The organism is Aquabacterium sp. (assembly GCF_050725395.1).
Classification (GTDB): Bacteria; Pseudomonadota; Gammaproteobacteria; order Burkholderiales; family Burkholderiaceae_C; genus Aquabacterium.
Map to the genome: position 1 here is coordinate 54,793 of NZ_JBOHHL010000012.1, position 56,825 is coordinate 111,617.

Annotated in this window: 49 protein-coding genes, 3 tRNA genes and 2 pseudogenes (1 of these 54 running past the window's edge); 31 read left to right on the plus strand and 23 right to left on the minus strand. The window is 62.5% G+C overall.

Translation table 11 applies throughout. From position 1 onward, the window contains the following. From ACREB4_RS09885 to ACREB4_RS09910, 6 genes are all read left to right on the plus strand, one after another. Nucleotides 1-670 carry the 3' portion of a competence/damage-inducible protein A gene (locus ACREB4_RS09885; protein ID WP_431588043.1) on the plus strand. It extends 125 nt beyond the left edge of the window, so 670 of the gene's 795 nt are visible here — the last part of the coding sequence; the start codon falls outside the window, past its left edge; the stop codon is at nt 668-670. Nucleotides 671-952: 282 nt separating this feature from the next. Then, complete coding sequence (gene glnA, locus ACREB4_RS09890) at nt 953-2,371, plus strand: type I glutamate--ammonia ligase (RefSeq protein ID WP_304787711.1); 1,419 nt, start codon at nt 953-955, stop codon at nt 2,369-2,371. Nucleotides 2,372-2,523: 152 nt separating this feature from the next. Beyond that, entirely contained in the window at nt 2,524-3,024 is a 501-nt protein-coding gene (locus ACREB4_RS09895) for a hypothetical protein (protein ID WP_431588044.1), read from the plus strand. Beyond that, the gene (glnL, locus tag ACREB4_RS09900) at nt 3,021-4,187 is read left to right on the plus strand and encodes a nitrogen regulation protein NR(II) (RefSeq protein ID WP_431588045.1); all 1,167 of its coding nucleotides are present in this window, start codon (nt 3,021-3,023) and stop codon (nt 4,185-4,187) included. The genes ACREB4_RS09895 and glnL overlap by 4 nt, the downstream gene beginning before the upstream one ends. A 53-nt stretch (nt 4,188-4,240) precedes the next feature. Beyond that, nucleotides 4,241-5,845: a nitrogen regulation protein NR(I) gene (gene ntrC, locus ACREB4_RS09905; protein WP_431588046.1), complete on the plus strand. Its 1,605-nt coding sequence runs from the start codon at nt 4,241-4,243 to the stop codon at nt 5,843-5,845. Nucleotides 5,846-5,913: 68 nt separating this feature from the next. Continuing rightward, the gene (locus ACREB4_RS09910) at nt 5,914-6,417 is read left to right on the plus strand and encodes a glycine zipper 2TM domain-containing protein (protein WP_431588047.1); all 504 of its coding nucleotides are present in this window, start codon (nt 5,914-5,916) and stop codon (nt 6,415-6,417) included. Between the two features lie 10 nt (nt 6,418-6,427). On the opposite strand, the gene ACREB4_RS09915 is transcribed toward ACREB4_RS09910, so the two are convergent. From ACREB4_RS09915 to ACREB4_RS09925, 3 genes are read right to left on the minus strand one after another with little or no spacing between them, the layout of a single operon-like run. Then, nucleotides 6,428-7,576 (minus strand): ABC transporter permease, encoded by a 1,149-nt coding sequence (locus ACREB4_RS09915; RefSeq protein WP_431588048.1) that lies wholly within the window; start codon nt 7,574-7,576, stop codon nt 6,428-6,430. After that, nucleotides 7,554-8,489: an ABC transporter ATP-binding protein gene (locus ACREB4_RS09920; protein ID WP_431588049.1), complete on the minus strand. Its 936-nt coding sequence runs from the start codon at nt 8,487-8,489 to the stop codon at nt 7,554-7,556. Before ACREB4_RS09920 ends, ACREB4_RS09915 begins: the two co-directional genes overlap by 23 nt. A 2-nt stretch (nt 8,490-8,491) precedes the next feature. Further along, nucleotides 8,492-9,466 carry an HlyD family secretion protein gene (locus tag ACREB4_RS09925; RefSeq protein ID WP_431588050.1) on the minus strand — a complete coding sequence of 325 codons (975 nt, stop codon included), beginning with the start codon at nt 9,464-9,466 and terminating at the stop codon, nt 8,492-8,494. A 125-nt stretch (nt 9,467-9,591) separates the two neighbouring features. Here ACREB4_RS09925 and ACREB4_RS09930 point away from each other — a divergent pair, with 125 nt between their 5' ends. Continuing rightward, nucleotides 9,592-12,348, plus strand: a complete 2,757-nt coding sequence (locus ACREB4_RS09930) for a M16 family metallopeptidase (RefSeq protein WP_431588051.1) — start codon at nt 9,592-9,594, stop codon at nt 12,346-12,348. Between the two features lie 79 nt (nt 12,349-12,427). On the opposite strand, the gene ACREB4_RS09935 is transcribed toward ACREB4_RS09930, so the two are convergent. The 5 genes from ACREB4_RS09935 to ACREB4_RS09955 form a co-directional block, all read right to left on the minus strand. Beyond that, a complete protein-coding gene (locus ACREB4_RS09935; protein WP_431588052.1) occupies nt 12,428-12,763 on the minus strand; it encodes an H-NS family nucleoid-associated regulatory protein in 336 nt (111 codons plus the stop codon). A gap of 150 nt (nt 12,764-12,913) precedes the next feature. Continuing rightward, nucleotides 12,914-14,083 (minus strand): lytic murein transglycosylase B, encoded by a 1,170-nt coding sequence (mltB, locus tag ACREB4_RS09940; RefSeq protein WP_431588053.1) that lies wholly within the window; start codon nt 14,081-14,083, stop codon nt 12,914-12,916. A 51-nt stretch (nt 14,084-14,134) separates the two neighbouring features. After that, on the minus strand, nt 14,135-16,279 hold the full coding sequence (locus tag ACREB4_RS09945; protein WP_431588054.1) for a transglutaminaseTgpA domain-containing protein: 2,145 nt from the start codon (nt 16,277-16,279) through the stop codon (nt 14,135-14,137). Further along, on the minus strand, nt 16,276-17,370 hold the full coding sequence (locus ACREB4_RS09950; protein ID WP_431588055.1) for a DUF58 domain-containing protein: 1,095 nt from the start codon (nt 17,368-17,370) through the stop codon (nt 16,276-16,278). The genes ACREB4_RS09945 and ACREB4_RS09950 overlap by 4 nt, the downstream gene beginning before the upstream one ends. Beyond that, nucleotides 17,367-18,335, minus strand: a complete 969-nt coding sequence (locus ACREB4_RS09955) for an AAA family ATPase (RefSeq protein WP_431588056.1) — start codon at nt 18,333-18,335, stop codon at nt 17,367-17,369. Before ACREB4_RS09955 ends, ACREB4_RS09950 begins: the two co-directional genes overlap by 4 nt. A gap of 49 nt (nt 18,336-18,384) precedes the next feature. On the opposite strand from ACREB4_RS09955, the gene ACREB4_RS09960 reads away from it, so the two are divergent. The 6 genes from ACREB4_RS09960 (at nt 18,385) to pbpG (ending at nt 25,178) form a co-directional block, all read left to right on the plus strand. Further along, nucleotides 18,385-19,320 (plus strand): histone deacetylase family protein, encoded by a 936-nt coding sequence (locus ACREB4_RS09960; protein WP_431588057.1) that lies wholly within the window; start codon nt 18,385-18,387, stop codon nt 19,318-19,320. Between the two features lie 10 nt (nt 19,321-19,330). Further along, nucleotides 19,331-20,668, plus strand: a complete 1,338-nt coding sequence (locus tag ACREB4_RS09965) for a mechanosensitive ion channel family protein (RefSeq protein ID WP_431588058.1) — start codon at nt 19,331-19,333, stop codon at nt 20,666-20,668. Continuing rightward, on the plus strand, nt 20,637-21,281 hold the full coding sequence (locus ACREB4_RS09970) for a phosphatidylserine decarboxylase (RefSeq protein ID WP_431588059.1): 645 nt from the start codon (nt 20,637-20,639) through the stop codon (nt 21,279-21,281). The genes ACREB4_RS09965 and ACREB4_RS09970 overlap by 32 nt, the downstream gene beginning before the upstream one ends. After that, on the plus strand, nt 21,278-22,138 hold the full coding sequence (pssA, locus tag ACREB4_RS09975; protein ID WP_431588060.1) for a CDP-diacylglycerol--serine O-phosphatidyltransferase: 861 nt from the start codon (nt 21,278-21,280) through the stop codon (nt 22,136-22,138). The genes ACREB4_RS09970 and pssA overlap by 4 nt, the downstream gene beginning before the upstream one ends. Before the next feature lie 222 nt (nt 22,139-22,360). Beyond that, the gene (locus ACREB4_RS09980; protein WP_431588061.1) at nt 22,361-23,902 is read left to right on the plus strand and encodes a 2-isopropylmalate synthase; all 1,542 of its coding nucleotides are present in this window, start codon (nt 22,361-22,363) and stop codon (nt 23,900-23,902) included. Between the two features lie 109 nt (nt 23,903-24,011). Next, nucleotides 24,012-25,178 carry a D-alanyl-D-alanine endopeptidase gene (gene pbpG, locus ACREB4_RS09985; RefSeq protein ID WP_431588062.1) on the plus strand — a complete coding sequence of 389 codons (1,167 nt, stop codon included), beginning with the start codon at nt 24,012-24,014 and terminating at the stop codon, nt 25,176-25,178. A 78-nt stretch (nt 25,179-25,256) separates the two neighbouring features. Here the strand turns inward: pbpG and ACREB4_RS09990 are convergent, their stop codons facing one another. Then, on the minus strand, nt 25,257-26,003 hold the full coding sequence (locus ACREB4_RS09990; RefSeq protein ID WP_431588063.1) for an IclR family transcriptional regulator: 747 nt from the start codon (nt 26,001-26,003) through the stop codon (nt 25,257-25,259). A gap of 191 nt (nt 26,004-26,194) precedes the next feature. Between ACREB4_RS09990 and ACREB4_RS09995 the strand changes: the two genes are divergently transcribed. Then, nucleotides 26,195-27,268: a TIGR03790 family protein gene (locus ACREB4_RS09995; protein WP_431588064.1), complete on the plus strand. Its 1,074-nt coding sequence runs from the start codon at nt 26,195-26,197 to the stop codon at nt 27,266-27,268. A gap of 5 nt (nt 27,269-27,273) precedes the next feature. Here the strand turns inward: ACREB4_RS09995 and ACREB4_RS10000 are convergent, their stop codons facing one another. Both ACREB4_RS10000 and ACREB4_RS10005 read right to left on the minus strand, forming a co-directional pair. Then, the gene (locus ACREB4_RS10000; protein ID WP_431588065.1) at nt 27,274-28,230 is read right to left on the minus strand and encodes a class I SAM-dependent methyltransferase; all 957 of its coding nucleotides are present in this window, start codon (nt 28,228-28,230) and stop codon (nt 27,274-27,276) included. A gap of 113 nt (nt 28,231-28,343) precedes the next feature. Beyond that, entirely contained in the window at nt 28,344-29,195 is an 852-nt protein-coding gene (locus ACREB4_RS10005; protein ID WP_431588066.1) for a squalene/phytoene synthase family protein, read from the minus strand. A 143-nt stretch (nt 29,196-29,338) separates the two neighbouring features. On the opposite strand from ACREB4_RS10005, the gene ACREB4_RS10010 reads away from it, so the two are divergent. The 8 genes from ACREB4_RS10010 (at nt 29,339) to ACREB4_RS10045 (ending at nt 40,178) form a co-directional block, all read left to right on the plus strand. Next, nucleotides 29,339-30,505, plus strand: a complete 1,167-nt coding sequence (locus ACREB4_RS10010) for an efflux RND transporter periplasmic adaptor subunit (RefSeq protein WP_431588067.1) — start codon at nt 29,339-29,341, stop codon at nt 30,503-30,505. Between the two features lie 16 nt (nt 30,506-30,521). Then, on the plus strand, nt 30,522-33,665 hold the full coding sequence (locus ACREB4_RS10015; protein WP_431588068.1) for an efflux RND transporter permease subunit: 3,144 nt from the start codon (nt 30,522-30,524) through the stop codon (nt 33,663-33,665). A gap of 103 nt (nt 33,666-33,768) precedes the next feature. Beyond that, a tRNA-Leu gene (locus tag ACREB4_RS10020) sits at nt 33,769-33,855 on the plus strand. Nucleotides 33,856-33,893: 38 nt separating this feature from the next. Next, nucleotides 33,894-35,213, plus strand: coding sequence for a trigger factor (tig, locus tag ACREB4_RS10025; RefSeq protein ID WP_431588069.1), 1,320 nt, complete (start codon nt 33,894-33,896; stop codon nt 35,211-35,213). Between the two features lie 210 nt (nt 35,214-35,423). Then, nucleotides 35,424-36,044 (plus strand): ATP-dependent Clp protease proteolytic subunit, encoded by a 621-nt coding sequence (clpP, locus tag ACREB4_RS10030; protein ID WP_431588070.1) that lies wholly within the window; start codon nt 35,424-35,426, stop codon nt 36,042-36,044. A gap of 127 nt (nt 36,045-36,171) precedes the next feature. Continuing rightward, the gene (clpX, locus tag ACREB4_RS10035) at nt 36,172-37,452 is read left to right on the plus strand and encodes an ATP-dependent Clp protease ATP-binding subunit ClpX (RefSeq protein ID WP_431588071.1); all 1,281 of its coding nucleotides are present in this window, start codon (nt 36,172-36,174) and stop codon (nt 37,450-37,452) included. Nucleotides 37,453-37,547: 95 nt separating this feature from the next. Continuing rightward, nucleotides 37,548-39,971, plus strand: coding sequence for an endopeptidase La (lon, locus tag ACREB4_RS10040; RefSeq protein ID WP_431588072.1), 2,424 nt, complete (start codon nt 37,548-37,550; stop codon nt 39,969-39,971). Nucleotides 39,972-40,102: 131 nt separating this feature from the next. Then, nucleotides 40,103-40,178: transfer RNA gene (locus ACREB4_RS10045), tRNA-Gly, on the plus strand. 56 nt (nt 40,179-40,234) lie between these two features. Here ACREB4_RS10045 and ACREB4_RS10050 read toward each other — a convergent pair. Further along, nucleotides 40,235-41,026, minus strand: coding sequence for an SDR family NAD(P)-dependent oxidoreductase (locus ACREB4_RS10050; RefSeq protein WP_431588073.1), 792 nt, complete (start codon nt 41,024-41,026; stop codon nt 40,235-40,237). Nucleotides 41,027-41,161: 135 nt separating this feature from the next. On the opposite strand from ACREB4_RS10050, the gene ACREB4_RS10055 reads away from it, so the two are divergent. Further along, nucleotides 41,162-41,235: transfer RNA gene (locus ACREB4_RS10055), tRNA-Cys, on the plus strand. Between the two features lie 42 nt (nt 41,236-41,277). Here ACREB4_RS10055 and bla read toward each other — a convergent pair. Further along, nucleotides 41,278-42,192 carry a class A beta-lactamase gene (gene bla, locus ACREB4_RS10060; protein WP_431588074.1) on the minus strand — a complete coding sequence of 305 codons (915 nt, stop codon included), beginning with the start codon at nt 42,190-42,192 and terminating at the stop codon, nt 41,278-41,280. 109 nt (nt 42,193-42,301) lie between these two features. Between bla and ACREB4_RS10065 the strand changes: the two genes are divergently transcribed. Then, nucleotides 42,302-42,781: a DUF4124 domain-containing protein gene (locus ACREB4_RS10065; RefSeq protein ID WP_431588075.1), complete on the plus strand. Its 480-nt coding sequence runs from the start codon at nt 42,302-42,304 to the stop codon at nt 42,779-42,781. Nucleotides 42,782-42,935: 154 nt separating this feature from the next. Here ACREB4_RS10065 and ACREB4_RS10070 read toward each other — a convergent pair whose 3' ends face one another. Further along, nucleotides 42,936-43,520 carry a GNAT family N-acetyltransferase gene (locus ACREB4_RS10070; RefSeq protein WP_431588076.1) on the minus strand — a complete coding sequence of 195 codons (585 nt, stop codon included), beginning with the start codon at nt 43,518-43,520 and terminating at the stop codon, nt 42,936-42,938. 122 nt (nt 43,521-43,642) lie between these two features. Here ACREB4_RS10070 and ACREB4_RS10075 point away from each other — a divergent pair, with 122 nt between their 5' ends. From ACREB4_RS10075 to arsH, 4 genes are read left to right on the plus strand one after another with little or no spacing between them, the layout of a single operon-like run. Then, a complete protein-coding gene (locus ACREB4_RS10075) occupies nt 43,643-43,957 on the plus strand; it encodes an ArsR/SmtB family transcription factor (protein WP_431588077.1) in 315 nt (104 codons plus the stop codon). Between the two features lie 13 nt (nt 43,958-43,970). Further along, complete coding sequence (locus ACREB4_RS10080) at nt 43,971-44,465, plus strand: arsenate reductase ArsC (protein WP_431588078.1); 495 nt, start codon at nt 43,971-43,973, stop codon at nt 44,463-44,465. 9 nt (nt 44,466-44,474) lie between these two features. Beyond that, on the plus strand, nt 44,475-45,506 hold the full coding sequence (arsB, locus tag ACREB4_RS10085; protein ID WP_431588079.1) for an ACR3 family arsenite efflux transporter: 1,032 nt from the start codon (nt 44,475-44,477) through the stop codon (nt 45,504-45,506). Continuing rightward, nucleotides 45,503-46,210 (plus strand): arsenical resistance protein ArsH, encoded by a 708-nt coding sequence (arsH, locus tag ACREB4_RS10090; RefSeq protein WP_431588080.1) that lies wholly within the window; start codon nt 45,503-45,505, stop codon nt 46,208-46,210. The genes arsB and arsH overlap by 4 nt, the downstream gene beginning before the upstream one ends. On the opposite strand, the gene ACREB4_RS10095 is transcribed toward arsH, so the two are convergent. From ACREB4_RS10095 to ACREB4_RS10110, 4 genes are all read right to left on the minus strand, one after another. Continuing rightward, nucleotides 46,202-46,324 (minus strand): hypothetical protein, encoded by a 123-nt coding sequence (locus ACREB4_RS10095; RefSeq protein ID WP_431588081.1) that lies wholly within the window; start codon nt 46,322-46,324, stop codon nt 46,202-46,204. The genes arsH and ACREB4_RS10095 overlap by 9 nt on opposite strands. Before the next feature lie 112 nt (nt 46,325-46,436). Continuing rightward, entirely contained in the window at nt 46,437-48,194 is a 1,758-nt protein-coding gene (locus ACREB4_RS10100; protein WP_431588082.1) for a patatin-like phospholipase family protein, read from the minus strand. Nucleotides 48,195-48,243: 49 nt separating this feature from the next. Next, complete coding sequence (map, locus tag ACREB4_RS10105) at nt 48,244-48,990, minus strand: type I methionyl aminopeptidase (RefSeq protein WP_431588083.1); 747 nt, start codon at nt 48,988-48,990, stop codon at nt 48,244-48,246. Nucleotides 48,991-49,081: 91 nt separating this feature from the next. Then, a complete protein-coding gene (locus tag ACREB4_RS10110; RefSeq protein WP_431588084.1) occupies nt 49,082-50,500 on the minus strand; it encodes a cellulose binding domain-containing protein in 1,419 nt (472 codons plus the stop codon). Nucleotides 50,501-50,823: 323 nt separating this feature from the next. Here ACREB4_RS10110 and ACREB4_RS10115 point away from each other — a divergent pair, with 323 nt between their 5' ends. From ACREB4_RS10115 to ACREB4_RS10125, 3 genes and pseudogenes are all read left to right on the plus strand, one after another. Further along, a complete protein-coding gene (locus ACREB4_RS10115) occupies nt 50,824-51,843 on the plus strand; it encodes a hypothetical protein (protein ID WP_431588085.1) in 1,020 nt (339 codons plus the stop codon). 197 nt (nt 51,844-52,040) lie between these two features. Further along, nucleotides 52,041-52,283: pseudogene (locus ACREB4_RS10120) on the plus strand (PAAR domain-containing protein); the annotation flags it as partial. Nucleotides 52,284-52,670: 387 nt separating this feature from the next. Next, nucleotides 52,671-53,225, plus strand: coding sequence for a hypothetical protein (locus tag ACREB4_RS10125; RefSeq protein ID WP_431588086.1), 555 nt, complete (start codon nt 52,671-52,673; stop codon nt 53,223-53,225). A gap of 836 nt (nt 53,226-54,061) precedes the next feature. Here ACREB4_RS10125 and ACREB4_RS10130 read toward each other — a convergent pair. The 5 genes and pseudogenes from ACREB4_RS10130 to ACREB4_RS10150 all read right to left on the minus strand — a co-directional run. After that, entirely contained in the window at nt 54,062-54,862 is an 801-nt protein-coding gene (locus ACREB4_RS10130) for a PEP-CTERM sorting domain-containing protein (protein ID WP_431588087.1), read from the minus strand. A 298-nt stretch (nt 54,863-55,160) separates the two neighbouring features. Next, on the minus strand, nt 55,161-55,667 hold the full coding sequence (locus tag ACREB4_RS10135) for a hypothetical protein (protein ID WP_431588088.1): 507 nt from the start codon (nt 55,665-55,667) through the stop codon (nt 55,161-55,163). A gap of 46 nt (nt 55,668-55,713) precedes the next feature. After that, nucleotides 55,714-55,875, minus strand: a pseudogene (locus ACREB4_RS10140) (transposase domain-containing protein); the annotation flags it as partial. Nucleotides 55,876-55,931: 56 nt separating this feature from the next. Further along, nucleotides 55,932-56,216 (minus strand): hypothetical protein, encoded by a 285-nt coding sequence (locus ACREB4_RS10145; RefSeq protein ID WP_431588089.1) that lies wholly within the window; start codon nt 56,214-56,216, stop codon nt 55,932-55,934. Nucleotides 56,217-56,288: 72 nt separating this feature from the next. Next, on the minus strand, nt 56,289-56,825 hold a 537-nt coding region (locus ACREB4_RS10150; protein ID WP_431588090.1), incomplete at its 5' end, for a hypothetical protein.

The window sequence follows — 56,825 nt, forward strand, 5'->3', positions numbered from 1 at the left end:
CGACGAGCCCGATCAGATCACCGCCGAACTGCGCGCCGCGCTGGCCAGTGGCGACGTGGTGTTTTCGTTTGGCGGCATCGGTGCCACGCCCGATGACCACACCCGGGCCTGCGCTGGCGCCGCCTGGGGACGTGACCTGGTGCTGCACCCCGAGGCGCGCGAACTGATCCTGGCGCGCAGCCAGGCCATGGCCGAGAAGGAGGGCGTGCCTTTCCTGGCCAACAGCCCGGACACCCTGCGCCGCCTGGACATGGGGCGTTTCCCCGAGGGCGCCACCATCATCCCCAACCCCTACAACCAGATCCCGGGCTTTTCAATCGAAGGCCGTGTTCATTTCGTGCCGGGTTTCCCGGTGATGGCCTGGCCCATGGTGGCCTGGGTGCTCGATCAGCTGCACGCCGACCTGCATGGCCAAGGGCGACAGGTGGAGCATTCGGTGATCGTCTACGCCATGGCCGAATCGGTCCTCACGCCCATGATGGTCGAGCTGGAGCAGCGTTTCGCCGGTGTGCGTGTTTTCAGCCTGCCCAGCGTAGACCATCCGGCGCACGGTCGTCACATCGAGCTCGGGGTGAAGGGTGAGGAGTCGAAGGCAGCGCAGGCCTTCGAATGGATGCGGCAGCAGTTATCCCAAATTGGTGCATCCGTGGGCCCAATATCGGTGCGCTGAAATTTTGGACTTTGTTTTTGCACCGATATTGTGCAATATGCTCGTTTCTGCTGGGCCGGGCCCACGCTGCCAGGGCCGGTTGGGCCATGGCGTGATGCGTTGGGGTGCATGCGTGCGCCTGCTCGGGGGGCACCGCCTGCCCGCTTGCTGGCCCGAAAGCCAAAGATGGACCTCCCGGATGGCGGCACGCTTTCTGCTATTACACTGCGCGCTGTTTCTGATCTGGAAACAACCTCATTCGATTACCCCGCTTTAACTTAAGCCTCTGGCTAGGAGCTTCTGATGGCCAATAAGACCGTCGCCGACGTGATGAAGTTGGTGAAAGACAACGAAGTCAAGTTTGTTGATTTCCGTTTCACCGACACCCGCGGCAAAGAACAGCACGTGACCGTGCCCGTGTCGCACTTCGACGAAGACAAATTCACTTCGGGCCACGCCTTCGACGGCTCCTCGATCGCTGGATGGAAGGGCATTGAAGCCTCGGACATGCAGTTGATGCCCGACCCCAACACGGCCAACATCGACCCATTCTTCGAAGAACCCACCCTGATCCTGTCCTGCGACGTGGTCGAGCCCGCCGACGGCAAGCCCTACGAGCGCGATCCCCGCTCGCTGGCCAAGCGCGCCGAAGCCTACATGAAGGCCTCCGGCCTGGGCGACACCGCCTACTTCGGCCCCGAACCCGAATTCTTCGTGTTCGACAGCGTCCGCTGGGGCAACGACATGTCCGGCTGCTTCTCGAAGATCGATTCCGAAGAAGCTTCGTGGAACACCGGCAAGGAATACGAGCACGGCAACACGGGTCACCGTCCCGCCGTCAAGGGTGGCTACTTCCCCGTGCCCCCCGTCGACAGCTTCCAGGACATGCGCTCTGAAATGTGCCTGATCCTCGAATCGCTGGGCATCCCCGTCGAAGTGCACCACCACGAAGTGGCCAACGCCGGTCAGATGGAAATCGGCACCAAGTTCAGCACGCTGATCCAGCGCGCCGACTGGGTCCAGCTGCAGAAGTACGTGATCCAGAACGTGGCCCACGCCTACGGCAAGACCGCGACCTTCATGCCCAAGCCCATCGTTGGCGACAACGGTTCCGGCATGCACGTTCACCAATCGGTCTGGAAAGACGGCAAGAACCTGTTCGCAGGCGACGGCTACGCTGGTCTGAGCGAATACGCGCTGTTCTACATCGGCGGCATCATCAAGCACGCCCGTGCCCTGAACGCCATCACCAACCCTGGCACGAACTCGTACAAGCGCCTGGTGCCTGGCTTCGAAGCCCCGGTGAAGCTGGCCTACTCGGCCAAGAACCGCTCGGCCTCGATCCGGATCCCTCACGTGGCGAACCCCAAGGGCCGTCGCGTGGAAGCCCGCTTCCCCGATCCACTGATGAACCCCTACCTGGGTTTCTCGGCCTTGCTGATGGCTGGTCTGGACGGCGTGGAAAACAAGATCCATCCTGGCGAAGCCGCCACGAAGGACCTGTACCACCTGCCGCCCGAGGAAGATGCATTGATCCCGACCGTGTGCCACAGCTTGGACCAAGCTCTGGAATACCTCGACAAGGACCGCGCGTTCCTGACCAAGGGTGGCGTGTTCACCGACGCCTACATCGACGCTTACATCGAGCTGAAGATGCAGGAAGTCACCCGCTTCCGCATGGCCACCCACCCGGTGGAATTCGACATGTACTACAGCCTGTGATCCCAACAGGGGTCACGCCAAGGCGTGTGTAAAAGGGGCGACTCCGGTCGCCCCTTTTTGCTTTTCAGGCGTTAAGGGGGCTGGGCTGCGGGCATACTTGGCCCCAATCACGCTGGAGCGCCTCGACCATGCACGACAGGAAGAACACTTTGATGAAGGACTTTTCGCCAGCCCTGGCCTCGGTGGGCCTGGCTTTGGCGGGGCTGCTGCTGGCGGCTTCTGTGCAGGCCGAGGACAAGCCGGTCTACCGCTGCCCGGGCAACCTGTACACCGATGCCCTGTCCGCCAAGGAGGCGGCGGGCAAGGGTTGCAAGACCCTGGACGGCGCCCCCATCACCGTGATCCAGTCGATCAAACCCAAGGCCGCGGCCACCTCGTCGTCACCAGGCGGCGAAAAGGTGGGGGCCGATGACCAGAAGGCCCGCGATGCCGACAAGCGCCGCATCCTGGAAGCCGAACTGCAAAAGGAAGAAGCCGCGCTGGCGGCCTTGCAGAAGCAATACAACAATGGTCAGCCCGAGCGCCAGGGCGACGAGCGCAATTTCCAGAAGTACCAAGACCGCGTCAATGAAATGAAAGCCGCCGTCACCCGCAAGGAAGCCGACGTGGCCGCGTTGCGGCGCGAACTGGCCGCGGCGGGAAGCGGCAAGTGAGCCAGGCGGCATCTTCCGGACGCGCGGCGGCGCACGCGGGCCGTCAGGCCAGCATGGCGCGGGGCGGCTCCACGGTCGACCCCGGCGAAGTGCAGAAATTGCTGCCCTCAGGCCTGGAGGTCTTCGACTACCTGGCCACCATGGTGGCGGTGGTCGAGCCCGATGGGCAATGCCTGTTCGCCAATGCCGCCTTTGAAGAAGTGCTGGGCCTGTCGCGCCGCAGCGTGCTGCGCGAATCCATCTTCGACTGGTTCGAAGCGCCCATGCTCCTGCAGGACATCGTGGGGGCCGTGGCGCGCAACGAGTACGCCACCAGCCGCATCGAGGCGCAACTCAAGCGCCACCCCCATGTCTTCATCGACGCCTTGCCTGTGCAGGTGATCGTGACGCGGCTGGAGCACGCCGACCTGGTGTTGATCGAACTGGTCGAGGTCGAGCAGCAGACCCGCCAGGAGCGCGAAGAGCGCGCCTTGGATCAGGCCCAGGCCAACAAGGAACTGATCCGCAACCTGGCCCACGAAATCAAGAACCCGCTGGGCGGCATCCGTGGCTCGGCCCAGTTGCTGCAGATGGAGCTCGAATCCAAGTCCTTGACCGAGTACACGCAGGTCATCATCCATGAAGCCGACCGCCTGCAGGCCTTGGTCGATCGCCTGCTGGCGCCGCACCGCCGGCCGCACCTGGTGGGCGACGTGAATGTGCACGAGGTGTGCGAGCGCGTCCGCTCCTTGATCTTGGCAGAGTTCCCAAAAGGTTTGAAGGTCTGGCGTGATTACGACACCTCCTTGCCCGAGTTCCGGGGTGACCGCGAGCAACTGATCCAGGCTGTGCTGAACATTGCCCACAACGCCGCGCAGGCCTTGTCGGACCGCATCCAGGCCGGTGAAGCCGTGCTGACGCTGCGCACGCGGGTGGCCCGCCGCCTCACGATCAACCGCCAGTTGCACCGCCTGGCACTGGTCTTGCATATTGAGGACAACGGCCCGGGCATCCCCGAGTCCATCCGCGATCGCATCTTCTACCCTTTGGTGTCGGGGCGTGACGGTGGCTCGGGACTGGGTCTGACATTGGCACAAACCTTCGTTCAACAGCACCAAGGCACCATCGAATGCGAGAGCGAGCCAGGACGCACGGTTTTCAAACTATTGATTCCCTTGCCGTGACCGGGCTGCCCTGTCAGCATTCGACCATCGGGTGCACTCACTGACAGGCCGGCATGAAACCTATCTGGATCGTTGACGACGACCAATCCATCCGCTTCGTGCTTGAAAAAGCGTTGGCGCGCGAAGATCTCCCGGTGCGCAGCTTCACCAATCCGCGTGACGTGCTGGCGGCCCTCGAAGACGATGAGCCCCAGGTGCTGGTCTCGGACATCCGCATGCCGGGTGGTTCGGGCATCGACCTGCTGAGCAAGGTCAAGGCTCGCTTCCCGGGGCTGCCCGTCATCATCATGACGGCCTACTCCGACCTGGACAGCGCCGTGTCGGCCTTCCAGGGCGGTGCCTTCGAATACCTGCCCAAGCCCTTCGACCTGCCCAAGGCGGTCGAGCTGATCCGCCGCGCGGTCGATGAAAGCGTGCGCGAGGACGTGTCCGACGAACGCCTGACGCAAATGCCCGAGATCCTGGGTCAGGCGCCGGCCATGCAGGACGTGTTCCGCGCCATCGGCCGCTTGAGCCAGAGCAACGTCACCGTGCTGATCACGGGTGAATCGGGTTCGGGCAAGGAGCTGGTGGCGCAAGCGCTGCACAAGCACAGCTCGCGCAGCAGCGGGCCTTTCGTGGCCATCAACACGGCGGCCATCCCGAAAGACCTGCTCGAGTCGGAGCTGTTCGGCCATGAGCGCGGGGCCTTCACCGGCGCGCAGACCATGCGGCGCGGGCGTTTCGAACAAGCCGACGGTGGCACGTTGTTCCTCGACGAAATCGGGGACATGCCTTTCGACCTGCAAACGCGCTTGCTGCGCGTGCTGAGCGATGGCCAGTTCTACCGCGTGGGCGGCCACCATCCGCTCAAGAGCAATGTGCGCGTGATCGCGGCGACCCACCAGAACCTGGAAGACCGGGTGCGCCAGGGTGTGTTCCGCGAAGACTTGTTCCACCGCCTGAACGTGATCCGCCTGCGCCTGCCGCCCTTGCGCGAACGCCGCGAGGACGTGGCCGCCCTGGCGCGCTTTTTTCTGCAGAAAAGCGGCAAGGACCTGGGCGTGGATGCCAAGCGCATCTCCGAACCAGCCTTGGCCAAGCTCACGGCCTTCGACTTTCCGGGCAATGTTCGCCAACTGGAAAACATCTGCCATTGGCTGACCGTGATGGCTCCCTCGCAGGTGATCGAGTCCAAGGATTTGCCACCTGAACTGATGGGGGTGCAGCCGCTGGCATCGCCGCCGTCCAGCAGCATGATGGCGCCCGTGCAGAGTGCCCACGCGTCGCCCGAACCTGTGGCCGCCTTGGGCATGCCCGATGGGCTGGCGATGGCGAGCCCGGTCAGCGAATCGCTGCCAGGATCTGGCGCCCAGATGGTGGGTGCGATCGATGCGTCGGCGCATGCCTCGGTCGGGGCCTTCCCCGGTACTTTGGCGCCCAGCACGCCGGCCGCCACGCCTGCCACCTGGCTGTCGGACCTGGAGCGCGAGGCTCGGGTCAGGCTGGAATCGGGGGCCACGGATGTCTGGGATGCCTTGACGCGCCAGTTCGAGGCGCAACTCATCCACACCGCGCTCGAAATCACGCGCGGGCGGCGCATCGAGGCGGCGCAAAAGCTGGGCATTGGGCGCAATACCATCACGCGCAAGATTCAGGAACTGGGGATCGAGGACTGAGGTCCGCGTGTCAGCCGCGAGTGGGGGGGATGCGTTAAAGTGACTCAACAGTCGCTGAGGACCTTCCCATGAAACGCTTTGTGATCACCGCCAGTGCCGGCCTGATGTTGGCCGTGCTGGCCGCTTGTTCCACCACCAGCCCCGATGTGGTCAAACCGGGCGATGCGCAGCGCCTGTCCCAGGTGGAAGATGCCGTGGTGCTGAACGTGCGGCCCGTGGTGGTCGAAGGTTCGCAAAGCGGCGCGGGGGCCGCCACAGGCGCCGTCATAGGCGGCGTGGGCGGCGCTTCGGTGGGTGGCTCGCGCGAGCAGGTGATCGTCGGCGTGGTGGGCGCCGTGGTGGGGGGCGTGGTCGGCAACGCAGTCGAGCGTTTCGGCACCCGCGAAGACGCCAACGAAATCCTGCTGCAGATGAGCAATGGCCAGCGCCGCTCCATCGTCCAGGCCAAGGGCAACGAAACCTTCAACCCTGGCGATGCCGTGCTGCTGGTGACCACTGGTGGCAAGGTCCGCGTCATGCGGGCGCCGACGGTTCGTCAGCAGCAGTCGCCGCAGCAACAACCAGCCCGCTGATCGCCGGATTTCAGTCCAGCGTCTGCCGGTAGCGCAGCATGGCGATGGTGCCCACCACCACGGTGAACAGGGCCATCGGCCACAGCTGAGGCCAGACCTCGGCCAGGGTCGAGCCCTTGAGCATGATGCCCCGCACCACCCGCAAGAAGTGCGTGATGGGCATCACCTCGCCCACCCATTGCGCCCAGGTCGGCATGCCCCGGAAGGGGAACATGAAGCCCGACAAAAGGATGTTTGGCAGGAAGTAGAAGATCGTCATCTGGGTCGATTGCATCTGCGTGCGCGCGATGGTCGAGAACAGGAAGCCCACCACCAGCGTGGCGATGATGAAGACCAGCACCGTCAGCGACAGCAGCAGGTGGCTGCCGAACATCGGGATGGCGAACAGCCAGCGCGAGGCGATGTACACCATCAGCACCTGCAGGTAACCGATCAACACGTAGGGCAGGATCTTGCCGATCATCACTTCCAGTGGCTTCACGGGTGTGGCCAGCAGGTTCTCCAGCGTGCCACGTTCGCGTTCGCGGGTCATGGCCATGGCGGTCATCATCACCAGGGTCATCACCAGGATGATGCCCATCAGGCCCGGCACGATGTTGTACTGGGTGATGCCTTCGGCGTTGTAGCGGCGGTGGATGCGCAATTCGAAGGGCCCCGGGCCGGCTTGCAGGCGCCTCAAAGGGCCGCGCAACTCGGTGTTCAGGGCCAGGTTGGGCAGCAGGCTGAGGGCCGCCAGCGCCCCCCCCGAGGTGGCCGGGTCGCTGGCGTCGCCATAGACCGCGATGGCGGGGCGCTCGCCGCGCATCAGCTTGTGCGTGAAATCAGACGGGAAGACCAGCGCGAACTGCGCGTCGCCTTCGGCCAGGCGGCGTTCGGCTTCCTGCTCGGTGACGATGGCCTGCACGTCGAAGTAGCCGGTGTTCTCGACCGCCCTGATGAGCGTTCGCACCATGGGGCTGGAATCGGGGGCCACGACGACCGTGGGCAGGTGCTTGGGGTCGCCGTTGATGGCGTAGCCGAACATCACCAGTTGCAGCAGTGGGATGGCCACGAGCATGGCCAGGGTCAGCCGGTCGCGCTTGATCTGCACGAACTCTTTGCGCAAAACCGCCCAGATGCGGCGCCAGGACAGCGGCTTATCGGAAATTGTCTTGTGCATGCTGGCTCAGGTGGATGAAGACATCTTCCAGGCTGGTCGGGATGGTCTCGACCACCCAGGCATGCCGTGGCGATTGGCCGCGCAGCCACTCGCCGAAGTCCGAGGTGCGGGTGCTGCTGACGTGCACCGAGGTGCCAAAGGGGATGGCCATCCAGTCGGCGCTGTCGGCGGTGAGCGCGATGACCTTGTCGAGTTGCTCGCCACGCACCTGCCAGGTTTTCAGGCCCGAGGTGTCGATCACGTGTTCGGCCGTGCCGGCGGTCAGCACCTTGCCGTAGGAGATGTAAGCCAGGCGGTGGCAGCGTTCGGCCTCGTCCATGTAGTGGGTGCTGACCAGCACGGTCAGGCCTTCGGCGGCCAGCAGGTGGATCTGGTGCCAGAAGTCACGGCGGGCCTTGGGGTCGACGCCCGCGGTGGGCTCGTCCAGGAGGAGCAATTGCGGTTCGTGCAGCAGGCAGGCGCCCAGGGCGAGGCGCTGCTTCCAGCCGCCCGAGAGCGATCCGGCCAGTTGGCCGCGGCGCTCCGCCAGGCCCAGGCGGGTCAGCATTTGCTCGACCCTTTGGCGGCCGCCGGGCATGCCGTAGACCTCGGCGATGAAGAGGAGGTTTTCTTCGATGCTGAGGTCTTCGTAGAGGCCGAACTTCTGCGTCATGTAGCCCGTGCGCAGCTTGATCTGGCGCGATTGCTTGACCAGGTCGAAGCCCAGGCAGTGGCCCTGGCCGGCGGTGGGCTCCAGCAGGCCGCAGAGCATGCGGATGGTGGTGGTCTTGCCGCTGCCGTTGGGGCCCAGGAAACCGCAGATCTCGCCGCGCCGAACCTGGATGTCGATGCCATCGACGACCATGCGGTCGCCAAAGCGCTTGCTCAGGCCTCGCACATCGATGGCGAGCTCGGGCGAGGGCGGCTCGCTCATGCTCATGATCTCGCGGCGGCGGGGGTCACGCTCAGGGGCTGGCCTGGCTTGAGGGCCTCACTGGCTTGGTCATCGGGGGTGGCTTCGACCATGTAGACCAGCTTGCCCTTGCTTTCGTTGCTGTAGATGACCGGGGGCGTGAATTCGGCCTGGGGCGACACGTAGCGGATGGTGGCGGTGCCGGCCTTGCAGCCGTCGCAGTTGTACTGCACGGCCTGGCCGACCTTGGTCTGCGCCAGGGCCTCTTGAGGCACGAAGAAGCGCACCTTCACGGCGTGCTCCGGCAGCAGCACCACGACCGGCGAGCCAGCCGGCACCCATTCGCCCAGCCGGTACAGCACGTCGAAGACCTTCGACGCCACCGGGGCCCGGCGCACCTTCTGGTCCTCGGCCCAACGCTGCTGCGACACCTGCGCCTTGGCGGCCTGCAGTTCGGCCTTGGCGGCGGCGACGGTGTCGGGGCGGGCACTGTCCTTGGCGGCGGCCAGTTGGGCTTGCAGTTCGTGCACGCGCGCGGTGTCGCGCGCTTTGGCGGCTTCGAGTTCGTCCATCTGCGATGGGGCGATGAAGCCCTGGCGCACCAGGTCCTTGTTGCGCTTGAGTTGGGTGCTCGAAATGGTCAGCGCCGCCTTGGCTTGGTCGAGCTGGGCCTTGATGGCCTTCAACTCGTTCTGTCGGCGTCCTTTGCCCAGGTCGGCCAATTGCGCGGCGGCCTTGCTTTGCTGGGCCTGCGCGGCCTGCTTGCCATACAGTTCGGCGGCGGCGTCGATCTGGAACAGGTCGGCCCCCGACGCCACGGCATCCCCGCGCTGAACCTGGAGGGTGCTCAACACGCCCGCGCCCGATGAGGCCAGGTAGACCAGATCGGCCTCTGCGTACCCGGACCATGGCACGGGATGGTCCTGGCCGCAGCCGGACAGCGCACCCAGCCAGGCCAGGCAGACCAAAACGGTGACTGAACGAGAACATCGAATCATGGTGAGCGTGGGCCTTTTTGGATGACGCCTGCGGCGCTCCGCAGCATAAAGCCTGAAAGGGGAACCTTTCGGCCCCGGGCCTACACTGAATTGCATTGCCACCATCCGATTGCATCGGCGCCGTGATGACTTTCCTTCGATCGACCAACGCATTTGCTTCCCTGTTGAGCGTGGCCCTGGCCACGGCCTTGATGAGCCCCGCCCAGGCGAAAGGGCCGCTGGCGGCCAAGGCCACGGTCAGCGAGGTGACCGCGGTGGAGGGCATCCGCGAGTACCGACTGCCCAATGGGCTGCAGGTGCTGCTGAGCCCCGATGATTCCAAGCCGACCACCACGGTCAACGTGACCTACCGGGTAGGGTCGCGCCACGAAAGCTATGGCGAAACCGGCATGGCCCACCTGCTGGAACACATGCTGTTCAAGGGTTCTCCCCGCCATCCGCAGGTGTGGGGGGATTTCAACAAACGTGGTTTCAGCGCCAATGGCTCGACCTCGTACGACCGCACCAATTACTACGCCAGTTTTGCCGCCAACGACGAGAACCTGCGTTGGTACCTTGAATGGCAGGCCGATGCCATGGTCAACAGCTTCATCGCCCGCAAGGACCTGGACAGCGAGATGACCGTGGTCCGCAATGAGATGGAAATGGGCGAGAACTCGCCTGGCCGCGTCTTGCTGGAAAAGACCGTGGCCGCCATGTACCAGTGGCACAACTATGGGAAGTCCACCATCGGCGCCCGCACCGATGTGGAAGGCGTGGACATTGCTCACCTGAAGGCCTTCTACCGACAGCACTACCAGCCCGACAACGCCACCCTGATCGTCTCCGGCAAGTTCGACCAGGCCAAGGTGCTGGCCTGGGTGCAGCAGTACTTTGGCGCCATCCCGAAACCCAAGCGGGTGTTGCCGGCGCTTTACACGCTCGACCCCGTGCAGGATGGTGAACGGGCGGTGACCTTGCGCCGCGTGGGCGGCGTGCCGCTGCTCTACGCGGGCTACCACGTGATGCCTGGCGCCCACCCGGATTTCGCGGCCGTGGAACTGCTGGAAGTGATCATGGGCGACAACCCCTCGGGGCGCCTGCACAAGCGCCTGACCGACCGGCAACTGGCGGCGTCGGTCTTCAGCTTCTCGCAGCCGCTGGCCGATCCGGGCTTCATGATCATGGGCGCCCAACTGGCTCCGGGCCAAGACCTGGAGGCCTCCCGCCAGGCCTTGCTGGAGGTGGTCGAGTCGGTGGCCAAAGAGCCCATCACCCAGGAAGAGCTGGACCGGGCGCGCACCAAATGGCTCAACGACTGGGAGATGGGTTTCGCCGATTCGCAGCATGTGGGCGTGGCCTTGTCTGGCGCGGTGGCCCAGGGCGACTGGCGTCTGTTGTTCCTGAGCCGTGACCGGGTCAAGGCCGTCAAGCTGGACGATGTGCAGCGCGTGGCCAGGCAGTACCTGGTCCAGTCGAACCGAACGGTCGGGACCTACCTGCCCACGGCGGCGCCGACGCGCGCTCCCACGCCCGAGCATGTGGATGTCGCGGCCATGCTGAAGGACTTCAAGGGGCAGGCGGGTGCCGTCCAGGCCGAGACCTTCGTGGCCAGCCCGGCCAACATCAACGCCCGCACGCAGCGCCTGAGCATCGAGCCCGGCCTGAAGGTGGCCTTGCTGCCCAAGACCACGCGTGGCCAAGCCGTGCGCGCCAGCTTGACCTTGCGCATGGGCGATGAAAAATCCCTGGCCAACTGGGGCGAAGTGCCTTCGGCCCTGGGGGCCTTGCTGGACAAGGGCAGCAGCACCTTGAGCCGCCAGCAAGTGCAGGACCGCATGGACGCCTTGCAGGCCGAGATCGGCTTCCAGGCTGACGACGGTACTTTGAGCGTGGGCATTTCGACCAAGCGCGAGAACCTGCCCGCGGCCATTGAACTGGTGGGCGATTTGTTGCGCCATCCCAGCCTGCCGGCCGATGCGCTTGAAGAGATCCGCCGCCAGGCCCTGACGGGGTTGGAAGGGCAGCGCAAGGAGCCCCAGGCCGTGCTGAACGAAGCCTTGTCGCGCCATGGCAATCCGTATCCGAAAGGCGATGTGCGGTATGCGCGGACCTTCGACGAAATGGACGCCGATTGGCGTGCGGTGAAGATCGAACAGGTGCGCGAGTTTCACGCCAAATTCGTCGGGGCCAGCCAGGCCCAGTTTGCCGCGGTGGGCGATTTTGACGCCAAGGCCGTGACGCAGGCATTGCAACGGGCGCTGGGCGGTTGGGTCAGCGGGCAAGCCATTGCCCGTGTGCCATCGCCGCTGATACCCACGCCACCCGCGCGCATCCAAATCGTCACGCCGGACAAACAGAATGCTGCCATGCAGGTGCTGCAGGATTTGCCGTTGAATGATTCGCACCCAGACTACCCGGCGTTCATGCTGGCCAATCATTTGCTGGGCTCTGGGGGCGATTCCAGATTCTGGAACCGCATCCGTGAAAAGGAGGGTTTGTCTTACAGCGTTTACAGCGCGGTTCAATGGAATTCGATCGAACCCAATTCACAGTGGATCGCATCGGCCATTTTCGCGCCGCAGAACCGAGACAAGGTGGAGTCGGCTTTCCGAGAAGAGGTGAGCAAGGTGCTGGCGCAAGGTTTCACGCAGGCTGAATTCGAGTCTGGGAAACGGGGGCTTTTGAATTTCAGGCAATTGTCCCGCTCGCAAGATGCCCGCTTGGCGGGAGCCTGGGTCAGCAACCTGTACCTCGACCGCACATTCGAGGTGTCGGCCAAGGTGGATGCGGCTTTGGAAGCCTTGACCCTTGACCAGGTGAATCAAGCCTTGAGGCGTTATCTCAAACCAGAGCAGTTCGTGTTCGGCCTGGCGGGAGATTTCAAGGACAAGGCGCGGTGATGGTGAGCGGCATGCCATGAAAAAAGCCGACGCAGGAGCGTCGGCTTTTGGGGCTTGAATTAACGCGGTTAATTCAAATTCAGATGGCGAAATCTTCGAGTTTCTTGCCCGAAGCCACGGCGGCTTGAACCCACTTGGGTTGCAGGCCACGGCCAGTCCAGGTTTCGCCGGTGGCGGAATTGCGGTACTTGGGAGCCACCTTGCGGCCAGCACTGGCGGAGGGCGCCTTGCCGGTGCCGCCGGTTTTGCCACCCAGGTCAGCCAAGGTCAGGCCGTGTTCAGCCATCAGGGATTTGACTTGGGAAATCACGCCAGCGCGCTCGGCACGGCGAGCGTCTTGCAATTGTTTGTCGAGTTCGGCCGATTGCTTTTCGAGGGCGGCCTTTTTTGCCAGAAGATCTTGATAGTTGCTCATGAAGAGTCCTTATGGCCCGATGTCTGGGGGCGTTGAAATACTTATTGAGGGAATCAGAGCTGGGCGCTAACAGCCACGGTGGGAATTCTAATCACAAATATATTCTGTTTGCAAATCAGCGCGCAATTTTTGTAATTGCTTGTCTGGAATTCAAGGCGAATTGGCCGCCGCCCGGGACACGGCCTGACCCAGTTGAATCACCGCCAAAGCGTAATAACTGGACTGGTTGTAGCGCGTGACGGCATAGAAGTTGTCGGTTCCGGCAATGTAGCTGGGGGCCGCGTCGCCATTTTGGAGTTTGACCAAGGCCAGTAAACCCAGGTGGGTTTGGGCCACGTCTGGCAGGGTGGCGCCCAAGCCCTGCACTTCAGCCACGGTGAAGCTCGGCACGATGTCCGGGGCCAGCAATTTGTCCAAGGCCTCCTGGTCGGTGGGGGGCTTTATCTCGTAGTAAGCCGGCATGTCTTTTTGCCAGCCATGATCGGCCAAGTATCTGGCAACGCTGCCAATGGCATCCACCGGGCTGCGTTGCAAGTCGATGCGGCCATCGCCGTCAAAATCAATGGCGAAATTCCGGACCGAACTGGGCATGAATTGCGGTAAACCCATGGCCCCGGCGTAGGAGCCCAGTACCGTCGCCGGGTCCATTTTCTGTTCGTCGCACAGCTTCAGAAAATGGCCCAGCTCTTTCTGGAAGAAAGCGCTGCGGTCACTGCGGCCTTTGGGGAAGTCCAAGCTCAAGGTCGTCAGGGCGTCCAGCAAACGGAAGCCGCCGGTCTGGCGGCCATAAATGGTTTCCACGCCGATCACGCCGGCGATGATGTTGGCGGGCACGCCCCAACGGGCTTCGGCCCGCCGCAGATCGGGTTCATGGGCACGCCAGAAAGCCACGCCCGCCTTGATGCGGATCGGGTCGATGAAGCGGCTGCGGTACACCCCCCAGTTTTTCGCGGTGCCGCTGGGGGCGGGCATGATGAACTTGGCGACGTTGTCCTTGTAGCGAGCCTGGGCCAGCATGGCGCGCACCCAGGTGGGGTCCAGTTGAAACTCTTGCGCCAGGCGCTCGGCCAGCAGGCGCGCATCTTCGCGTTGATCGTAGCCACCGGGCTCCTGAACTGCCACTTGAACCTGGACGATGGTGGGCTCGGGCAGGGCCCGGCCATCAGACGTGTCATCAGGACGCGAGGCTTCGCTGCTCACGCGCACCGCTTCAGGGGGCGCTGGCTCTGGCTTGGTGGCGCAGCCATGCAAGAAGCCCATGAACAGCACACAGGGCAGGGCGATTCGGCGCAGGCAATGGGAGTCGGGCGATGTCGTCATGGGCACAGGTTGGATCGTCGTGGGGAGCCGCCGTGCGGGCCCCTGCAGGCCTCAGTGTGCCCGATGCCGGGCCTTGGCCCGGAGCGCACGCCACTGGCGGGCGCCATCTTCAATGGCCCTGATCAAAGGCTTGGCACCGGCCATCTGTTGGCGCCGCTGGAGGGGGTGGCCAGCAGCGTCCACGTTGGGGCCGTAGCGCAAGGCATCCAGCGCCTGCAGCGCAGACACCATGTGCCGCGTCAACTCGGCGTGCTGCGGCGCCTGCGCCAGGGGCAGCTTGTTCAGCGAGTTGGCCCACGCCAGGGCCGATGCTGGCGCTGGCACGCCTTCGGGTGGCGGAATGCCGGCCTTGAGCAGGACTTGGTGAACCCGGGACATGGGCCCCAGCCAAGGTGAGGGGCGTTGACGTTCGCGGCTCAGCCACAGCCAGCCCACACCGGCCACGGCGATGCTGGACAGCGCGATGGTCAAGGCGCGTGCCACGTCGGCCCAGTCATTGGCGTCCCAGCCCATCTTGCCCAGCAACTGCTTCTGACTGCCCCGGGAATATTGCAGCACCCAGACATTCCAGCGGTGGTTGGTGGCTTCCCAGAAGGCCTTGCCTTGGCGCCACAAGGGCGAGTCGAACTGCGGGAGCGCGCCGGTCAGGCCGCTGCGTGGGGCGGCCAAGGGGCGGTTGCGGTCGATCCGTTCGGGGGCGACGGCGGCGGTGGGGTCGGCGCGCACCCAGCCTTCGCCGGCTTGCCAATATTCTGCCCAGGCATGGGCGTGGCTGTTCCGCACGGTGTACAGGCCGTCGACGGGGTTGAACTCGGCGCCCTGGTAGCCCGTCACGACCCGGCTGGGCACGCCCATGGCGCGCATCACCACCACGAAAGAGCTGGCGAAGTGCTCGCAAAAGCCCGCGCGCCGGTCCAGCCAGAATCGGTCGATCTGATGGAGCGAGGGGGTGGCTTGCGGTGGTCCGGCTTCGGGTTCGTCGTCGCCTGGGGCCAGCGTGTAGCTGAAGTTTTCGCGCCGAATGTGCGCCATCAGCGCCTGCGCAAGTTGTCTTGGGGTGGCTTGGACGTGGGCCGGCTCGCGGTGAAAGGCCTGGGCCCAGGCGATGGTGCGCGGGTTGAATCCCCGCGGCAGCCTCCGCCAGCTTTCCAGCTCGGAGGGCGTGTGGGTCTGACCATGGCGAAACCGTGTCCAGGCCTCGGCGTCCAATTGAATGCGCTCATGAAGCGGCGCGCTGGTGGTCCAGGCGAGGTCGTTGCGCTGCATCCGCAGGGGCGATTGCTGGGGCGGGACTTGGGCCTTGAGCGTGGCTTCAAGCAAGGGCAGGATCCTGGCGTGGGTGGCCTCCAGGGTCAATTGGTAGCGGATGACCGGCCCCTGGGTTTCGATCGGTTCGCTGTCCAGCGTGTCGGGATGGTCAAAGGGCTGGCGGCGTGTCCGCCAGGTCCGGCCATCGAAGTCGTCCAGCACCGGTCCCCGGAAATAAAGCGCGGCCGGCGCGGGCGCCGGGCCCTCGAAGCGCAGGTGCATGGCGATGCTTTCGTCCAGGGCCAGTTCGGCCATGTTGCCCAGCGTCAGGCTGTCGGACAGGCCGGAGCGCGCCTGCGCGTCCGAAGGCAGGGCCCACAGGGGGCCGATGCGGGGAAACAGCAGGAACAGGACCAGCATCAGCGGCAGTCCCCAGACCAGGGTGCGGCCGGCTTCGCGGGCCACGGCCAGCAGGCGTGGGCGTCCGAGGGGGCGTTGCGCCAGCACCAGCGAGGTCATCAGCCCCCAGACGGCCATGGCCATCAGGGCGGCCAACACCAGGCTTTGCGAATACAGGAACTGCGTGAGGATCAGGAAGAAGCCCAGCGAGGTCACGACAAAGGCATCGCGGCGCGCCCGGAGTTCCAGGGTCTTCAGGCCGGTCAGCACCACCACCAGGGTCACGCCGGCTTCACGGCCAAACAAGGCGCGGTGGGTGGACAAGGTCAGGCCAACGCAGACCACCAGTGCCGTGAACAGCACCCAGCGCGAGGGCAGGCGGCTGTCCTGCCAGGCCATGTGGGCGCGCCACAGCATGGCGGCCGCGGCACCCAGCGCGCACCACAGCGGCAAGCGCGTGGCGTGCGGCGCCATGATCAGGGCCAGGGTGGCCAGCAGCCAGAGCGTGTCACGGCCTTCGCGGCTGATGGGCAGGGGTGTTCGCTTCATGAGCGGGGCTTGGTTCGCGGCTTGGTGTCGACCAGGCCCCACACGGCCAGCGTGTCCAGGCAAGTCCGCAGGTGGCCACTGCCTTGGCCGCATTCGATGGTTTGGCCGGGCAGTTTCAAGCCGTAGGCCAGGCCGGGTTGCCGGTCTGCCAGGATGACCCAGCTGGCCAGTCGGCTCAGGCGGGCTTCGGTGTCCAGGCCCTGCAAGGCGGGGCTGCGGTCCCAGTCCAGCCAAAGGTCGGGCGTGCGGCCGGCGGCTGGTTCGCGGCTGACCAGGCCGGTGCCCGAGGCCAGGGCGTGGCTTGATTTCTTCCACGCGATCCAGCGCAGCGGGTCACCGCGCCGGTAGGCCCTCAAGCCCTCGGGCATGTCGGCGGAGGGGGTGAAGGGTTGGACCATGTGCGCATCGGGCACCTCGCTGATGCCCTCGGGCAATGGCGGGGCCATGGGGTCGAGCGCTGGCCACACCAGCACACGGCCTTGCGGGCGCCAGTAGCCCCAGGCGCGGAACAATCCAAGCGGGTAGCGGCTTTGGAGCGTCAGGCGAGGCAGGTCCAGCCAGCCTCGCAAGGCCGCGGGCACGTCCATCTCCACCGTGGTTTCGCTGGCGGGGCCGACTTCGCATTCGACCTTGGCGTCGTCGTCCGACATGATGCCCGCCGCGACCGGTCGGGTCACTTTCAATTCCAGGCCAAATCGCCCGCGGCGTTGGCCGGCATTCGCCAGCACCACGCCCACCCGCAACACATCGCCCGCGTGCAGGCTGCGCAGGGGCAGCAGGCGCAGCGTCAGGCCGCGCACATTGGCGTGGGTGATGTGCATGGTCATCAAGGCCGCGCCGCTGACCATGAAGGTCAGCGCGTAGCCGAGGTTGATCTGTTCATTGATCGAGGCCAGCAGCATCACCAGGATCACCACGGCGAAGCCCCAACCAGCCGGCGTGGGCAGGATGTACAGATTGCGCTGGGTGAAGGTGAGCTGTTCGCGCGGGTGCAGGCGCGACTCCCACCATTGACGCCACCACAGCCGTGGCCGCAGCAGCAGCCACGACATCGGCGCAAGCAGACGAGCAGGACGCCAGCCGGTGCTCATGGCACGGAGGTGGCCTCCAGCAGCGCGCGCGCCTGGGCGGTGGCGCTGCGGCCGGATTGGGTCAGCGGCACCAGCCTGTGCGCCACGGCCGGCACCCACAAGGTCTGGATGTCCTCGGGCGACACATGGCCTCGGCCCAGGAACAAGGCGCGGGCCCTGGCCAGCTTGAGCAGTGACAACCCCGCGCGCGGGCTGAGTCCTTGCGCAAACCAGCGCCCATCGCGCGAGGCGGTCAGCAGGGCCTGCAGATAGTCCAGCAGCGCATCGGCCACGTGGATAGTGTTGACCTTGGCCTGCCAGGCCGCCCATTCGCTGGGCGACAGCAAAGGTTGCAGGTGCTGGATGGCTTCACGGCGGTCCTCTCCCATCAACAGGGCGCGTTCCGACGCCGGGTCGGGGTAGCCCAGCGACAGGCGCATGGCGAAGCGGTCCAGCTGCGATTCAGGCAGCGGGTGCGTGCCCAGTTGCTCGGTCGGGTTCTGTGTGGCGATCACGAAGAAAGGCGAGGGCAGTGGGCGTGTTTCACCTTCGACCGACACTTGGCGTTCTTCCATGGCCTCCAGCAGCGCGCTTTGCGTGCGGGGGCCGGCGCGGTTGATCTCGTCGGCCAGCAGCACTTGCGCGAACACCGGTCCGGGGTGGAAGACGAACTCCTCGCGCTGGCGTTCATACACGCTCACCCCGATCAGGTCGGAGGGCAGCAGATCGGCCGTGAACTGGATGCGGGAAAAACTCAGCCCCAGGCAGCGGGCGAGGGCCTGAGACAGGGTGGTCTTGCCCACCCCTGGCACGTCCTCGATCAGCAGGTGGCCGCCGGCGAGCAGGCAGATCACGCTGAGCGTGACCTGATCCTGTTTGCCTACGATGATCGTGCTAATCTGATCAACGAGCTGTGTGATCTGCGAGGCCTTCGTGGCGGCGGCGCCAGGCGCCGTGGCAGGGTGCGGGTCGGTGCGAAGAAGCATGGCAACACCTTAACCCAAACCGGCGCGGCGCACCGCGCGGGACTGACCCATGTCGACCGGTTATTTCACCCACCCAGACTGCCTGGCCCATGACATGGGCCATGGCCACCCCGAGTGCCCTCAGCGGCTGCTGGCCATCGCCGACCACCTGCGCGCCCAGGGCCTCGACGCCTTGATGTCGCACCACGAAGCGCCGCTGGCCAAGGCGTCCGACCTGGCTTTGGCGCACGAAAGCAATTACGTTTCCACGCTGGACGATTTCCTGCACCAACTGGAGGTCACGGGCGACACCCGCGCGCTGGACCCGGACACCCTGGCCTGCCCCGCCACACGCTCTGCCGCCTGGCGGGCCGCCGGTGCTGCCGTGGCCGCCACCGATGCCGTCATCGATGGGCGGCTCGACAACGCCTTCTGCGCCGTGCGCCCGCCCGGGCACCACGCCACCCGCCGCCAGACCATGGGCTTTTGCCTGTTCAACAACGTGGCCGTGGCGGCCCGCCATGCCCTGGATGTGCGCGGCCTCCAGCGCGTGGCCATCGTCGACTTCGACGTCCACCATGGCAACGGCACGCAAGACATCCTGGCCAATGACGACCGGGTGCTGATGGTCAGTTTTTACCAACACCCCTTCTACCCCTACAGCGGTAAGGAGTGCCACGCCGGCAACATGGTCAACGTGCCGGTGCCCGCCCGCAGCAACGGCAAGCTCATCCGCGAGGTCGTCGAAACCTATTGGATGCACCGCCTCGAATTCTTCCGACCTGAGATGATCTTCATCTCCGCCGGCTTCGATGCCCACCGCGAAGACGACCTTGGCGGCCTGGGCCTGGTCGAAGCCGACTACACCTGGATCACCGCCAAAATCATGGACGTGGCCAAGCGCTTCGCCAAAGGTCGGATCGTCTCCTGCCTGGAAGGTGGCTACAACCTCGACGCCCTGGGCCGCAGCGTCGCCGCCCACCTGCGCATTCTCATCGACGAATAAGCTTCCCTCCATGCCGCCCACGTCCTCCCTGCACGACGCCCATCCCCTGACCGCCGAAGAACTGACCAAGCTCTGGACCCAGTTGCAACAGCCCACCGCCCTGGCCGAACTGGGCCTGCTGCTGGCCTGCCTGGGCGGCGCCTGGCTCATCGTTCGCCTGATCCGTGGGCGCCAGACCGACGCCAATTCCATCTGGTTCGGCCAGCACGTGATCGACGGGGTGTTGTTCCCCATCCTGGCGCTGTTGCTGGCCCTGGCCACGCGTCGGCTGCTGGCCGGCATCGAGATTCCCGTGGCGGTGTTCCGGGTCGCCATCCCCGTGCTGGTGTCCCTGACCGTGATCCGCCTGACGGTGCGCGTGCTGGGCGTGGTGTTCCCCAAGGCTCCCGCCATGCGCGTCCTTGAGCGCACCGTGTCGTGGATGGCCTGGGCGGGCAGCATCCTGTGGATCATCGGGGTGCTGCCCTTGATCCTGGACGAGATGAACGACATCTCCTGGAAGATCGGGTCCGGCCACGTCACCTTGCGCAACCTGGTTGAAGGTGCTTTCAGCGCGGTGCTGGTGCTGATCCTGTCGCTGTCCTTGTCGTCGGTGATCGAGAACCGACTGCTCAAGGGCGCCACCGACAACCTGTCGCTGCGCAAGATCATGGCCAACCTCTCGCGCGCGCTGCTGCTGACCGTGGGCTTGATGATGGCGCTGTCGGCCGTGGGCATCGACCTGACGGCGCTGTCCGTGCTGGGCGGCGCCATTGGCGTGGGCCTGGGCTTCGGTTTGCAGAAGCTGGCTGCCAACTATGTCAGCGGCTTCGTGATCCTGGCCGAGCGCAGCCTGCGCATCGGCGACCTGGTCAAGGTCGACAACTTCGAAGGCCGCATCACCGACATCAACACCCGCTACACGGTGCTGCGCTCGTCTGCGGGTCGCGAGGCCATCGTGCCCAACGAGATGCTGATCACCCAGCGCGTCGAAAACGCATCCCTGGCCGACAACAAGCTACTCTTGACCACCGAGGTGCAGGTGGCTTACGGCACCGACCTTGATTGGCTGCGTCCTCAATTGGCGCAGGCCGTGGCCAAGCTGCCCCGCGTGCTGCCCACGCCCGCGCCTGCGGTGCACCTGACCACCTTCGCGGCGGATGGGTTGGGCCTGACCATCGCTTTCTGGATTGTCGACCCCGAAAACGGCCAACTGTCGGCCCGCTCGGACGTCAACCTGGCCATCCTGGCCACCTTGAACAAACTGAATGTCGATATTCCCTTTCCTCAGCGGGTCGTTCATCAGCGGCCTCCGCTTGAGGTATCCTCCGCCGACCATGACACATCCGCTTCCTCCCATGGCGCGTGAAGGCTGGCCTTACCTGGCGCTGGCCACCGGTCTCGCCGCCCTGTCCACCTTCCTCTGGGGCTGGGGCCTGGTCTCCGGCATCTTGTGGGTGGCCTTGCTGCCCTTGCTGCTGTTTTTCAGGGATTCGTCCCGGGCCATCCCGACCGAGTCCGGCGCCATCCTGTCCCCCGCCGATGGCCGCATCCTGAACATCGAGAAGGTCAGGGACCACTACGCCAACCGCGATGCCTTGCGCATCAGCGTGTTCATGAGCGTGTTCAGCGCCCACACCAACCGGTCCTGCGTGGACGGCGTGGTCAAGCACGTGCAGTATTTTCCGCGTCTGCTTGGCAAGAAGGCCAACCCGGGGCACGACCAGAGTGAACGCAGCGCCATGGTCATCGAATCCGGCGGGCAGATCGTCACCCTCGTGCAGGTGGCCGGCCAGATCGCCAGGCACGTGCTTTGCCACGCCAAGGTTGGCGACACACTGACCCGGGGGCAACGCTACGGACGCGTCCGTTTCGGCGCCCGTGTTGATGTGTACCTGCCCCCTCATGCCGTGCCCCTGGTGGCCAGCGGCCAGAGGGTCTCGGCCACCACCACCATTCTGGCGACGCTGCCCAAGGCATGACATTCCCCACCACCCACCCTGATCAGACCCCGACCAAAACGGTCGACCTGCCCCTGGACGATGTCGACGAATCGCCCGGCGTGCGGCGTCGTCGCAAGGGCATCTTCATCCTGCCCAACCTCTTCACGCTGGCCGCCTTGTTCGGAGGCTTCTACGCCATCGTCATGGCCATGAACGGGCAGTTCGAGCAATCGGCCATCGGCATTTTTTGCGCCATGGTGCTCGACAGCCTGGATGGCCGCGTGGCCCGCATGACCAACACGCAAAGCGCCTTCGGCGAGCAGATGGACAGCCTGTCGGACATGGTGTCCTTCGGCGCAGCGCCCGCGCTCATCGTCTACGAATGGGCCTTGAAGGGGCTGGGCAAATGGGGCTGGATCGCGGCCTTCGTCTATTGCTCGTGCGCCGCCCTGCGCCTGGCGCGCTTCAACACCAACATCGGCGTGGTCGACAAACGTTTCTTCCAGGGCTTGCCCAGCCCGGCCGCCGCCGCTTTGGTGATCGGCCTGATCTGGGTGGTGACCGACCTGGACCCGGTGCTGCGCACGGCCCCATGGATGGTGTGGTTGGCCTTCGCCTTCACGCTGTACGCGGGCCTGACCATGGTCACCAACGTGCCGTTCTACAGCTTCAAGGATGTCAGCTTCAAGCGCACCGTGCCCTTCATCGTGATCGTGGCGATCGCGCTGGGCATCGCGGTGGTGACCATCCATCCCCCGGTGGTGCTTTTCGGTGTGTTCGTGGTCTACGGCCTCTCCGGCTACGGGGTGTACGTGTGGAAGCGCGTCAAGGGCAAGCCGGTGAGCGTGATCTCCACCTCCACCGACGAACCCGACGAAGAAGGCCTGCACCGCTGATCGTTTTTCCCGGGCTTTTGCCCGGTGCGGGCCAGAGTCACCATGCTATATTTGTGGCCATGACGACCTTCAACGCCCAGCTGCTACTACGTCCAGGAGTGCCCTGGGCGCGTTGATCGCTTTCGTTTGTACTGTGTACACATCCGAACTTTCGCAAAACGGCCCGCCAGCATTGCCAGCGGGCCGTTTTGTTTGCAGAAGTCATCTCCCGCGGAGACCACCATGACCGACAAACTGATCATTTTCGACACCACCTTGCGCGATGGCGAGCAATCGCCCGGCGCTTCCATGACACGCGACGAGAAGCTGCGCATCGCCAAGCAGTTGGAGCGCCTGAAGGTGGACGTGATCGAGGCCGGGTTCGCCGCCTCGTCCAATGGTGACTTCGAGGCCGTGAAGTCCATCGCCGCGGCGATCAAGGATTCCACCGTCTGCTCACTGGCCCGTGCCAACGACCGCGACATCGCGCGTGCCGCCGAGGCCCTGAAGGGCGCCAACTCCTGGCGCATCCACACCTTCATCGCCACCAGCGCGCTGCACATGGAAAAGAAGCTGCGCATGTCGCCCGAACAGGTGCTCGAGCAAGCGAAGCTCTCGGTGCGCTTCGCCCGGAACCTCACCAGCGACGTCGAGTTCTCGGCCGAAGACGGCTACCGCTCCGACATCGACTACCTGGCCCGCGTGGTCGAAGCCGTCATCAACGAGGGCGCGACCACCATCAACATCCCCGACACCGTCGGCTACGGCATCCCCGACCTGTACGGCAGCTTCATCAAAACCCTGCGCGAGAAGGTGCCCAACTCCGACAAGGCGATCTGGTCGGTGCACTGTCACAACGACCTGGGCATGGCCGTGGCCAACTCCCTGGCCGGCGTCAAGATCGGTGGCGCACGCCAGGTGGAATGCACCATCAACGGCCTGGGCGAGCGCGCCGGCAATTGCGCCCTCGAAGAAGTCGTGATGGCCGTCAAGACCCGCCGCGAATACTTCGGGCTGGACACGCGCATCGACGCCAGCCAGATCATGTCGGCGTCGCGCCTGGTGTCGCAGACCACTGGTTTCGTGGTGCAGCCGAACAAGGCCGTGGTGGGCGCCAACGCCTTCGCGCACGCCTCGGGCATCCACCAGGACGGCGTGCTCAAGGCCCGCGACACCTATGAAATCATGCGTGCCGAAGACGTGGGCTGGGCCGCCAACAAGATCGTGCTGGGCAAATTGTCGGGCCGCAACGCCTTCAAACAGCGCCTGACCGAACTGGGCATCGACCTCGATTCCGAAGCCGGTATCAACACGGCTTTCGCCAAGTTCAAGGAACTGGCCGACCGCAAGAGCGAAATCTTCGACGAGGACATCATCGCCTTGGTCGGCGACGAAAGCGTCACGCCCGAACAAGAGCATTACCGCCTGGTGTCGCTGTCCCAGCGCTCCGAAACCGGCGAGCGTCCACACGCCAGCATCGTGTTCGCGGCCGGCGACACTGAACACCAATCCGAGAGCGATGGCAATGGTCCGGTGGACGCGAGCCTCAAGGCAATCGAGACCGTCGTGAAAAGTGGCGCGGAAATCGTCCTCTACTCGGTCAATGCAATCACCTCCGGAAGCACAGAATCCCAGGGAGAGGTGACCGTTCGTTTGCAACACAGTGGGCGCGTGGTCAATGGGGTCGGAGCCGATCCGGACATCGTGGTGGCGTCAGCCAAAGCCTACCTGTCAGCGTTGAACAAGCTGCACAGCAAGGCCGAAAGGGTTGCTGCGCAGGGGTAACACTCGATCATGATGGCCTGAATGGCGAGGTCACTTTACAAAATACGCGTAAGTCATTGATCTGGCGCGTATTTTTTTATACACTTCGCACTGTGACGAAAGGGCTGTGATGGTCGTGCTCAAGAAGTTGAAGAAAAGTTTGCTGTCGTTGATGGTGTTGTCGGTGGCCTGCCTGGCCCTGAGCACGCCAGGCTTGGCCGAGGCCAAAGCCAAAAGCAAGGCCAAAGCACGCACCACCGCCACCAGCAAGGCCAGCCGTTCGGTGCCCACGGCCAAGGTCAAGCCCAAGGCCACCGTGCGCAAATCGCGCGTGGTTCGCGCCCAAGGCGTCCGCCGCATCTCGCGTGCCGAGCCGCCCATGCCCCTGGCTGAGTCCCTGTCCGCCGAGCGTGGCGGCGTGATCAAGACCGCGGTGGCGGTGGCCGGTGCGTCGGCGGCCTCTGGTGCGTCTTTTGGTCAGCTCTATGGCCTGCACCACACCCCCGATCCCCTCTACCTCAAGTCCAGCGTGGCTTTCGTGATGGACCAGGACACCAACGAGGTGCTGCTGTCCAAGAATTCCGAAGCCGTGCTGCCCATTGCTTCGCTGACCAAGCTCATGACCGCCATGGTGGTCGTCGAGGCCAAGTTGTCGCTGGACGAATCCATCACCATCACCTCCGACGATGTGGACACCGAGAAAAACAGCAGTTCGCGGCTGGCGGTGGGTGCCACGCTGACGCGCGGTGAATTGCTGCACCTGGCCTTGATGTCCTCTGAGAACCGCGCTGCGCATGCCCTGGGCCGCATCTACCCGGGTGGCCTGCAGGCTTTTGTCGCGGCCATGAACCGCAAGGCCCAGTTCCTGAACATGTCGGACACCAAGTATGTCGAACCCACGGGTCTGAGCAGCCAGAACCAGTCCAGCGCACGCGACCTGGCCACCCTGGTCAAGGCCGCCTACCAGCAGCCCTTGATCCGCGAGCTCTCCACCTCGCGTGAATATGCGGTGCACCTGGGCAAGCGCCAAGTTCAGTTCCACACCACCAACAGTCTGGTGCGCAACCCCAGCTGGGACATCGGTCTGCAGAAAACGGGTTACATCGTCGAAGCTGGGCGTTGCCTGGTTCTGCAAGCCCGCATGGCTGGCCGCAAGCTGATCATGGTGTTCCTGGATTCCGCCGGCAAGTATTCCCGCCAGGCCGACGCCGAGCGTGTGCGCCGTTGGATTGAAACGGCGCCCCAGGCGCCGCGTGGTTCGGCCGATCTGGTCGCGGTGCCCAAGGTCACTTCCTGACGTTGTTGGTCAGGCAGGTCAAAAGAAAAAGGCCCCGAGGGGCCTTTTTTCATGGCTGAGCGGAATGCCGTGTGGCAATCAGCGGCCGGTGGTCCATCCCAGGGTGGTGGAGATCCGGGCGGCGGCACCCTTGAGTGCATCGCTCCATTCGGGGTTCAGGCGCAGGCTGCTGGTGCTCAAGCTCAGGCTGGCCACGATCTGGCCGCTGTCGTCGATGACCGGGGCGGCCGCCTGTTGCTGTGCAGGCTCCACCGAATCGCCATCCACCGCGAACCCATTGGCCCGCACGTTCTGCAGTTCGGTGTGCAGGGTTTCGGCACGCGTGCCGTTGGCCTGGGCCAGGGCGTGCAGTTGCGCCGCAGTCCATTGGCTGATCAGGACCTTGCCTGCGGCGCTGGCGGCCAGGGGTGCGCGTGCCCCCAGAACCCGGTTCACCTGGATGCCATTGCGTTCGTGGCTGGTGCGCTCGACGCAAAGGGCCTCGTCGTCCTGCCGGACGTGCAAGGCCACGGCTTGCCCTGTGAGCCGGTGCAGGTCCTGCATCGGCTTGATGGCCAGGTCGCGCACGTTCAATCTTGATTTCACCAGGTTGCCCAGTTGCAGCAGGCGCAAGCCCAAGCGGTAGGTGCCGGGGCCGGAGCGCTCTACAAAGCCGCCCACGGCCAGATCGTTGAGGATGCGGTGCGCGGTGGATGGGTGCAAACCCGTGCGTTCGCTCACGGTTTTGAGCGATGCGGAGTCTCCTTCGAGGGCCAAGGTGTCCAAAAGACTGAACATTCGGGCCATGACCTGGATCGAAGTGGAGGGCGAGGTGGATTCACTCATCGGGTTTTCCTTCGTGGCAAACCATTTTGAAAGGTGGGATCCCTCGTCATTCGGCGAAATAATCGGTGGCTTGAGGGTCATCTAGGGGCACAGGAGCCCACCTTTTCGGGATTTGATAACGCCTTATGAAAAATCTCTTCCGTGAAGTCGGGATCCGGCTGGTTTTGGCCGGTGGATTGGTGGCCGGGCTCATGAGCCCGTTCCAGGTGAACGCGGCGGTGCCCTCGCTGGCGGCCGAATACAGCGACTCGGCGGCCTCCGGTGGTGCCGGCGGGCGGCGCTGGATGACCATGTCTCGCGTCTTCGGGCGGCTCACCGCCAAGGACCTGGGGATCGTCATCAACACCGACGATCCTTATTCCGTCCAGGTCGGCGAGTACTACGCCAAGGCCCGCGCTATTCCCGCCAGCCGCGTTTTGCGCATCAGCCTGCCCATCAAGTCCACCCTGGGCCCCGACGAGTTCGAGGCGTTCAAGAAACAAGTGGACGACTTTTTCGGCGCCAAAACGCAGGCACTGGCCTTGACTTGGCGATTGCCCTATGGGGTGAACTGCAACTCGATCACGGGGGCGCTGGCCATGGGTTACGACGCCAAGCTTTGCAGCAACACCTGCGCGGCGCCCACGCGAACCTCACGGTATTTCGGATCCAGTTCGACCAAGCCTTTCACGGACCACCAAATGCGCCTGAGCATGCTGCTGGCGGCCAAGGACGCGGACACGGCCAAGGCCCTGATTGACCGGGGTGTGAAGTCGGATGGCACCTTGGGCCTGCGCGGGGCACCGGCCGTGAACGCGCATTTCGTCACCACCTCGGACAGCATCCGCAGCGTGCGCCAGCGCCTGTTTCCCCCGGCGGGCAGCAATCCGCCGTTTGGGGTCGATGTTTACCTGGATCAGACGGATGCCTTGAAGAATGCCGACCGCGTGCTCGTGTACCAGACCGGGCGTGCGCAAGTCGATTTTCTGGACACGAACGAGTTCGTGCCGGGCGCTTTGGGTGACCACCTCACGTCCTTCGGAGGCATCCTGGACAAGCCGCATGGACAGATGACCGTCCTGTCGTGGATCGATGCTGGCGTCACGGCCACCTACGGCACCACCAGCGAGCCGTGTGCGCACCTGCAGAAGTTCCCGCATCCCCAGGCTTTGATCGGGTTCTACCTGCAAGGCGCAACCGCCTTGGAGGCTTATTGGAAGAGCGTGGCCTGGCCGCAGCAAGGGCTGTTCGTGGGTGAGCCACTGGCGGCACCTTTCGGTCGCTGAGACATTCAGGGCGCGGGCCGCAAATAGAAAATGGCCTGGTCGCCCTGGTGGTCGTGGTTCAGTTCCCGGGCCCTGCGCTTGAACTCGGCGATGTCATCCTCGGAAAATGGCGAGGCGGCGGGATCGACGGCGTAGGAGTTTTTGCCGCGCAGCGGAATGCCCTTGAGGTATTGCTCGCTGCCCCAGAACTGGAAATCGGTGGAGTCGTACACCACCTGGTCGACCACCATGCCGGCATCGCGGGCCAGTCGGTTGAGGCTGTCGACCGAGTGCAGGAAGAAGTGGCGAGGAGCGTCGAGCTGAACCCAGTTGACGCCGTAATGCTTCCAGGCGTAGGAACTCACCGTGGGGATTCTGACAATGCAATGACCCGAAGGTTTGAGAATGCCCGCCACGTGCTGCAGTGTTTCGAGCTGATTGGGGATGTGTTCAAAAGAATGGTTGAACATGATCAGGTCATGGGCACCCGACACGCCGGTGATGGGCTTCTTCAAGACCTTCACGCCATCGTCGTAGCTCAATTCCTGGGCAATGAAAGGATCGGCGCCCAGGAGGTGGGTCATGCCCGACGATGCGAGTAATTTGAGCAAGGTGCCAGCACCGCAGCCCACATCGATGACGCTGCTGTCGGATTTCAGCTTCAGCGGCCTCAGGAATTGAAATGCGTCTGTGGGAAAGGCCCGCAGCAACCAGCCGCCAATTTTCCCTTGGCCCGAAATCGCATGGCGATTCCGGATTTTCATCATCCGTTGCCGAATCGGATGGCGCGTGACTTCCTTTTGCTGGTATGAATAATATTGCCCGGCATAATATTCATGGATGTTGTCGGGGATGTCAGATATTTGAAGGCAACCGCATTCTGCGCAAAGTATGTAAGTGAATTTTTCATGCTTGCCATACATCATTTCCTGCGCTTCAAAGAGCGCATTATTGGAGACATTGCCGCAGATTGTGCATTTCATGGAAACTCCCTTGGCCTACGATGAGGCAGGGCGTTTTTAGCTCAAATGAAATCCTGGCGAGTCATGGTTTACCAGCGGGGGCTGGAAATTCCCCCATTGGGTGTTTTTCTGGTCTAACGATTCTTCGTGGCGATCCACCACTTGCGCAAGGGCGTCAGGATGATGCGCCCATGCAAAACGTCGGCACCTCGGGCGGCAATCTCGTCGATCAAAGCCATGTGCAAGGCGGCCAAGACCCGCAAGGGGCGCAGGGCCTTGCGCTCAGCAGACGGCAGCCGGGCGAGCGCGCCCAAAGAATCTTGCAGGCTCTGACGTGCCTGGCCGTGAAGGTGGCTGAGCAGGCCGGGCCAGTGTTCGGGCGCCTGTCCCGCTGAGGGGCGCAGCAGTTCGTGCGCCTTCACGTCATGCTGCTGCAGGGTGCTGACGGGCACATGCAGCCACCCCAATCGCGCGTCCTGGCCCAGGCGGGCAAGGTGATGGGCTTGCCGAAGGCCCCAGCCCAGTTCGTGTACTGTGGTCAGTGCGGCCTCTGAATGGGCCCCGAGCAGGTGGGCTGCACCTTCGCAAGCCGCGCCTGTGGTCGCCAGGGCATGCTTTTTCTGGCTGGGCTCGTCCAGCCAACGCGTCTGCTGCACCAGGGACTGCATGCCCTCGACCTGGGCCAGCCACACCTCCAGCGGCGGCAAGCGCCCCGGTGCGGGGACGCCAGGCTTGAACAAGGCCTTGGTCAAGGGATGGCTTGGCTTGCCCTCGAAGCTGTTACGCACCTCCTGGTGCCACCAGGCCAGTTTGGTCTGAGCCACGCCCGGGTCGCTGACATTCAAGGGGATGCTGCTGACCTCATGCCACCAGTGAATCCAGGCCTGCAGCGATGGGCGCAGTTGCGTGGGCGTGGATTGCAGTGCATGGTAAAGACTGCTGCCCGGCCTGATCAAGGGCAGGGGGGCGTTGGGCGATGGAGGCATGGGCTTGGTGTGGACAAAGACAGCACATTGTCTCAATTGGCGCGGCTTCCCTCAAAAAATCGCATTACTGACCCGTTGGTCAGTTACGATGGCGACCGGTTTAGTCAGCAGATCCAAACCCCATTACCACCATGAGCGACCCCATGAGCATGCCTCGCCGGACCCGGTTCTTTGCCCTCGTCCTTGCAACCCCCTTGTTGCTGGCCACCGCAGGTTGCGGCAAGGCGCCCCCGGCCCCCGAACCCGTTCGGGCGGTGCGCACCTTGGTGTTGAGTGAAACCGGCGGCGCCGTCGACCGCGAGTTTTCCGCCGAAATCCGTGCCCGTGTTGAATCCCGCCTCAGCTTCCGCGTGCCAGGCAAGGTGTCGCGTCGTCAAGTCGAATTGGGGCAGGCGGTCAAGCCGGGGCAGGTGCTGGCCCAGCTCGATCCCCAGGACCTGGTGTTGACGCAGGAATCCGCGCGCGCGGGCCTGGCGGCGGCGGAGGCCAATGCCGCCCAAGCCGCGGCTGATTTCAAACGCTTCAATGAGCTCAAGGGGCAGGGCTTCATCAGCGCGGCCGAATTGGACCGCCACAGCACGGCCCTGAAGTCGGCCGAAGCCAGTCTGCGGCAAGCGCGTGCTCAGGCGGGAGTGCAGGGCAACCAGGCCACCTACGCCACCTTGACCGCCAGCGCTTCCGGCGTCATCACGGCGGTGGACGCGGAACCCGGTCAGGTCGTGAACGCTGGCACCCCGGTGCTGACCTTGGCCCAAGACGGCCCGCGTGATGCGATCTTCTCGGTGCCAGAAGACATGGCCCCGACCATGCGCGGTTTGTTGAACAAGCCTGGCGCCATCAAGGTGCGCCGTTGGGGCACCCAGGACTGGCTGCCTGCCAAGATCCGCGAGGTGTCGGCCGCCACGGACAGCGTGACCCGCACCTTCCTGGTCAAGGCCGATGTGGGGCAGGGCGCCTACGAGTTGGGCCAGACCGCCACCGTGGCGCTGAGCACACCGGTGCGCTTCGCCGGCGGCTTGCGCATCCCGCTGCAGGCCCTGACGGAGCAGAACGGCCGCTCCGCCGTGTGGGTTCTGGACGGTGGCAGCATGACGGTCAAGCTGCAGCCCGTGGTCACCGCCGATGTCACCGGCAATGTCGTGATCATCGCCAATGGACTCAAGGCTGGCCAGGAGATCGTCACGGCGGGCGTGCACGTGCTCAAGCCGGGCCAGAAGGTCAAGCGCTACCAGACCGCGCTGGATGCCGCGAGTGCGCGTTCTTCCGCGGCCGGCGCCAGCCAGCCTGTGCAGCCCGCTGTCGCGCAGTGATCCTGAGGAGCCTGCCGTGACTGCCATTGTCAAAAAAGCGCCGGATCCTTCGGCCCGCCATTTCAACCTGTCCCGTTGGGCGCTGGAGCACCCCGCACTCACGCGCTACCTGATGGTCGTGCTCATGCTGCTGGGCGCGGCCGCCTATTTTCAGCTGGGGCAGGACGAAGACCCGCCGTTCGCCTTCCGCATCATGGTGGTCCGCTCCTACTGGCCCGGCGCCACGGCGCAAGAGATGGCCGAGCAGGTCACCGACAAGATCGAGCGCACTTTGCAGGAAGTGCCTTACGCCGATGTGATCCGCTCTTACAGCAAGCCGGGCGAGGCCTTGACCTTCATGCAGGTCAAGGATTCCTCACCGCCCAAAGAGATCCCCAACCTCTGGTACTTGGTGCGCAAAAAGATCGGCGACATGCGCCAGACCTTGCCGCCCGGCGTGGTCGGGCCTTTCTTCAATGACGAGTTCGGTGACGTCTACGGCTCCATCTATGCCCTGTCCGCCGATGGCTTCACGCCGGAAGAACTGCGCCAGTTCGCCGAGAAGGTGCGCTCGCAATTCCTGCGCGTGCCCAGCGTGGGCAAGGTCGAACTGATGGGCGTGCAGCCCGAAAAGATCTTCCTGGAAGTGCCGCAGCAAAAGCTGGCCCAGATGGGCCTGGACATGAACCAGTTCATCCAGCAGCTCAATGCGCAGAACGGCATCGAAGGGGCGGGCGTGTACGCGGGCGAGTACAACAACATCCAGATGCGCATCACGGGCGCGTTCACCTCGGTCGAGCAATTGCGCCAGATGCCGATCCGGGCCGTCAATCCCGCCACCGGGCAGGCCCGCACGGCCAAGCTGGGCGACGTCGCCACCATCCGCCGTGCCTACGAATCGCCCGCCACCACCAAGGTGCGCCACAACGGCAAGGACATCATCGCCATCGGCGTGTCCATGGCCAAGGGCGGCGACATCATCCAGCTGGGCAAGAACCTGCACGCGGCAGCCGCGAAAGCGCACGCGGACCTGCCCGTGGGCATCGAACTCGACCAGATCCAGGACCAGCCGACCTCGGTGTCCAGTTCGGTGGGTGAGTTCGTCCACGTGCTGGTCGAGGCCGTGGCCGTGGTGCTGGCCGTCAGTTTCATCAGCCTGGGCTTGCACACCAAGCCCTTGCGCCTGGACATCTGGCCGGGCCTGGTGGTGGCCATCACCATTCCACTGGTGCTGGCCGTCACCTTCCTGATCATGTACTTCTGGAACGTGGGCCTGCACAAGATCTCGCTGGGGGCGCTCATCATCGCCCTGGGCCTGTTGGTGGACGACGCCATCATCGCGGTCGAGATGATGGTGCACAAGCTCGAAGAGGGCTACGACAAGGTGGCTGCGGCCACCGCGGCCTATGACCTCACCGCCATGCCCATGCTCACCGGCACCCTGATCACGGCCACGGGTTTCCTGCCCATCGGCCTGGCGCAATCGGCGGTGGGGGAATACACCTTCGCCATCTTCGCGGTCACGGCGGCGGCCTTGCTGGTGTCCTGGGTGGTGTCGGTCTACTTCGTGCCTTACCTGGGGCAGCACCTGCTCAAGACCCGGCCCAAGGTCAAAACGGTCGATGGCGAGTCCCATGCCGACTTGCACGACACGCCGTTCTACCGCCGCTTCAAGTCCCTGGTGAACTGGTGCGTCGAGCACCGCTGGATCACCATTGGCCTGACCATCGGTGCGCTGGTGCTGGGCGTGCTGGGCATGGGCAAGGTGCAGCAGCAGTTCTTCCCGGATTCCAGCCGCCCCGAGCTGCTGGTCGACCTGTGGATGCCGGAAGGCACCAGCTTCGAAGCCACCGAGGCCGTGGCCAAGCGCTTCGAGGCCCGTGTGATGAAGGAGGAGGGCGTCAAGACCGTCAGCACGTGGATCGGCTCTGGCTTGCCGCGCTTCTACCTGCCCATGGACCAGATCTTTCCGCAGAGCAACGTCAGCCAGGCCGTCATCATGCCGACCGACGCGCACACCCGCGAAGCCCTGCGCGCGCGTCTGCCCGAACTGCTGGCCACCGAGTTCCCGGAAATCCGCGGGCGCCTGCGCCTGCTGCCCAACGGGCCACCGGTGCCTTATCCCGTGCAGTTCCGCATCGTGGGAGAAGACCCCGCGCAACTGCGCCATTGGGCCGATGAAGCCAAGACCTTGATGCGCGCCCACCCCAACATGACGGGTGTCAACGACAACTGGAACGAGCAGGTCAAGGCCATCCGCCTGGTGGTGGACCAGTCCAAGGCTCGCGCCCTGGGCGTGACCTCCCAATCCATCGCCCAGGCGATCCGGGTGACCACTTCAGGCACCACCGTTGGCCAGTACCGCGACCAGGACCGCCTGATCGACATCGTGATGCGCACGCCCCTGTCGGAGCGGGCCACCCTGAGCGCGCTCGACAACTCCTACATCCCCACGGCCTCGGGCCGCATGGTGCCCGTGCTGCAGATCGGCAAGCCGCAACTGGTCTGGGAGCCGGGCGTGATGTGGCGCGAAGGTCGCCATTTCGCCATCACGGTGCAAGGCGACGTCACGGAAGGCACCCAGGGGCCGACCGTCAGCACCGCCCTGTGGCCGCAGATGCAGGCCCTGCAGCAGAAGATGCCGCCGGGTTTCCGCGTCGAACTGGCGGGCACGGCCGAGGAAAGCAGCAAAGGCCAGGGCTCCATCTTCGCCAACATGCCCGCCATGCTGTTCATCATCTTCACCTTGTTGATGCTGCAACTGCAAAGCTTCTCGCGGGCGCTGCTGTCCTTCCTGACCGGCTTCATGGGCATCGCTGGCGTGGCCGCGGCCTTGTTGATCCTGAACCGGCCCTTCGGATTCGTGGCCCTGCTGGGCGTGGTTGCGCTGATGGGCATGATCATGCGCAATTCCGTCATCCTGATCGACCAGATCGAGCAAGACCGGGCCCAGGGCATCCCCGACTGGGACGCCATCGTCGGCTCGACCGTGCGCCGTTTCCGCCCGATCGCCTTGACGGCCGCGGCCGCCGTGCTGGCCATGATCCCCCTGTCGCGAAGTGTGTTCTGGGGCCCCATGGCCGTCGCCATCATGGGCGGCCTGATCGTGGCCACGGCGCTGACCCTGCTGGCATTGCCAGCCATGTACGCGGCCTGGTTCCGCGTGCGCAAGCCCGTGTGAGGGTGACCGCCGATGAAAACTGCGCTTTTGGCGCGGTAGAATCGGCGGTTCAGACCAAATAGCCTGCTTGGCTGCATCTAGCAACCAGGTTGTCAAAGTCGATGCGCGGGTGGCGAAATTGGTAGACGCACCAGGTTTAGGTCCTGACGCCAGCAATGGTGTGGGGGTTCGAGTCCCCCCCCGCGCACCAGGCCTTTTATCAATTACCTAATTTTGAGAGTACATGACATGGCTGTCACCGTGGAGACCCTCGACAAGCTGGAACGACGCATCACGCTGTCGCTGCCAGCTGACGTGCTCAGGAACGAAGTCGACGCCCGCTTGAAGAAGCTGGCCCGCACCGTCAAGGTTGACGGCTTCCGTCCTGGCAAAGTGCCCATGACCGTGGTCGCCCAGCGCTACGGCTATTCCGTTCAGTACGAAGTGGTCAACGACCAGGTCGGCCAGGCCTTTTCCAAGGCCGCCGCCGAAGCGCAATTGCGCGTCGCTGGTCAGCCCCGCATCGCTGAAAAAGAAGGCTCGTCCGCCGAAGAAGGCAAGCTGCTCTTCGACGCCACCTTCGAGGTCTACCCGCAAGTCGTCATCGGCGACCTGTCGACCGCCGAAGTCGAGCGCGTGACCGCCGAAGTCAACGATGCCGCCATCGACCGCACTGTTGAAATCCTGCGCAAGCAACGCCGCACCTTCGAGCAGCGCGCTGCCACCGAAGCAGCCGCCGATGGCGACCGCGTCACCATCGACTTCGAAGGCAAGATCGACGGCGTGCCCTTCGACGGCGGCAAGGCCGAGGGCTACCAGTTCCTGCTGGGCGAAGGCCAGATGCTCGAAGCTTTCGAGAAGGCTGTTCGTGGCATGAAGACGGGCGAGTCCAAGACTTTCCCCCTGAAGTTCCCCGACGACTACCATGGCAAGGACGTGGCCGGCAAAGAAGCCGACTTCCTCGTGACCCTGAAGAAGCTGGAAGCCCAGAACCTGCCCGAAGTGAACGAAGAGTTCGTGTCGAGCCTGGGCCTGCCCGAGTCCTCGATCGAAGCGCTGCGCGCCGACATCAAGAAGAACCTCGAGCGTGAAGTCAAGTTCCGCGTGGCCGGCCGCAACAAGGCCGCCACCATGGACGCCCTGCTCAAGCTGGCCGAGTTCGACGTGCCCAACTCCTTGGTCGCCGCCGAAACCGACCGCCTGGTCGAAGGCGCCCGCGCTGACCTGAAGTCGCGCGGTGTCAAGGATGCCGACAAGGCGCCAATCCCCACTGAGATGTTCCAGCCCCAGGCCGAGCGCCGCGTGCGCCTGGGCCTGATCGTGGGCGAACTGGTGCGCAACAACAACCTGGCTGCCAAGCCCGAGCAGTTGCAAGCCCACATCGAAGAACTGTCGCAAAGCTACGAGCAACCCCAGCAAGTGGTGGCCTGGTACATGAGCGACCGCCAGCGCATGGCCGAGGTCGAAGCCGTTGTCATTGAAGGCAATGTGGTTGATTTCGTGCTGTCCAAGGCCAAGGTTACCGACAAGGGCCTGGGCTTCGAAGAACTGATGGGTCAGCAAGGCTGATTTTCCCGTCTTTCCGGGGCGTGAAGCCCTGGCAAGGGCACCTGCCAATCCCCAGCGGAGGCAGGTGCCTTTTATTTTGTGCGAACGTCCCCATGTGCGTCCTAGCAACGGAAAGACGACAAGGACACTCTCCGGCTTTTTCCGGCGTTCTGGCGGGCCTTCCGAGGCGCCATAATCAAATCACGCATTGAATATTCCACAAGGAAGCACATGAGCGCTCTGGACACACAAAACCTGGGCTTGGTGCCCATGGTCATCGAGACATCAGGCCGCGGCGAACGCGCCTACGACATCTACAGCCGTTTGCTGCGCGAACGGGTGGTTTTCCTGGTGGGACCGGTCAACGACCAATCGGCCAACCTGGTCGTGGCGCAACTGCTGTTCCTCGAAAGCGAAAACCCCGACAAGGACATCTCCTTGTACATCAACTCGCCGGGCGGCAGCGTGAGCGCGGGCATGTCGATTTTCGACACCATGCAGTTCATCAAGCCCGACGTGTCGACCCTGTGCATGGGCATGGCCGCCTCCATGGGCGCCTTCTTGCTGGCTGCCGGCGCCAAGGACAAGCGTTTCGCGCTGCCCAATTCCAAGATCATGATCCACCAACCTCTGGGCGGCACCCAAGGCCAGGCCACGGACATCGAGATCCATGCCCGCGAGATCCTCAAGACCCGCGAGCAACTCAACCGCATCCTGGCAGAACGCACTGGCCAATCCCTGGAAAAGATCCAGTTGGACACCGAGCGCGACTACTACATGTCGGCTGCGGAATCGGCCACTTACGGTTTGATCGACAAAGTGCTGGAAAAGCGCCAAGCCGCGGCCTCCTGATTGCCAAAAAGGTGGCCGGATGCGAGGTAAAGCCCCAGCAAAGGCTTCTTCTTCGACCGGCCGCCAGCCAAGGCGTTTGACTTATCATCATCACCAACATTTGCTGACTCACTGACAGGCCTGCCCCATGTCCGAAAAAAAAGGCTCTTCCAGCGAAAAGATCCTGTACTGCTCCTTCTGCGGTAAGAGCCAGCACGAGGTCAAGAAGCTCATCGCCGGCCCGTCGGTCTTCATTTGTGACGAATGCATCGACCTGTGCAACGACATCATCCGGGATGAGGTCGCGGCCGAGGCCGAACAGACCGCCCGCCCAGCGCGCAGCGATCTGCCCACTCCCAACGAGATCAAGGCCCAACTCGATCAGTACGTGATTGGGCAGGACACCGCCAAACGCACGCTGTCGGTGGCGGTCTACAACCATTACAAGCGCTTGCGCCACATGGGCACGGGCGATGGCAAGAAGCCCGACATCGAACTGTCCAAGAGCAACATCCTGCTGATCGGCCCCACGGGCTCCGGCAAGACCCTGCTCGCCCAGACCCTGGCCCGTCTGCTGAACGTGCCGTTCGTGATCGCCGACGCCACCACGCTGACCGAAGCCGGTTACGTGGGCGAGGACGTCGAGAACATCATCCAGAAACTGCTGCAGAACTGCAACTACGAGGTGGACAAGGCCCAGCGCGGCATCGTCTACATCGATGAAATCGACAAGATCTCGCGCAAGTCCGACAACCCCTCCATCACGCGTGACGTGTCGGGCGAAGGCGTGCAACAGGCCTTGCTGAAGCTGATCGAAGGCACGATGGCCTCGGTGCCGCCGCAGGGCGGTCGCAAGCACCCCAATCAAGATTTCTTGCAGATCGACACGACCAACATCCTGTTCATCTGCGGTGGCGCTTTCGACGGCCTTGAAAAGATCATCCAGAACCGCTCCGTCAAGTCGGGTATCGGTTTTGGCGCGGCGGTCAAGAGCAAGGAAGACCGGAAGCTGTCCGAGGTGTTCCGCGAAGTCGAGCCCGAGGACCTCATCAAGTTCGGCATCATCCCCGAGTTGATCGGCCGCATGCCCGTGGTCGCCACCTTGGGGGAATTGACGGAGGACGCTTTGGTGCGCATCTTGACCGAACCCAAGAACGCGCTCGTCAAGCAGTACCAGCAGTTGCTGGGCATGGATGGCGTCGAATTGGAAATCCGTCCCGCTGCCTTGACGGCCATCGCCCGCAAGGCCTTGGCCCGCAAGACGGGGGCGCGTGGTTTGAGGTCCATCCTGGAGCAATCCTTGCTGGACACGATGTTTGAATTGCCAACCCAGGAAGGAGTGCAAAAGGTGGTGCTGGATGAACCCACCATTGATGAAAACGCCAAGCCCCTGTTGGTGTACCGGGAACAGGTCAAGGCCAGCGCTTGAACCTGAACATCCTGCTCTGATGGGTGTCGGTCACCCGACGCCCTTGTGTTTTGGTTTTAGAGCCCCATCTGGGACTCTGACAAAGAAAGGCCATCATGTCAGGACATCCCATCCTTCCCTCTGACCCCATCAGCCTGCCGCTCCTGCCGCTGCGCGATGTGGTCGTGTTCCCCCACATGGTCATCCCACTGTTCGTGGGTCGCCCCAAGTCCATCAAGGCCTTGGAGGCCGCCATGGAAGCCGGTCGTCAGATCATGCTCGTCGCTCAAAAAGCGGCTGGCAAGGACGAGCCTAAGGCTGAAGACATGTTCGAGATCGGCTGCGTTTCCAGCATCCTCCAGATGCTGAAATTGCCCGATGGCACCGTCAAGGTGCTGGTTGAGGGCGTGCAGCGTGCCAACACATCATCGATTGACGATTCGGGTGAATTCTTCACCTCGGTGGTCGTGCCCGTGCAGCCCGAAGGCAACACGACGCCTGAAGTCGAGGCCCTGCGCCGCGCCGTGACGCAGCAGTTCGACCAATACGTCAAGCTCAACAAGAAAATCCCGCCCGAGATCCTCACCTCGATCTCCGGCATCGACGACGCTGGCCGCCTGGCCGACACCATTGCCGCCCACCTGCCTTTGAAGCTGGAGAGCAAGCAGTCGGTGCTCGACCTGTTCTCGGTGTCCGCCCGCCTCGAAAAACTGCTCGAACAGCTCGAGCACGAAGTCGACATCCTGCAGGTCGAAAAGCGCATCCGTGGCCGCGTCAAGCGCCAGATGGAAAAATCCCAGCGCGAGTACTACCTGAACGAACAGGTCAAGGCCATCCAGAAAGAACTGGGTGAAGGCGAAGAGGGCGCTGACCTCGAAGAGCTGGCCAAGAAGATCGAAGCCGCCCGCATGCCCAAAGAGGCGCGCAAGAAGGCCGATGCCGAGCTCAAGAAGCTGCGCCTGATGTCGCCCATGTCGGCCGAAGCCACCGTGGTGCGCAACTTCATCGACACGATCGTGGCCCTGCCTTGGTCCAAGAAGACCAAGATCAAGCACAACCTGGCCAATGCCGAGGACGTGCTGAACCAGGATCACTACGGCCTCGACAAGGTCAAGGAACGCATCCTTGAGTACCTTGCTGTCCAACAGCGCGTGGACAAGGTCAAGGCGCCCATCCTGTGCCTGGTCGGCCCTCCCGGTGTCGGCAAGACCTCGCTGGGGCAGTCGATTGCCCGCGCCACCGGTCGCAAGTTCGTTCGCATGGCCTTGGGTGGCGTGCGTGACGAGGCCGAGATCCGTGGCCACCGCCGCACTTACATCGGCTCGATGCCGGGCAAGGTGCTGCAGTCGTTGTCCAAGGTCGGCACGCGCAACCCGCTGTTCCTGCTGGACGAGATCGACAAGCTGGGCATGGACTTCCGGGGCGACCCGTCTTCGGCCCTGCTGGAGGTGCTCGACCCCGAGCAGAACCACACCTTCGGCGACCATTACATCGAGGTCGACTTCGATCTGTCCGACGTGATGTTCGTGGCGACGTCCAACTCGCTGAACATCCCGCCGGCCCTGCTCGACCGCATGGAAGTGATCCGCCTGGCGGGTTACACCGAGGACGAGAAGGTCTCGATCGCGCAGACGTACTTGCTGCCCAAGCAGCGCAAGAACAACGGCGTGAAAGACGAGGAAATGGAAGTGACCGAATCCGCCATCCGTGGCGTGATCCGTTACTACACCCGCGAGGCTGGTGTGCGTTCGCTCGAGCGCGAGGTGTCCAAGATCTGCCGCAAGGTGGTCAAGGGCCTGACGCTGAAGCAATACACGGGCAAGGTCGTGGTGTCCGAAGACAACCTCAATGACTTCCTGGGCGTGCGCCGCTATGACTACGGTCAGGCGACGAAGGACAACCAGGTCGGTCAGGTGGTTGGCTTGGCCTGGACGGAAGTCGGTGGCGATCTGCTCACCATCGAGTCGGCCAGCATGCCGGGCAAGGGTGTCATCACCCGCACCGGTTCGCTCGGCGATGTGATGAAGGAGTCGGTCGAGGCTGCCCGCACGGTGGTGCGCAGCCGGGCCGCGCGCCTGGGCATCAAGGACGAGCTCTTCGAGAAGCGCGACATCCACATCCACGTGCCGGATGGCGCCACGCCCAAGGACGGCCCAAGCGCAGGCGCTGCCATGGCCACGGCCCTGGTGTCGGTGCTCACGGGCATCCCGGTCAAGGCCTCGGTGGCCATGACGGGCGAGATCACGCTGCGAGGCGAGATCACGGCCATCGGTGGCTTGAAAGAGAAGCTGTTGGCCGCGCACCGTGGTGGCATCAAGACGGTGCTCATCCCTGAAGAGAATGTGAAGGACCTTCAGGAGATCCCCGAGAACGTCAAGAGCGCCATCGAGATCGTTCCGGTCAAATGGATCGACAAGGTGCTGGAAATTGCCCTGGAGCGCGCGCCCACCCCTTTGCCTGAAGAAGAGGCCAAGGTCGAAGCCAAACCTGACGCGGCGCCGGCCGCGGCGCCCACCTCAACCGAGGCTGTGAAGCACTGAAGTGTGTTGGAAAAAATCAGCGAAGCTTGATGAAGCTGCCAAAAGCGGTGTATAGTTCAGGTCTTCGCTGATTGCAGCAACCAAACACCAAACGGTTGCAAACAACGCAGGCAGCGGCTGACACAAGTCATGCGGGAATAGCTCAGTTGGTAGAGCGCAACCTTGCCAAGGTTGAGGTCGCGAGTTCGAGTCTCGTTTCCCGCTCCAGAATTTGAAAAGGACCCTCTCGGGTCCTTTTTTCATTCCAGAGATCACAACAGCCATCAGAAGGCGCTTTTCGTGCAGCCCCCATCCACACGCAGCGCCGCGCCCGTGGTGCCCGATGCCAAGGGGCTTGCGATGTAGGCCACCATGCTGGCGATTTCCTCGGGTTCCTCGAAGCGCTTGATGAGCGAGGAGGGACGGGCGGTCTGGAAGAATTCCTGCTCGAAAGCCTGGACCGACTGGCCATTGGCCTTGGCCAGTGCTTCGACGAAGTCACCCACACCGCGCGAGCGTGTCGGCCCAGGCAGAATGCTGTTGACCGTGATGCCCGTGCCCGCCACCGATTCGGCCAGGCCGCGCGAGACGGCCAACTGCGCGGTCTTGGTCATGCCGTAGTGGATCATCTCTGCCGGGATCTGCACCGCGCTTTCGCTGGAGATGAAGATGATGCGGCCCCAATTGGCGCGTTTCATGGCCGGCAGGCACAGGCGCGCCAGACGCACGCCGCTCAAGACGTTGACATCGAAGAAGCGCGTCCAGTCTTCATCGGGGATGTCTTCGAATGCTTTGGGTTCGAAGATGCCCAGGTTGTTGACGAGGATCTCGATGCCCGGGTGCTGGTCGGTCAAGGCCTGGGCCGCTTCGGCCGTGCTCAGGTCGCCGGCGAAGCCCAGCACCTCGCCGCCTGGCGCCGCCTTGATCTGTGCAACGGCCTTGTCCACCGAGGCTTGCGAGCGCCCGTTCACGATCACGCGGGCGCCTTCGGCGGCCAGGGCCGACGCGATGGCGTGGCCAATGCCCGCGGTGCTTCCAGACACCAAGGCGAGCTTGCCTGTGAGCTTCAAATCCATGGTCGAGCCACCTTCAAAAAGTTGATGGTGGTGACGATAACGCAGGCTTGGAGAACCTGCAGGCGTCGGGTCATGCGCCGCAGAACTGGTACATAATTGCGACCTCCCCGCCATGCGGGGAGTCAGATGAGCCGTGGCGCGATAGCAAAGCGGTTATGCCCCGGATTGCAAATCCGGTTAGCCCGGTTCGACTCCGGGTCGCGCCTCCACCTTGTGCTCATCCACACCTTCCTTCCCCTTGTTGTCCGATCTCACCGCCGGCGTTGAATGCCGTCGACCACGATGCGGCTGGCTTCGGCGATCACGTCGTTGCGCAAGGGCGCATTTTTGTCGGGCTGCGTGAAGTAAACGGCCAGGACGATGGGCGAGCCTTTGGGAGGCCAGAGCACCGCGATGTCATTGGTGGTGCCGTGGGCCCCCGCGCCGGTCTTGTCGCCGACCACCCAGTCGGATGGAACCCCCGCGCGGATGCGTGCGGCACCGGTGGTGTTGCCCTTGAGCCAGGCCTGGAGTTGGTCCCGCTGCGGGTCGGCCAGCACGTTGTCCAGGGCCAGGCCTTGCAGGCTGCGCGCCATGTTGCCGGGCGTCGAGGTGTCCCGAGGGTCGCCTGGGATGGCGCTGTTCAATTCCGTTTCCAATCGGTCGAGGCGGAAGGTTTCGTCTCCGGCCAAGCGGGCAAACGCGGTCACGGCGGAAGGTCCACCCAGCAATTTAACCAGCAGGTTGGCGGCGGTGTTGTCGCTGTATTGAAGCGCCGCCGCGCACAAATCGCCCACGTTCATGGCCGCACCGACATGTTGGCCAGTGACTGGTGAGTTCGCGACCAGGTCTTGGGCGCCGATCGACAGGCGCTGCTTCAGCACGGCCGCATCCTTCGTGGCGAGGTTAAGGATGGCCGACACGGCGATGACCTTGAAGGTGCTGCACAAGGGGAAGCGTTCATCGGCGCGGTGCAGGATCTGCGCGTTGTTGCCCACGTCGAAGGCGGCCACCCCCAGCCGACCACCCGAAGAGGCCTCCAGTTGGGCCAAACGGTCTTCGGCGGAGGATGTCTTGCGGGTATTGGGCGCCGGCGCCTTGGCCACGGTGGTGCAGGCGCCCAGCAGCGAGGCGGAAGCGCAGGCCAGCAACAAGGCGCGGCGGTGGGTCGAATGGTGAGTCGTCATGTCTGTGAGGGCGATGATGGATGCTTGGCGGCGGCAATCGGTGTGCCGGACGGCTGCAGGGCATTCCGATTTCCATTAGCCTTGGGGCTTTGGGCTGCTGGAGGATGGCATGGTCGCGCGATGGGCTGTTTTGGCCATGACCTTGGCCGTGTGCGCGCCGGTGGTGCTGCACGCGACCGAAATCTACCGCTGGACGGACGAGCAGGGGAAGGCGCATGCCGCCGACCGGCCTCCTGCAGGTGTTCGCAAAGACAGGGTCAAGCGCGAGGATTCGCGGGTTCACGAGTTGACGCGGCATCAGCGTGAAGAGGCAAAAACGCGGGCGTTGGTCAACAAGTCACGGCGGGATCAGGGCCTGCCCGTGCTGCCGCCGCTCTATGGCGAGGGCGCTCTGCCGTTGACCGTCACACCGGTGCCCGACATGCAGCCCCATGAAACCGAGTGCCAGAAAATGGTGCGCCTGTACCGGGAAAGCGAAGCCTGCTTCGCGCCCTACAAGATTGCCAATGGCGTGACCCGGGCTGAAGCTTTCGAGCACTGCACGCCAGTGGTCGAGCCTTCCATCAAATGCGGCTACGTGAAGCCTTGATGGCCCCCTCAATCGAAGATGTCGCTGAGCCAGGACCTCTTCTTGTGGTGGCGGTGGCCTGAAGACGGGTAGTCCGAATCCACGAAGTCGGGGCGGTGGTATCAGGGCAGACCGGGCACTTCATGGCGAGCGAAGCTTGACCGTCCGGTGGGCTTCAATCCCCCAGCTTGCTTTCCAGCATGGCCTTGGCGCTCGGCCAATCAGCGGCGGTGATGCCATGAATGACCGAATTGCGAATGTACCCGTCCCGCATGACCATGTGGCTGCGCAAAACACCTTCCTCTTGAGCACCAATCCGACGGATGGCGTCCCTGGACTTCGTGTTGCGCTCGTCGGTCAGCAGTTCGACACGGTGACAGCCCCAGGTCTCGAACGCATGGCGCAGCATGAGGTACTTGGCCTCGGTGTTGACGTGGGTGCGTTGCCAGGAAGCCCCCAGGAAGGTGAAGCCGATCTCGACGCGGCGATGAGGCCGTTCGATGCACCGGAAGCGGGTGCTGCCCGCAACGCGGGATGACTGCACATCGATCGTGGCAAACGCCAGTTCTTTCCCCGCAGCGAAGGCGGATTCCGCGTCATCGAAGAATTTTGGAAGATGGCTCGGGTGGGGCACGAAGGTGAAGGGAACCTGCCAGAGATCGCCGTCGTGGATGGCCTTGGCCAGTTCTGGCAGGTGCGCTGGCGACACAGGTTCAAGGCGAACGCGCCTTCCAGCCAAAACAACCTTTTCGATGTTCACGCTCGCGCATTCCTCTTTGTTTTGGAAATGTTATCAGAGGGAGAGGGGGCGCCTTGATCGGGCCCGGCCCTGCCCTTGGTCAGCTGCTTGCAGCATTTCATTATTTCAATAATAATTGAAATATGGAAGAAATAGACATCGTGAAATCTTTGGCGGCCCTTGCTCAGCCGGTTCGGTTGAGGGTGTTTCGTGCGCTCGTCGTGGCGGGGCCTGCTGGCCTGACCCCTTCGGCGTTGAGTGGGCAGCTCGAGGTGCCAAGCACCTCGCTGTCGTTTCACCTCAAGGAGTTGCTGCATGCGGATTTGGTGTCTCAAGAGCGAGATGGGCGACATCTGATTTACCGGGCGGCCTTCGATCGCATGAATGGCTTGTTGTCATACCTGACCGAGAACTGCTGCCAAGGCCAGCCTTGCACCACAACCTCCGCCTGCTGCTGACTGAACATCCGCCATGACCACCAACATCCTGATCCTGTGCACCCACAACTCCGCGCGCAGCGTGCTGAGCGAAGGCATGCTCAACCACTGGGCTCAAAAACTGGGGCGTGATGTTCGTGCCTTCAGCGCAGGCAGTGCGCCAAGCGGACGGCTCAATCCCCATGCCTTGAAGGCCTTGAACAACGCCGGCGTGGACACCAAGGGCTACCGCAGCAAGAGCTGGGATGAGTTCACGGTCGATGGCGCGCCCGAGGTCCACATCGTGATCACGGTGTGTGACAGCGCCACTTCAGAGGCATGCCCTCATTGGCCGGGCAGTCCGGTCAAGGTGCATTGGGGCTACGCGGACCCGTCCAATGCGCCGGGCGGTGACGATGGCCAGCGGCTGGCCTTCGAGTTGACCCGACAAGCCATGGGCTACCGGATGCTGCAGTTGCTGGCGCTGCCATTGGGCAGCATGGGCCCTGGTGATTTGCAGCAGGCGCTGACCCGCATTGCGCAAAGTTGAGGTGCTCGCATGAATGTGTTCGAGCGCTACCTGACCGTGTGGGTTTTGCTGTGCATTGTCATTGGCATCGCCCTGGGTCAACTCCTGCCTGACGTGTTCCAGGCCATTGGAGGCCTGGAGATCGCGCAGGTCAATTTGCCCGTGGGCTTGTTGATCTGGGTGATGATCATCCCGATGTTGTTGAAGGTGGATTTCTCCAGCTTGTCTCAAGTGGGACGGCACTGGAGAGGCGCAGGGGTCACGCTCTTCGTGAACTGGGCGGTCAAGCCCTTTTCGATGGCCTTGCTGAGTTGGTTTTTCGTTCGCCACCTGTTTGCGCCGTTCCTGCCCGCCGATCAGTTGGACAGCTACATCGCCGGCCTCATCCTGCTGGCCGCAGCGCCTTGCACGGCCATGGTGTTCGTGTGGAGCCGGCTGACGGGCGGCCATGCGGCGTTCACCTTGTCCCAGGTGGCCTTGAACGACGCCATCATGGTGTTCGCTTTTGCGCCCATCGTGGCCTTGTTGCTGGGCATGTCTTCCATCGTCGTGCCCTGGGGCACCTTGTTCACTTCGGTGGTGCTGTACATCGTGGTGCCGGTGATCATGTCGCAGTGGCTTCGCCAACGGCTGTTGGCACGCGGCGCGACGGCCCTTGATGCGGCCTTGGTGCGGGCCGGGCCATGGTCCATCGCGGCGCTGCTGGCAACACTCGTGCTGCTGTTCGCCTTCCAAGGCAAAGCGATCGTTCGACAACCCTTGGTCATCGCGCTGCTGGCGGTGCCGATCCTCGTGCAAGTGATCTTCAATTCGGCGCTGGCCTATGGGCTGAATCGCAGCCTGGGCGAATCCCATGAGGTGGCGGGCCCATCGGCTTTGATTGGCGCCAGCAACTTCTTCGAGTTGGCCGTGGCCGCGGCCATCGCCCTTTTCGGCTTTGAGTCTGGCGCGGCACTGGCCACCGTGGTCGGGGTGCTGATCGAGGTCCCTGTGATGCTGCTGGTGGTGCGCATGGTCAACCGGAGCAAGGCCTGGTACGAGCAAGGAATCCAGCATTCATGAATTTGCCCAACATTGATCCTTCCTTGTTCAAATCACCAAGCAACGAGGCATTGCAGGGGGCCGCCAAGTCAATGCATGCGCCTCGCTTCTTGTTGCTGTATGGCTCCTTGCGTGAGCGTTCCTACAGCAAGCTGCTGACCCAGGAGGCGGCTCGCCTCCTGGAGGCCATGGGAGGCGAGGTGCGAATCTTTGACCCAGCCGGCTTGCCCCTGCCCGACTCGGTGCCGGACAGTCATCCCAAGGTCGAGGAGTTGAGGGCGCTGACCCGGTGGGCCGAGGGCATGGTCTGGTGTTCACCCGAACGCCACGGTGCCATGACCGGGATCATGAAGGCGCAGATCGACTGGATCCCTTTGAAAATCGGTTCCGTGCGGCCCACCCAGGGCAAGACGTTGGCGGTCATGGAGGTGTCCGGGGGCTCTCAATCGTTCAACGCAGTCAACCAGATGCGCATCCTCGGGCGATGGATGCGGATGATCACCATCCCGAATCAGTCCTCGGTGGCCAAGGCTTACCTTGAATTCGATGAGGCTGGCCGCATGAAGCCCTCTCCCTACTACGAACGCGTGGTCGATGTGATGGAAGAGCTGGTGAAGTTCACCTTGCTGACCCGCGATGTGGCGGCGCACTTGGTGGACCGCTACAGCGAACGCCGGGAATCGGCGGAGGCATTGAGCCAGCGGGTGGCGCAGCGCTCAATTTGAGGCGCGCTGCTTGGAGGGCAAGGCATGTCCGCCAAAGAACTTGCCCGTCGTCAACGAGGGAATCAAGGCGAATTGGTCGGTGACGTGTGCGATGAACTCTGTACTGGCACTCATGCAATCTTTCTGTGGGCATGTTTGGCAAGCCAAGCTTCCATGTGTGCTGGCGTGGCGTATCGGCCCTTCGATGTCCAACAAGCACGCGAGCTCTGCCTCCAGGCTTGTTGGTTCACCAATTGATCTGTTGTGCCATCGACCTTGCCAAGTCTTTGTACGCCTGGAATTGCTCCATGGTGTATTGCTGGCTCTTGATCGGATTTTGTCTGTTGAATGTGGGATCGTGAGGAAAATAGCAAGAACGTGGAGCTTCCATGCACGAGGTCATCAAAGCTCGGACAGACTCGGGTGCATCGGTTTGCAAGGACTGCTTGCGAAGGCCGAGCTTGAGGTAGATGACTCTGGTTTTCCGTTGCACCTCGAAGTCAGAATTCGTCAGCGGGATCATGGAAATGGATCCATCAAAAACGGTCGTGGCCACGTCCCGTGAAGCGCAGGGCGTCTCTTCGGGCGCTCGTGCGCACTCGCGTTCGGTTTGCCACAGCTTTAAGCCATCCGCCCTGGTGAATTCCGAAGCCTGGGCTTCGGGTGCAAGCTTCAATGCATCGATGCCCTGAACTTCCAGGTTCAGTCCATGCTCATTGAGAAGACGCGTCTTGAGCACACGGTACCCCTCCATGACCCATTCCGGATCGTGCTCGGAGTCGGCGATGATGATGGTTTCGCATCTCCGCATGACGAGTGGAAACACGGCCAAGTTTTCTGCGAAACCTCCATCCGTGGCGTAGAAAAAAGCTCGGCGAACATCGCTTTCAGTCAACACCTGGTGTGGGGTGGGATAGGTTCTGGCCACGACCAAAGACATGTTCCCACCCAAATGGATGAGACTGGACAAGCTTTTTACGCTGCCTTGCTCGTGTGGCCGGTCGTAGGCCGCACCAGAATACAAAACATATTCCCAAAGGTCATCACCAAGGGGGGGCAATGGGCCTTCTTGAAAGCCAATACCTGAGACGCCGTACCGGTATGGAGTGACTTCCAGATAGGTGTCGTACAGGGCCACAGACTTGGCAAGACTCGTCAGCGCCATTTTTGGATTTTCCAACGAATAGACAGGCCCAGGGATTGGGTAAGCTGCTATACCGACGATTGGCATTGGAATGCTGCCGCTTTCAACGGCACTTCGCAGATTGCGTCGGCTCAATTCTCCAAAAAATGGCAGATTGAATGATCCTGCAACCATGCCGTAATATGCACTTTTCATCCCTGTCGAATCAATGCCGTTGACAAAGCCAGAACCGGCGGTCAAAGGATTCAATAAACTGAAAATGGAGCCGGCAGCTGCCACGGGCAAAGAAAAAAGACTTGGGCGGATATTCTTCCTGATGTAAACATCGGAGAGTACCTTTTCTTCATTGACGCCGCCTGCACGTTCTTGGACGTACCAAGCCAGTGTGTAAGCTCCCCCGGATACTGCTGATATTATGTCTATGTCAGCAAGTTTTCCTGTTTCATGAAGACCTTGAATAACCCCGAGTCCAAATGCAGAGGCTCGGATGCCGCCGCCCGACAAGGCAAGGCATACTTTTGGCTGATCTTTTTTGGAACGGTATATTTTTGATTCAGTCTGTTTAAAATAACCAGATAATGCAGCGTTGGTGGCCAATACCTCTGATGTGTGAACAGGGTTTGAATTGCTGGGCATGGCAAGCCTCGCTGCTGAACGCAGAGCAAATGATTTCTCCGTTTTTGTGTAAGGTTCAGATGAGTCAAGCCAAAGTTGATGAGCGTCGATTGCCGGATTCACGGATGCCGGCAATTCTGCCGTGGCGGGTTGTACTCCCGGGGATGGAAAATGCCTCTCGTGCATTACGCCGCATCCGGTGAGCAGCATTGACAATGCCAGTGATGCGGTGTTGAGCTTGGCCAAGTTGCCCCCCAATTTCACAAGACCTTGAGTGCCTGCATTGATGGGAAGCTCAGCATCGGGTGACGACGATGGGTTCGCCTTTGGTGATGATCATCGTGTGTTCGTATTGCGCCGACAAGTTGCCATGCGCGCCCACCAAGGTCCACCCGTCGGAGGTCTCGGTCACCACGCGGCTCTTGGTCGACAGGAAGGGTTCGATGGTGATCACCATGCCTTCCATCAAGAGGCGTCTGTCCGTGGGGTCAAAGTAGCCGGGAATGTGCTCCGGTGCTTCATGCAGCGCACGCCCCACCCCGTGGCTCCCGAGGTTCTCAATGACCTTGAAGCCGTGCGCCTTCGCCGTTCGCTGGATGGCCGCGCCGATGCCATTGAGGGGCTGGCCGGCACGGGCCTGCTTCATGGCCTTCTCAAGGGCGGTGCGGGTGGCATGGCACAGGCGGGTCTTCAGCGGGGTGCTGGGGGGCACAACGGTCGTGCCCCCGGTGTCGGCGAAATAGCCACCCAACTCGGCGGAAACATCGATGTTCAAGACATCGCCGGCCCGAATGACCCGATCGCCCGGGATGCCATGTGCGGCTTCTTCGTTGATGCTGATGCAGGTGAAGCCCGGGAAACCGTAGGTGAGCTTGGGGGCCGACCGTGCACCGTGTTTTTCAAGCAGTTGCTCGCCCAGTGCATCCAGCTCGCGCGTGGTCATGCCGGGCTCGGCCGCAGAGAGCATCTCCTGGAGCACCTGGGCAACGATCCTGCCAATGCGTTGGAGTGCGATGACATCATCTTCGTTCTCAATGGTCATGGTGCTTCGCCCAGATGATAGAAATGTTTGAGATCATTTTGCATTGAAGCGGTGCGCCGCTTCAACCACGCCCCATTGCTCGTGATGGTGCTCATTGCGCCGTGGTCGTGCACGACTTGCCACCGAGGCTGGCGGTCAAGCCCGTCACCGTCGGCACCTTGCCGGATTTGGTGGTGCCGGTCAGCGTGAACGAAACCGTCGACTGGGCTTTGACTGCCTTGTTGCTGATGGTTGGCGTGGCCGTGACGGATTCGCCATTGAGCGCGATCTTGGCATTGGTGGCCACGAGCAGGGGGCGATAGTTGTACTGCCAGTTCACCGACCAATCGCTCTGTGTGGACGAGCCCTGATTGCTCACGTTCACTTTGGCGGTGAACAAGCCGAATCCCGTGGAGGTCACCTTGTAGGTCACGGCACACTGGCCCGCTGGCAGTTCAGGCAACGGCGTCAACAAGTAGCTTTGGTTGTTGATGTCTTGCGCCACCACCTGGCCTTTGTCGTTGATGGCGACGGCCACCCGGAGCGCAACATTGCCCGGCAGCGAAACCTCCTGTGCCAGGTTGCGCATGCCCACGCCATTCGGGCCCGTGACAAAGGCGACGGGGTCTGCCGCATTGGCCACGGGGTAAGAAGACCCGACGACTTGGCCCAGGTTGTTCAGGCCCCTGGCCAAAGATTGGCCACCACCCAGATCTCCGAGGTCTTTCATGGCCGTGCCGTCCGGCCCTGTCAAGAAGGCATGCTGGCTGGCCAGCCCCACGGTGAGTTGCGAGCTGCCCGCCACTTGTCCGCTGTCATTGACGCCGGCGGCCGTGCTGCTTTCGCCCCCCAAGGTGCCCAGGTCCTGGTAGCCCGTCGCGTTGGGGCCGGTGAGCAAGGCATGGGTATTTTGAAGGCCCGTGGCCTGGTTGACCGACACAAGCCCGGCGTTGCCGATGATTTGGCCCGAGCTGTTGATGCCGGTGGTTTGGACATCGTAGAACTGGGCCGGCTTGATCCATTCCGTGATGCCGGCGCCATGGGGCCCCGTGAAGTAGATCTGGTTCCACACCATCTGCTTGATGCTGGCCCAATGACCATTGCGGCCGACGATCCGCCCATCCGAGCTGATGCCGGTGAATGAATTCTGGGTGGCGCCCGGCAAAAGCGCGATGGGGTTCAAGGTCAGCGAGTTGGGCGGCGTGATGAAGACGAGGCCGTTGACGGCAATGCTCGACACCTCGCCCGCATCGTCCACACCCACGATGCCGCCATAGACCGTTCCCAGAGACTGGTAGCCCACCCCATTGGGGCCGGTGACAAATCCCGTGAAGGGCCCCGATCCTTTCTGCCCCACCACCACGCCACTGTTGTTCACGCCCGTCGCCGCGGTGGAGGTCGCGTTGCCGGCGCTTTCATTGGGATCCTGAATGGGCTGGACCAGCCATTTAGCAGCGTGCGCCACGCCGATCTGGAAGGTGCCCAGTGTTGCCAGCAACGACAGGCTGGCGATTTTGTTCAGACGATTCATGGCGAGCTCCCTTATGTGTGTGGACGGTATTATTGATTCCGACCGTGGGCGTCCTGGGCAGGGTTTTCTAGGCCACAGGTCGGGGCATTGATGATAACGAGCATTTAATTTTTGCCGTTCGATCGTCAAGATGGCGGATCAAATCAGCAAACAGTCAGGGAGTGTTCATGCGTCCGGGTTTCATCATTTGCACTGGTCAAGCGCGTGCTCTTTTGGCTGCCGCTTGTCTGTCGTTGTCCAGTTGGTCTGCCCATGCTCAGACTGTGCCTCGGCAGTACACCGCTTCGCCGCCTCTGGCGATTCAAGCCGGTGCCACGGGTTCCATGCCCATGACCTTGGGGCCGTCCGGGCAAGTGGCGGGTTGGGGCAGTATTCCTGATGGGACCACCATCAAACTGACCATCGTGGACGGCAAGCTGGTGTTCGTCAGGGTGATGGTGTCGCACATGGTTGGCTTGCTGTGGTCAAGCACCGGGCAGGTGACGGCGCTCAAGCCCTTGGTGACCAAAGCCGATGCCACGGCCATGCGCGTCAATGCTTCAGGGTGGGTGGTGGGCAAGGCACGCAAGTCCACGTCGAGCAGCGCCAACGATTTTGCGGTGGTCTGGCGCAATGGCACGCCCACTGATCTGGGCGCGGGCGCTTGGTCCGATGCCACCCATGTGAACAGCGCCGGGCAGGTTCTGGGCTTGCAGCACATCACCAATGCCAAGGATCTGACGGGGCATGCTTATCCCAAACGCCAGCCTTTCCTTTGGGCCAACGGCAAATTACAAGCCCTGAGCAATTTTCCGGCGGGCATTTCCAACATGGACTGCGTCGGTTTGAGCGATGCCGCGCAGATTCCATGCAATGGCCTGGGATTTGATTTCGACACCAACACGGCCTACCTGTGGAGCAACGGACAGTACCTGCCGCTGAACTTTCCTGGAGCCACCAGCACCCGCCTGATGGGCATCACGCCTGGTGGCGCCGTTCATGGGAGCGTGCAAATCAATGGTGCATACCGGCTGTTCATCTGGCGTGCAGGCCAGTTCACCTTGATGCCATCCGACTGGACCTACATCCAAGCCATGACGGATGGAGGGCTGCTGCTGGTTTACCGAGACACCGGCCAGAAGACCCCGAGTGGCGATGCCGTGACGGTGGTGGAGATCCGCTCGCTGTCCGGTGATGCCTTTGCATTGGGCCATGGCCAGTGCTTCAGCCTCACGACGGGTGCGCAGGTTTGCGGTGTCATTGTTGACATGAATAACCAAGGGCAGTTGTTGGTCAACCAGGGGTATGTGCCTGGGGCGTCGGTGAGCAGCACTGGGCAGGTGGTGTTGACGCCAGCACTTTGAGCCAAGGAGATGCTATTTGGTGTCCTGCGGCTATGCCTGCATCAATGGGGCATTAACTTTCCTTTTGACGCTGTTTGCCGAACCCAATTCAGGCGCAAGTCAGCGACCATCCCTGCCTGCGGATCCCACCATTTGGGGAGTCTTGTGTATAGCTGGCAGTGCTACATTGCGCTATCAAAAATAGGCGAGGGGCTTTCATAAGGCCATTCATCGTGGTGGGAGACCCCACTGATCATGGCGGGACAGTCGTAGGCGGATCGGGCGTCACCGATACGCACGGCAAGCGCATAGCCCGAGTGGGCGATCAAGTCACTTGTCCCAAGCGTGGGCATGGCACCACCGTCATCGTCACAGGTGATCAAACCATGATCATCGATGGGCAACCAGCAGCCAGGCATGGTGACAAGTGTGCGTGCGGTGCCACTTTGATTGCAGGGCAGATGCTTTCTTTCACATCTGATGGCGGTGCATCAAGTGCATCGGCTGCCAGTGAAACACAGAGGGCCGCTGCGGCGGAGGCTGGCTTTCTTACCCGACTGCTGCCGGCCGATGAGAATTCTTCCCATGACATGCGCTTCCTCGTGAAGGACGAAGACACAGGACAGCCTCTGGCCAATGTGCCTTACAAGCTGACCTTGGTGGGTGGAACATCATTCACCGGCAAGACCGACGCGCAAGGCCTGACGGACAAGATTGCGTCGAACAAAGCGCAACGCGCTCAAATTGAGGTTCCTTACTATGGCGACGGCTCAAGCACAATTGACCCCAACTTCGGATACGACGCCTGCGGTTGTTAGCATCCCGGCCAAGGAAAAGAGTGGCACCCAATGGGAGCCAAGGTTTCCGACCAGCACGGACATTGCGGCTTGCGAAGAGCCTTTCGCGACAAACCTTCAATCATTCGTCGATGCGATCAGAGCTGCCGGTGCAACGGTGACCATCTCAGCCACTTATCGGCCGCCCGAGCGCGCATATTTGATGCATTGGTGCTGGATGATCACCAGAAGGACAAGGATCCGACCAAGGTCCCATCGCGGGCAGGTGTGAACATCCAGTGGGATCACCTGGATGCGGACGGCAAGTATGACAGTGCAGCATCCCTCACCGCAGCAAAGGCCATGGTCGGTTCATACGGCATGCTGAATCTTGAAGTGCCACCAGCCTTGAACTCCCGTCACACCATGAAGCTGGCAGTAGACATGTCGATCAGTTGGAGTGGCGATTTGAGCATCAATGACAAGGAAGGCAAGGCAGTCGTCATCAAGTCCGAGCCCAGAACCGGCATGAACGCCGATCTCAAGTCAGTCGGCGCCACTTATGGCGTCCTGAAGTTTGTGGGCGGCGCTGCCGACAAACCACATTGGTCTGACAACGGGCATTGAACATGACTTGGCAGAAAGCTATCACCGGTGCCTTGCTGGGGGCGCTTTGCGTCTCTTGCGCCACAGAACCCAGCCAGCAAGATTTGGACACCTTCCTTGAAAGGCGCGAGATATGTGATCACTTAAGAGGCGAAGTACCGGAGCCAGGTGACCGGGCTGTCATGGACGAGTTCAACAGACAAATCAATACCTATTGCAAAGGCACGGATGCCCAACTGCAGCAAATGAAGAGGCGGTTGGCGGGGAATCCCAGGGCCATGGAGAAATTGAACGACTTGGAACCTGGCATCGAGTCATCACGGTGATGTTTGCCGGCCATGGTTCGTTCCGCATGTCGCATGCCGAGAGAATTACCAGGTGGGCATAGCGCATCGTCACCTTGGAGTCTGAATGTCCAGGGATCTGTTGCACCTGGTACAGGGGAAGGCCATCCGAGACCACCAAGATGCGAAGCCATGAGGCAGATCATGAATGCGCAGATGAGGCAGGCCCGCTTTGGCGCGCAGGCCCCCTCAGGTCATTCGAAGGTGCAGTCCATTCGCTATGCCTGCGTCAGAGGCCCATCAACTTCCTTCTTGGCGTTTTTTTCAGAACCCACCTCAGGCGGCTCAACCTTGCGCAACCAAGACTGAGCACAGTCCACCGTCGTCCCCACGAAGGATCACAACGCGGACCTTCTTGCCCACATTGGGCCCCTTGGTCCACGAGCGCCTTCGATGATTTCGGCGTGGTCGCCAGCTTGGATTGGTTTCATCAATGAAAGCGATCTTGTGGTGAACTCTAAAAAGTAAAAAACCCCGCATCTTCATGCAGGGCTTGCTTGCACTTGGCTGTTTTCAGACCATTGATCGCCGACGCCACCCGGCCATTAAAGCCAGTCCGATGGCGGACAAAGCGAAGGTACCAGGCTCTGGAACGACCGCCACCGAGCGAATGAAGATATCGCCACGGATACTTGTGCCGCTTTGCTGCACGAAGCCCGTGGAGGCGCTGGAGATGTCGTAGTAAACACCGGTCCACGCATCTTCATAAAATGCATTGGCGAAGGACTTGCCAACCTGACTCTGCAGATGCGCCAGGAATTCTTCTCCCGAGACTTTGGCCAGTTGATTGCGCGAGAGGGGCAGGCTCTCTTGCACCCACTCGATGCCGCGCCAGTTGGTGTGCTTGGTGTACGTCTCGCCTTGCGCCGGGGTTTGCCAAGATTCCGAACTGGTGAAAAGGATCTGGTCGGTGGTTGGCAGCACTTTGTCCGCGTCGAAATCCCACTCGCTGAGCATGCGGTTCAGTCCGAGCTGTGTCAGAGGATTTTGGACATATGCGCCTGCTGGCGCAGCCACCGCCAGCGTGCCGGTGAATGGCGTTTTCGTGGACGAGGTGGTCGAGTAGTTCAGGATGGTCATTGCCCATGGCTTGTAGCCTGCATTGAGCAAAAGATCTTGGTATGGATTTTCAAGATCAAACTTGAACGTTAACGAAAACGATGTTGGCTTGAAGTCGAAATCATAAGAAGAGGTGCCGTTCGTGCTCAGCCACTTTGACTTTGCAATGACATCCACGGTCAGTTCTGCGGTGGTAGCGGAGGCTGCAAATGCTGCAAGGGCCAGCATTGCGCCTGCGATGATGCGGTGTTTCAAAGTTTCTCCCGAGACGACAACAACGTATCGGAGTGTAAAGGTTCCAAGAGTTGCGGTGCTCCACGCCTCCCTTGAATGGAGGGGGCTGACGCATTGAGGCGGCATCTCGATGCGCGTACCCACTGAATGCGAAGGTGACTTTGACGAGCACGCATCCTGGGGCGTGACCGACCGCAAGGCGGCCAAGGCGACACACGGTGCATGACCTGCCAGCGGCTTTGGGGATAAGGCACCCAATAGAGAGCCTGCCGAACAGAATCGACCGGGCGGGTAAGTTTAAAACTCCGCTCGCCGTGTCCTATTTGCTTTCGACCAAGCAGGAGTAGGTGTAGTCGAGACGGCAGGGGCCTGCGCCGTCACCGCACATCTCCGAATGGCAAAGGCCTTCGGTGCGCTGCCGGTGTGCACCAAGTGCTCCTTGGGTCTCGTAGCATTGTGTGAAGGCACGCTGATACCCCTTCATGCAGGCTTCGTCTGCATCGGCCCCCTCGGCGGTCACAGTTATGTCCATGGGCACAATCTTTGGTTCACTCCTTGGTTGTGTGTTGTGCTCAGGCGGGGTCGGAGGTGGTGGCACATGTTCTGAAGCTGCCAGGGCTGGTTCGATGGGCACCTGCTCGATGTGTCCCAGCTTTGTGTCTGGAAAGAGCCCCGCGTGTGCCGCCAGCAACACCAGCCCGAAGAGACCGAGGATCACCTGGCGGGGCGTGGATAGCACGGGAAGCTCGGCGCCAAGCAGCTTCAGACCGCCCCCCACGAGCGCAGCAACGACGCACACCAGCCCTACAGTTTGAAGCGTATCCATGTTTTCCCCTAAAACCAGATGCGTCCCAACTACAGACGCATAAGTATCAGTCAGAAATGGGGCTGACTAGAACTGCCCGTCCAAGTGCGCCAATGCCGGGTTCCCCATTTGGGATCCTTGCTTGACTCAGGGCGCCATAGGGGTCATGCCCATTGAGCTTGGCCGACTGGATCAAGCTCATGACCGCGGCGGCACGCTGCTTGAGGCGTCTTCATTTGGCTCCCCCACCTGGGCTCGAACCATGGACCTACGGAGGTCCTTCAACTATGCCTGCGTCAAGGGCGCATCTAGTTCCTTCGTGGCTTCAGTGTTCGAACCCACCTCAGGCGGTTCAATCTTCCTCAACCATGATTGAGCACAGTCCACTGTCGTGCCCACCGCACCGTATTCACTGACCAAGCCTTCGCCTTCGACCTTCCAGATGCGGCCATGCTCGCTGTGTTCCCCACGCAGGTTCACAACGCGGACCTTCTTGCCCACATTGGGCCCCTTGGTCCCCAGGGCGCCTTCGATGATTTCGGCGTGGTCGCCAGCTTGGATTGGTTTCATGAGAGTTCTTGTTTGTGATCCAGAAAAAACGTGCGCTGCTTCGAGCTATTCCAATGGGGCTTCTGGTCGAGCTTAAGGGGCCAGTTGCTTGTTTTGCCACGGGTTTGGCGCGTCGGTGTTCTCCCATCGGTTTTCACGATGGAACACGTAGTGATTGCGGAAAGCGTTGTCCAGAACATAGGTGGACAAAGTCCTCGCTTCTTTTGCTGAGCGCTTGAAGGTCAATTGGTAATAGCGTGCCAGAGACCTTTCAGAGATCGAATACTGACGTTGAATGGCTCGATGGATTGCCGCGTAGTTGGCGCCATTGCTGGCCCAAGCCTTCAGCCCATCATCAACCTCTGCGCGGCTGTTGTATGGTGAATTGAGGGCCCAGGGGCGCAGTGCAGCGTTTGCCCATGTGTGCTCTACACCCGACCGCAGTCTTGCGGTTGATTGCAGCGTTCCCTCGTCATTTCCCGGCCCGATGGTTTGATCAAGCAGGTGTTCCAGTTCTTGGACTGGCTTGGGCAATAGATCAACTGCACGGTTCACGTTAGGGCGGAATTCTACTGTGCAACTCAACTTCATCCCTGTGGACTCGACCAAGTAGATCTTCCAGGGGGCAAG

Excerpts from the sequence above, each read along its gene's own strand:
- arsH (WP_431588080.1), top strand. The coding sequence starts at position 45,503 with ATGAATTTGCCCAACATTGATCCTTCCTTGTTCAAATCACCAAGCAAC.
- ACREB4_RS09995 (WP_431588064.1), top strand. The coding sequence starts at position 26,195 with ATGAGCCCGTTCCAGGTGAACGCGGCGGTGCCCTCGCTGGCGGCCGAA.
- tig (WP_431588069.1), top strand. The coding sequence starts at position 33,894 with ATGGCTGTCACCGTGGAGACCCTCGACAAGCTGGAACGACGCATCACG.
- pbpG (WP_431588062.1), top strand. The coding sequence starts at position 24,012 with ATGGTCGTGCTCAAGAAGTTGAAGAAAAGTTTGCTGTCGTTGATGGTG.
- ACREB4_RS10115 (WP_431588085.1), top strand. The coding sequence starts at position 50,824 with ATGCCCATGACCTTGGGGCCGTCCGGGCAAGTGGCGGGTTGGGGCAGT.
- ACREB4_RS10075 (WP_431588077.1), top strand. The coding sequence starts at position 43,643 with ATGGAAGAAATAGACATCGTGAAATCTTTGGCGGCCCTTGCTCAGCCG.
- ACREB4_RS10000 (WP_431588065.1), bottom strand. The coding sequence starts at position 28,230 with ATGAAATGCACAATCTGCGGCAATGTCTCCAATAATGCGCTCTTTGAA.
- bla (WP_431588074.1), bottom strand. The coding sequence starts at position 42,192 with ATGACGACTCACCATTCGACCCACCGCCGCGCCTTGTTGCTGGCCTGC.
- ACREB4_RS10135 (WP_431588088.1), bottom strand. The coding sequence starts at position 55,667 with ATGGATACGCTTCAAACTGTAGGGCTGGTGTGCGTCGTTGCTGCGCTC.
- ACREB4_RS09895 (WP_431588044.1), top strand. The coding sequence starts at position 2,524 with ATGAAGGACTTTTCGCCAGCCCTGGCCTCGGTGGGCCTGGCTTTGGCG.
- ACREB4_RS10145 (WP_431588089.1), bottom strand. The coding sequence starts at position 56,216 with ATGAAACCAATCCAAGCTGGCGACCACGCCGAAATCATCGAAGGCGCC.
- ACREB4_RS09945 (WP_431588054.1), bottom strand. The coding sequence starts at position 16,279 with ATGAAGCGAACACCCCTGCCCATCAGCCGCGAAGGCCGTGACACGCTC.
- ACREB4_RS10125 (WP_431588086.1), top strand. The coding sequence starts at position 52,671 with ATGGGAGCCAAGGTTTCCGACCAGCACGGACATTGCGGCTTGCGAAGA.
- ACREB4_RS10095 (WP_431588081.1), bottom strand. The coding sequence starts at position 46,324 with ATGAGTGCCAGTACAGAGTTCATCGCACACGTCACCGACCAATTCGCC.
- glnA (WP_304787711.1), top strand. The coding sequence starts at position 953 with ATGGCCAATAAGACCGTCGCCGACGTGATGAAGTTGGTGAAAGACAAC.
- ACREB4_RS09960 (WP_431588057.1), top strand. The coding sequence starts at position 18,385 with ATGTCGACCGGTTATTTCACCCACCCAGACTGCCTGGCCCATGACATG.
- ACREB4_RS09930 (WP_431588051.1), top strand. The coding sequence starts at position 9,592 with ATGACTTTCCTTCGATCGACCAACGCATTTGCTTCCCTGTTGAGCGTG.
- ACREB4_RS09980 (WP_431588061.1), top strand. The coding sequence starts at position 22,361 with ATGACCGACAAACTGATCATTTTCGACACCACCTTGCGCGATGGCGAG.
- ACREB4_RS09950 (WP_431588055.1), bottom strand. The coding sequence starts at position 17,370 with ATGAGCACCGGCTGGCGTCCTGCTCGTCTGCTTGCGCCGATGTCGTGG.
- ACREB4_RS09920 (WP_431588049.1), bottom strand. The coding sequence starts at position 8,489 with ATGAGCGAGCCGCCCTCGCCCGAGCTCGCCATCGATGTGCGAGGCCTG.
- ACREB4_RS10080 (WP_431588078.1), top strand. The coding sequence starts at position 43,971 with ATGACCACCAACATCCTGATCCTGTGCACCCACAACTCCGCGCGCAGC.
- ACREB4_RS10010 (WP_431588067.1), top strand. The coding sequence starts at position 29,339 with ATGAGCATGCCTCGCCGGACCCGGTTCTTTGCCCTCGTCCTTGCAACC.
- ACREB4_RS10065 (WP_431588075.1), top strand. The coding sequence starts at position 42,302 with ATGGTCGCGCGATGGGCTGTTTTGGCCATGACCTTGGCCGTGTGCGCG.
- ntrC (WP_431588046.1), top strand. The coding sequence starts at position 4,241 with ATGAAACCTATCTGGATCGTTGACGACGACCAATCCATCCGCTTCGTG.
- map (WP_431588083.1), bottom strand. The coding sequence starts at position 48,990 with ATGACCATTGAGAACGAAGATGATGTCATCGCACTCCAACGCATTGGC.
- arsB (WP_431588079.1), top strand. The coding sequence starts at position 44,475 with ATGAATGTGTTCGAGCGCTACCTGACCGTGTGGGTTTTGCTGTGCATT.
- clpX (WP_431588071.1), top strand. The coding sequence starts at position 36,172 with ATGTCCGAAAAAAAAGGCTCTTCCAGCGAAAAGATCCTGTACTGCTCC.
- ACREB4_RS10050 (WP_431588073.1), bottom strand. The coding sequence starts at position 41,026 with ATGGATTTGAAGCTCACAGGCAAGCTCGCCTTGGTGTCTGGAAGCACC.
- ACREB4_RS09990 (WP_431588063.1), bottom strand. The coding sequence starts at position 26,003 with ATGAGTGAATCCACCTCGCCCTCCACTTCGATCCAGGTCATGGCCCGA.
- lon (WP_431588072.1), top strand. The coding sequence starts at position 37,548 with ATGTCAGGACATCCCATCCTTCCCTCTGACCCCATCAGCCTGCCGCTC.
- ACREB4_RS10110 (WP_431588084.1), bottom strand. The coding sequence starts at position 50,500 with ATGAATCGTCTGAACAAAATCGCCAGCCTGTCGTTGCTGGCAACACTG.
- ACREB4_RS09965 (WP_431588058.1), top strand. The coding sequence starts at position 19,331 with ATGCCGCCCACGTCCTCCCTGCACGACGCCCATCCCCTGACCGCCGAA.
- mltB (WP_431588053.1), bottom strand. The coding sequence starts at position 14,083 with ATGACGACATCGCCCGACTCCCATTGCCTGCGCCGAATCGCCCTGCCC.
- ACREB4_RS09935 (WP_431588052.1), bottom strand. The coding sequence starts at position 12,763 with ATGAGCAACTATCAAGATCTTCTGGCAAAAAAGGCCGCCCTCGAAAAG.
- clpP (WP_431588070.1), top strand. The coding sequence starts at position 35,424 with ATGAGCGCTCTGGACACACAAAACCTGGGCTTGGTGCCCATGGTCATC.
- ACREB4_RS09955 (WP_431588056.1), bottom strand. The coding sequence starts at position 18,335 with ATGCTTCTTCGCACCGACCCGCACCCTGCCACGGCGCCTGGCGCCGCC.
- pssA (WP_431588060.1), top strand. The coding sequence starts at position 21,278 with ATGACATTCCCCACCACCCACCCTGATCAGACCCCGACCAAAACGGTC.
- ACREB4_RS09915 (WP_431588048.1), bottom strand. The coding sequence starts at position 7,576 with ATGCACAAGACAATTTCCGATAAGCCGCTGTCCTGGCGCCGCATCTGG.
- ACREB4_RS09925 (WP_431588050.1), bottom strand. The coding sequence starts at position 9,466 with ATGATTCGATGTTCTCGTTCAGTCACCGTTTTGGTCTGCCTGGCCTGG.
- ACREB4_RS09970 (WP_431588059.1), top strand. The coding sequence starts at position 20,637 with ATGACACATCCGCTTCCTCCCATGGCGCGTGAAGGCTGGCCTTACCTG.
- ACREB4_RS09910 (WP_431588047.1), top strand. The coding sequence starts at position 5,914 with ATGAAACGCTTTGTGATCACCGCCAGTGCCGGCCTGATGTTGGCCGTG.
- ACREB4_RS10005 (WP_431588066.1), bottom strand. The coding sequence starts at position 29,195 with ATGCCTCCATCGCCCAACGCCCCCCTGCCCTTGATCAGGCCGGGCAGC.